The sequence below is a fragment of the Bradyrhizobium macuxiense genome, assembly GCF_001542415.1.
Classification (GTDB): Bacteria; Pseudomonadota; Alphaproteobacteria; order Rhizobiales; family Xanthobacteraceae; genus Bradyrhizobium; species Bradyrhizobium macuxiense.
Genome location: NZ_LNCU01000120.1, coordinates 170,916 through 227,818 on the forward strand (window position 1 = coordinate 170,916; position 56,903 = coordinate 227,818).

49 protein-coding genes, 2 tRNA genes and 4 pseudogenes (1 of these 55 only partly in view) are annotated in these 56,903 nt (G+C 63.4%); 38 read left to right on the forward strand and 17 right to left on the reverse strand.

What is annotated here, in order from left to right:
* The 11 genes and pseudogenes from AS156_RS45440 to AS156_RS42580 form a co-directional block, all read left to right on the forward strand.
* A pseudogene (locus AS156_RS45440) lies at window positions 1-419 on the forward strand (hypothetical protein); the annotation flags it as partial.
* 92 nt (window positions 420-511) lie between these two features.
* A tRNA-Thr gene (locus tag AS156_RS37610) sits at window positions 512-587 on the forward strand.
* Window positions 588-775: 188 nt separating this feature from the next.
* Window positions 776-2,032 carry a tyrosine-type recombinase/integrase gene (locus AS156_RS37615; RefSeq protein WP_066515062.1) on the forward strand — a complete coding sequence of 419 codons (1,257 nt, stop codon included), beginning with the start codon at window positions 776-778 and terminating at the stop codon, window positions 2,030-2,032.
* A 16-nt stretch (window positions 2,033-2,048) separates the two neighbouring features.
* The gene (locus AS156_RS37620; RefSeq protein WP_066515064.1) at window positions 2,049-3,080 is read left to right on the forward strand and encodes a hypothetical protein; all 1,032 of its coding nucleotides are present in this window, start codon (window positions 2,049-2,051) and stop codon (window positions 3,078-3,080) included.
* 389 nt (window positions 3,081-3,469) lie between these two features.
* Complete coding sequence (locus AS156_RS42575) at window positions 3,470-3,706, forward strand: hypothetical protein (protein ID WP_136626620.1); 237 nt, start codon at window positions 3,470-3,472, stop codon at window positions 3,704-3,706.
* Window positions 3,703-4,014, forward strand: a complete 312-nt coding sequence (locus AS156_RS37630) for a helix-turn-helix domain-containing protein (protein WP_066515068.1) — start codon at window positions 3,703-3,705, stop codon at window positions 4,012-4,014. Before AS156_RS42575 ends, AS156_RS37630 begins: the two co-directional genes overlap by 4 nt.
* Window positions 4,011-4,889 (forward strand): hypothetical protein, encoded by an 879-nt coding sequence (locus tag AS156_RS37635; RefSeq protein WP_066515074.1) that lies wholly within the window; start codon window positions 4,011-4,013, stop codon window positions 4,887-4,889. Before AS156_RS37630 ends, AS156_RS37635 begins: the two co-directional genes overlap by 4 nt.
* On the forward strand, window positions 4,834-5,370 hold the full coding sequence (locus AS156_RS37640; protein WP_066515076.1) for a hypothetical protein: 537 nt from the start codon (window positions 4,834-4,836) through the stop codon (window positions 5,368-5,370). The genes AS156_RS37635 and AS156_RS37640 overlap by 56 nt, the downstream gene beginning before the upstream one ends.
* A 220-nt stretch (window positions 5,371-5,590) precedes the next feature.
* Window positions 5,591-7,036 carry an ATP-binding protein gene (locus tag AS156_RS37645; protein ID WP_066515078.1) on the forward strand — a complete coding sequence of 482 codons (1,446 nt, stop codon included), beginning with the start codon at window positions 5,591-5,593 and terminating at the stop codon, window positions 7,034-7,036.
* A gap of 55 nt (window positions 7,037-7,091) precedes the next feature.
* Window positions 7,092-7,340 (forward strand): hypothetical protein, encoded by a 249-nt coding sequence (locus tag AS156_RS37650; protein WP_136626621.1) that lies wholly within the window; start codon window positions 7,092-7,094, stop codon window positions 7,338-7,340.
* A 65-nt stretch (window positions 7,341-7,405) separates the two neighbouring features.
* Complete coding sequence (locus AS156_RS42580; protein ID WP_136626622.1) at window positions 7,406-8,053, forward strand: hypothetical protein; 648 nt, start codon at window positions 7,406-7,408, stop codon at window positions 8,051-8,053.
* Window positions 8,054-8,065: 12 nt separating this feature from the next.
* On the opposite strand, the gene AS156_RS37660 is transcribed toward AS156_RS42580, so the two are convergent.
* The 4 genes from AS156_RS37660 to AS156_RS37675 all read right to left on the reverse strand — a co-directional run bounded on the left by AS156_RS37660 (window position 8,066) and on the right by AS156_RS37675 (window position 11,421).
* The gene (locus tag AS156_RS37660) at window positions 8,066-9,241 is read right to left on the reverse strand and encodes a tyrosine-type recombinase/integrase (protein ID WP_066515086.1); all 1,176 of its coding nucleotides are present in this window, start codon (window positions 9,239-9,241) and stop codon (window positions 8,066-8,068) included.
* On the reverse strand, window positions 9,238-9,483 hold the full coding sequence (locus AS156_RS37665; protein WP_066515088.1) for a hypothetical protein: 246 nt from the start codon (window positions 9,481-9,483) through the stop codon (window positions 9,238-9,240). The genes AS156_RS37660 and AS156_RS37665 overlap by 4 nt, the downstream gene beginning before the upstream one ends.
* Complete coding sequence (locus tag AS156_RS37670) at window positions 9,480-10,697, reverse strand: tyrosine-type recombinase/integrase (protein WP_245313240.1); 1,218 nt, start codon at window positions 10,695-10,697, stop codon at window positions 9,480-9,482. Before AS156_RS37670 ends, AS156_RS37665 begins: the two co-directional genes overlap by 4 nt.
* Window positions 10,698-10,791: 94 nt before the next feature.
* Complete coding sequence (locus AS156_RS37675) at window positions 10,792-11,421, reverse strand: DUF2303 family protein (RefSeq protein ID WP_066515091.1); 630 nt, start codon at window positions 11,419-11,421, stop codon at window positions 10,792-10,794.
* An 81-nt stretch (window positions 11,422-11,502) separates the two neighbouring features.
* On the opposite strand from AS156_RS37675, the gene AS156_RS42585 reads away from it, so the two are divergent.
* Window positions 11,503-11,715 carry a ribbon-helix-helix protein, CopG family gene (locus tag AS156_RS42585; RefSeq protein ID WP_136626628.1) on the forward strand — a complete coding sequence of 71 codons (213 nt, stop codon included), beginning with the start codon at window positions 11,503-11,505 and terminating at the stop codon, window positions 11,713-11,715.
* 171 nt (window positions 11,716-11,886) lie between these two features.
* On the opposite strand, the gene AS156_RS37680 is transcribed toward AS156_RS42585, so the two are convergent.
* Both AS156_RS37680 and AS156_RS37685 read right to left on the reverse strand, forming a co-directional pair.
* Window positions 11,887-18,909: an LPD38 domain-containing protein gene (locus AS156_RS37680; protein WP_136626623.1), complete on the reverse strand. Its 7,023-nt coding sequence runs from the start codon at window positions 18,907-18,909 to the stop codon at window positions 11,887-11,889.
* A gap of 191 nt (window positions 18,910-19,100) precedes the next feature.
* On the reverse strand, window positions 19,101-20,141 hold the full coding sequence (locus tag AS156_RS37685) for a phage tail protein (protein ID WP_066515093.1): 1,041 nt from the start codon (window positions 20,139-20,141) through the stop codon (window positions 19,101-19,103).
* A gap of 490 nt (window positions 20,142-20,631) precedes the next feature.
* Between AS156_RS37685 and AS156_RS37690 the strand changes: the two genes are divergently transcribed.
* From AS156_RS37690 to AS156_RS37705, 3 genes are all read left to right on the forward strand, one after another.
* A complete protein-coding gene (locus AS156_RS37690) occupies window positions 20,632-21,075 on the forward strand; it encodes a hypothetical protein (RefSeq protein ID WP_136626624.1) in 444 nt (147 codons plus the stop codon).
* Between the two features lie 759 nt (window positions 21,076-21,834).
* Window positions 21,835-23,034, forward strand: a complete 1,200-nt coding sequence (locus AS156_RS37700) for an XRE family transcriptional regulator (RefSeq protein WP_066515104.1) — start codon at window positions 21,835-21,837, stop codon at window positions 23,032-23,034.
* 6 nt (window positions 23,035-23,040) lie between these two features.
* On the forward strand, window positions 23,041-23,514 hold the full coding sequence (locus AS156_RS37705) for a DUF4411 family protein (RefSeq protein ID WP_066515105.1): 474 nt from the start codon (window positions 23,041-23,043) through the stop codon (window positions 23,512-23,514).
* A 396-nt stretch (window positions 23,515-23,910) separates the two neighbouring features.
* Here the strand turns inward: AS156_RS37705 and AS156_RS37710 are convergent, their stop codons facing one another.
* Complete coding sequence (locus tag AS156_RS37710) at window positions 23,911-24,969, reverse strand: polysaccharide deacetylase family protein (protein ID WP_066515108.1); 1,059 nt, start codon at window positions 24,967-24,969, stop codon at window positions 23,911-23,913.
* Window positions 24,970-25,396: 427 nt separating this feature from the next.
* Here AS156_RS37710 and AS156_RS37715 point away from each other — a divergent pair, with 427 nt between their 5' ends.
* Complete coding sequence (locus AS156_RS37715; RefSeq protein WP_066515114.1) at window positions 25,397-25,612, forward strand: hypothetical protein; 216 nt, start codon at window positions 25,397-25,399, stop codon at window positions 25,610-25,612.
* 98 nt (window positions 25,613-25,710) lie between these two features.
* Here the strand turns inward: AS156_RS37715 and AS156_RS37720 are convergent, their stop codons facing one another.
* A complete protein-coding gene (locus AS156_RS37720; protein ID WP_066515116.1) occupies window positions 25,711-27,390 on the reverse strand; it encodes an MFS transporter in 1,680 nt (559 codons plus the stop codon).
* 138 nt (window positions 27,391-27,528) lie between these two features.
* On the opposite strand from AS156_RS37720, the gene AS156_RS37725 reads away from it, so the two are divergent.
* The 7 genes from AS156_RS37725 (at window position 27,529) to AS156_RS37755 (ending at window position 35,478) form a co-directional block, all read left to right on the forward strand.
* On the forward strand, window positions 27,529-28,899 hold the full coding sequence (locus AS156_RS37725) for a hydrolase (RefSeq protein WP_066515118.1): 1,371 nt from the start codon (window positions 27,529-27,531) through the stop codon (window positions 28,897-28,899).
* A 79-nt stretch (window positions 28,900-28,978) separates the two neighbouring features.
* The gene (locus tag AS156_RS37730) at window positions 28,979-30,364 is read left to right on the forward strand and encodes a cytochrome P450 (RefSeq protein ID WP_066515121.1); all 1,386 of its coding nucleotides are present in this window, start codon (window positions 28,979-28,981) and stop codon (window positions 30,362-30,364) included.
* A gap of 192 nt (window positions 30,365-30,556) precedes the next feature.
* A complete protein-coding gene (locus AS156_RS37735) occupies window positions 30,557-31,966 on the forward strand; it encodes an adenylate/guanylate cyclase domain-containing protein (protein ID WP_066515123.1) in 1,410 nt (469 codons plus the stop codon).
* Between the two features lie 107 nt (window positions 31,967-32,073).
* Window positions 32,074-32,577 carry a tellurite resistance TerB family protein gene (locus AS156_RS37740; protein ID WP_066515125.1) on the forward strand — a complete coding sequence of 168 codons (504 nt, stop codon included), beginning with the start codon at window positions 32,074-32,076 and terminating at the stop codon, window positions 32,575-32,577.
* A gap of 236 nt (window positions 32,578-32,813) precedes the next feature.
* Complete coding sequence (locus AS156_RS37745) at window positions 32,814-33,593, forward strand: SDR family NAD(P)-dependent oxidoreductase (protein ID WP_066515131.1); 780 nt, start codon at window positions 32,814-32,816, stop codon at window positions 33,591-33,593.
* A gap of 137 nt (window positions 33,594-33,730) precedes the next feature.
* On the forward strand, window positions 33,731-34,531 hold the full coding sequence (locus tag AS156_RS37750; RefSeq protein ID WP_066515234.1) for a glutamine amidotransferase: 801 nt from the start codon (window positions 33,731-33,733) through the stop codon (window positions 34,529-34,531).
* A gap of 137 nt (window positions 34,532-34,668) precedes the next feature.
* A complete protein-coding gene (locus tag AS156_RS37755) occupies window positions 34,669-35,478 on the forward strand; it encodes an enoyl-CoA hydratase (RefSeq protein WP_066515134.1) in 810 nt (269 codons plus the stop codon).
* Window positions 35,479-35,707: 229 nt separating this feature from the next.
* Here AS156_RS37755 and AS156_RS37760 read toward each other — a convergent pair.
* Window positions 35,708-35,783 (reverse strand) — tRNA-Ala (locus AS156_RS37760).
* A gap of 181 nt (window positions 35,784-35,964) precedes the next feature.
* Between AS156_RS37760 and AS156_RS37765 the strand changes: the two genes are divergently transcribed.
* From AS156_RS37765 to AS156_RS37775, 3 genes are read left to right on the forward strand one after another with little or no spacing between them, the layout of a single operon-like run.
* Window positions 35,965-36,255: a YggT family protein gene (locus AS156_RS37765; protein WP_066515135.1), complete on the forward strand. Its 291-nt coding sequence runs from the start codon at window positions 35,965-35,967 to the stop codon at window positions 36,253-36,255.
* A gap of 23 nt (window positions 36,256-36,278) precedes the next feature.
* Entirely contained in the window at window positions 36,279-36,608 is a 330-nt protein-coding gene (locus AS156_RS37770) for a DUF167 domain-containing protein (protein WP_082747951.1), read from the forward strand.
* 1 nt (window position 36,609) lies between these two features.
* Entirely contained in the window at window positions 36,610-37,494 is an 885-nt protein-coding gene (locus AS156_RS37775; protein WP_066515140.1) for a bifunctional methylenetetrahydrofolate dehydrogenase/methenyltetrahydrofolate cyclohydrolase, read from the forward strand.
* 126 nt (window positions 37,495-37,620) lie between these two features.
* On the opposite strand, the gene ppa is transcribed toward AS156_RS37775, so the two are convergent.
* Both ppa and AS156_RS37785 read right to left on the reverse strand, forming a co-directional pair.
* A complete protein-coding gene (gene ppa / locus AS156_RS37780) occupies window positions 37,621-38,154 on the reverse strand; it encodes an inorganic diphosphatase (protein ID WP_066515143.1) in 534 nt (177 codons plus the stop codon).
* 165 nt (window positions 38,155-38,319) lie between these two features.
* Window positions 38,320-38,829 carry a GNAT family N-acetyltransferase gene (locus tag AS156_RS37785; protein ID WP_066515244.1) on the reverse strand — a complete coding sequence of 170 codons (510 nt, stop codon included), beginning with the start codon at window positions 38,827-38,829 and terminating at the stop codon, window positions 38,320-38,322.
* A gap of 380 nt (window positions 38,830-39,209) precedes the next feature.
* Here AS156_RS37785 and AS156_RS41585 point away from each other — a divergent pair.
* Together AS156_RS41585 and AS156_RS37790 are read left to right on the forward strand one after the other, a co-directional pair.
* Window positions 39,210-39,344, forward strand: a pseudogene (locus AS156_RS41585) (DUF2269 family protein); the annotation flags it as partial.
* 96 nt (window positions 39,345-39,440) lie between these two features.
* Window positions 39,441-39,848, forward strand: coding sequence for a thiol-disulfide oxidoreductase DCC family protein (locus tag AS156_RS37790; protein ID WP_066515247.1), 408 nt, complete (start codon window positions 39,441-39,443; stop codon window positions 39,846-39,848).
* A gap of 98 nt (window positions 39,849-39,946) precedes the next feature.
* Here AS156_RS37790 and AS156_RS37795 read toward each other — a convergent pair whose 3' ends face one another.
* On the reverse strand, window positions 39,947-41,191 hold the full coding sequence (locus tag AS156_RS37795; RefSeq protein ID WP_066515145.1) for a flavin monoamine oxidase family protein: 1,245 nt from the start codon (window positions 41,189-41,191) through the stop codon (window positions 39,947-39,949).
* A 180-nt stretch (window positions 41,192-41,371) separates the two neighbouring features.
* On the reverse strand, window positions 41,372-43,198 hold the full coding sequence (gene typA, locus AS156_RS37800; RefSeq protein ID WP_066515147.1) for a translational GTPase TypA: 1,827 nt from the start codon (window positions 43,196-43,198) through the stop codon (window positions 41,372-41,374).
* A gap of 435 nt (window positions 43,199-43,633) precedes the next feature.
* Between typA and AS156_RS37805 the strand changes: the two genes are divergently transcribed.
* Complete coding sequence (locus AS156_RS37805) at window positions 43,634-44,785, forward strand: hypothetical protein (RefSeq protein WP_066515149.1); 1,152 nt, start codon at window positions 43,634-43,636, stop codon at window positions 44,783-44,785.
* A 63-nt stretch (window positions 44,786-44,848) separates the two neighbouring features.
* On the opposite strand, the gene AS156_RS37810 is transcribed toward AS156_RS37805, so the two are convergent.
* From AS156_RS37810 to AS156_RS37820, 3 genes are all read right to left on the reverse strand, one after another.
* A complete protein-coding gene (locus AS156_RS37810; RefSeq protein WP_430641842.1) occupies window positions 44,849-45,757 on the reverse strand; it encodes an N-acetylmuramoyl-L-alanine amidase family protein in 909 nt (302 codons plus the stop codon).
* A gap of 240 nt (window positions 45,758-45,997) precedes the next feature.
* The gene (locus AS156_RS37815; RefSeq protein ID WP_066515152.1) at window positions 45,998-47,560 is read right to left on the reverse strand and encodes an alkaline phosphatase D family protein; all 1,563 of its coding nucleotides are present in this window, start codon (window positions 47,558-47,560) and stop codon (window positions 45,998-46,000) included.
* A 341-nt stretch (window positions 47,561-47,901) separates the two neighbouring features.
* Window positions 47,902-49,248 carry a TAXI family TRAP transporter solute-binding subunit gene (locus tag AS156_RS37820; RefSeq protein ID WP_066515252.1) on the reverse strand — a complete coding sequence of 449 codons (1,347 nt, stop codon included), beginning with the start codon at window positions 49,246-49,248 and terminating at the stop codon, window positions 47,902-47,904.
* 265 nt (window positions 49,249-49,513) lie between these two features.
* On the opposite strand from AS156_RS37820, the gene AS156_RS37825 reads away from it, so the two are divergent.
* The gene (locus AS156_RS37825; RefSeq protein WP_066515154.1) at window positions 49,514-49,819 is read left to right on the forward strand and encodes a 4a-hydroxytetrahydrobiopterin dehydratase; all 306 of its coding nucleotides are present in this window, start codon (window positions 49,514-49,516) and stop codon (window positions 49,817-49,819) included.
* Between the two features lie 117 nt (window positions 49,820-49,936).
* Window positions 49,937-50,314, forward strand: a complete 378-nt coding sequence (locus AS156_RS37830; RefSeq protein WP_066515156.1) for a YkvA family protein — start codon at window positions 49,937-49,939, stop codon at window positions 50,312-50,314.
* A gap of 119 nt (window positions 50,315-50,433) precedes the next feature.
* Here the strand turns inward: AS156_RS37830 and AS156_RS37835 are convergent, their stop codons facing one another.
* Complete coding sequence (locus AS156_RS37835) at window positions 50,434-51,414, reverse strand: NADPH:quinone oxidoreductase family protein (protein WP_066515159.1); 981 nt, start codon at window positions 51,412-51,414, stop codon at window positions 50,434-50,436.
* 90 nt (window positions 51,415-51,504) lie between these two features.
* On the opposite strand from AS156_RS37835, the gene AS156_RS37840 reads away from it, so the two are divergent.
* From AS156_RS37840 to argG, 7 genes and pseudogenes are all read left to right on the forward strand, one after another.
* The gene (locus tag AS156_RS37840) at window positions 51,505-52,344 is read left to right on the forward strand and encodes an SDR family oxidoreductase (protein ID WP_066515161.1); all 840 of its coding nucleotides are present in this window, start codon (window positions 51,505-51,507) and stop codon (window positions 52,342-52,344) included.
* 145 nt (window positions 52,345-52,489) lie between these two features.
* A pseudogene (locus AS156_RS46205) lies at window positions 52,490-52,610 on the forward strand (invasion associated locus B family protein); the annotation flags it as partial.
* Between the two features lies 1 nt (window position 52,611).
* Window positions 52,612-53,077, forward strand: a pseudogene (locus tag AS156_RS45455) (invasion associated locus B family protein); the annotation flags it as partial.
* A gap of 181 nt (window positions 53,078-53,258) precedes the next feature.
* The gene (rlmN, locus tag AS156_RS37850; protein ID WP_066515163.1) at window positions 53,259-54,473 is read left to right on the forward strand and encodes a dual-specificity RNA methyltransferase RlmN; all 1,215 of its coding nucleotides are present in this window, start codon (window positions 53,259-53,261) and stop codon (window positions 54,471-54,473) included.
* 53 nt (window positions 54,474-54,526) lie between these two features.
* Complete coding sequence (locus tag AS156_RS37855) at window positions 54,527-55,012, forward strand: hypothetical protein (RefSeq protein WP_066515165.1); 486 nt, start codon at window positions 54,527-54,529, stop codon at window positions 55,010-55,012.
* Between the two features lie 39 nt (window positions 55,013-55,051).
* Window positions 55,052-55,834 (forward strand): phosphatase PAP2 family protein, encoded by a 783-nt coding sequence (locus tag AS156_RS37860; protein ID WP_066515167.1) that lies wholly within the window; start codon window positions 55,052-55,054, stop codon window positions 55,832-55,834.
* 133 nt (window positions 55,835-55,967) lie between these two features.
* A protein-coding gene (gene argG, locus AS156_RS37865) for an argininosuccinate synthase (protein ID WP_066515169.1) crosses the window boundary here: on the forward strand, window positions 55,968-56,903 show its 5' portion. The gene runs 402 nt beyond the window's last position; only the first 936 of its 1,338 coding nucleotides appear in the window; it begins with the start codon at window positions 55,968-55,970; the stop codon falls past the right edge of the window.

Below are 56,903 nucleotides of genomic sequence, written 5' to 3' on the forward strand. Positions count from 1 at the left end.
CGCCGAAGGAGGCGGCAGACGAGCCGCCTGCGCCCAAGCAGGCTGAGCCGATCGAGGTGAAACCCGCGGCTCCTGCCACCCCGGCCGCCCAAGTCTCGACTGCTCAAGTCTCGGCCGCCCAAGCCTCGGCTGCCCAGGACAACGCCCCGGCGCCGCCCGTGGAGGCCGAACCTCCCCCCGCCGAGCCCGCTCCGCCGCCCGAATCGGCGCCGCCGGCGGCTGCTCCGTTGTTCCGTTCCCGCACCGACCTGCCCAAGGCCGCGCCGGCGCCGATCCCGGCCGTGATCCCGATCGTCCGCGCCCCCGATGACCCCGGAGTCGACGAGGAGGGCGTTCCGGACGAATTCGCGGAACAAATCGGCCCGCCCAAGGCCCAGATGGGCGGCTGGAAGGGATTTTTGTCACGTTGGGGGAGTTAAATCCGCGAAGCTACGGCCCGGCTTGTCCTTGCCAATCGAGGCCATGCCCGATATCAGGTGGCGCGCAATATCAGGCAATTGCCGAACGGTTCGCCGCAATAGCTCAGTTGGTAGAGCACGTCATTCGTAATGACGGGGTCGGGGGTTCGAGTCCCTCTTGCGGCACCACTTCGCTTTCGCAGCCGTTCTCCACCGTTCGTTTTGAATACGCAAGGTACTGAAATCAGTGCTCTTTCGCGTCATTCCGTTCGCTCCAGTTCTCTCCGGTTCGTTGACAGCCGCGAAATCTGTGGTTCTTTTGGTGGTGCCCGGCACAGCGGGCGATTCCGAAAAGACCACACTTCGGGGACGGGGAAATGGCGGGCGGAAAGCTGACAGACAAGGCCGTTAAGAACGCCAAGCCGGGTGAGCGGCTTGCGATTCTGTCTGACGGTGGTGGACTGCAATTATGGGTGACGCCGACAGGCGGTAAGCTCTGGAACTACGCCTATCGGTTTGGTGGCAAACGCAAGCGGCTGGCGATCGGACCTTACGGCAAGGATCCGGCCGGTGTGCCACTGGAAGCAGCCAGGAAGCGGAGGGATGAGGCGGCCGGCCTATTGCGAGACGGTGTGGACCCGGCCACACGGAAGCGCCAGGTGAAGGCGGCACGGGCGGAGGCGCAGGCGAACACGTTCGCCGTGGTGGCGGACGAGTTGCTCGACAAGAAGAAGCGCGAAGGGGTCGCTGTTGCGACTGCCGGCAAGCTGGAATGGTTGATAGGTCTCGCCAAGGCCGATCTGGGGACGCTCCCGATCGTGGACATTTCAGCCGGCGAGATCCTCCGCGTTCTTCAGCCGCTTGAAGCGGCCGGCAAGTTCGAGACGGCCAAGCGCCTGCGCGCCGTCATCGGTTCGGTGTTCCGCTACGCTATCGCCACCGCGCGCGCCGGCAACGATCCGACACAAGCCCTGCGCGGTGCAATCGCTTCACCGAAGCCGCAACACCGCGCCGCGATTACAGATCCGAAGGCGTTCGGCGGGCTGTTGCGGGCCATTGAGGGCTTCACGGGGCAGCCAACAACCAAGGCCGCGCTGCAACTCATGGCGCTGCTCGCCTGCCGTCCTGGCGAATTGCGGCACGCGACCTGGATGGAGTTCGATCTTGACGGTTGCGTGTGGGAGGTTCCTGCCGAGCGGACGAAGATGCGCCGGCCTCACCGCATTCCGCTGCCGACGCAAGCCGTGGAGATCCTGAAGGCATTGCATCCCGTCACCGGACACGGCGCCGCCGGACTGCTGTTTCCGGGCCTGCGCAGTGTGAAGCGGCCGATCAGCGAGAACACGTTGAATGGCGCGCTCCGGCGGATCGGATTCTCCCAGGACGAGGCGACCGCGCACGGCTTCAGGTCCACCTTCTCCACCCTCGCCAACGAAAGCGGAAAATGGAGCGTCAACGCCATCGAGGCGGCACTGGCCCATATCGAACCCAATGCGGTGCGGCGTGCCTATGCACGCGGCGACTATTGGGATGAGCGCGTGAAGATGATGCAGTGGTGGGCTGATTATCTCGATACGCTGCGGCAGGGCGGGCGCGTGGTGCCATTCAAACAATCCGCAACCTCTGCCAGCTGAACAGGGAGCGTCGAACGTGCAAGCTGCGCAAGCCCCCCAGGACAGCTGGATTCCAATAGGTCTCGCGATCTTTCGCTTCGGAATTGCGGGCAGTGATGACTCTGTGACGAGTGAAGCGCCCATTGCGGGAGCCGATCTATTTTCGAAGAAGGCGTTCGAACAAGCAAAAGGCCGCGAGGGGGTCTCAAGGATCGGGTACGAGCCCAAGCCGCCGACGCTTGAGGATCTCGCCGAGCATCTTCGAAAGCACACTGGTGCGTACCGAGCTGAAATAGATCGAAGAGATGGAAGTTTTCTATTCTCTTTCCCGGTGCCAGGTGGAGGAGAAGTGTCTCGGGGCGGCGCGCCTTGGGCGATACTGCGGGAGCCGGATGAACCGCCGGAGCTCAACCCGCGGATCGCAGCGCTATTGAGCAGCTCTGGCTTAGCCAGCGACCAGGAAGCACCGTACGAGGGATTCGCCAAGATCGGCGCCATCGAAGCGGCGGAAGGAGCTCGACAGTCAGAAGCTGTGCGCTTTGCAACCGGCCTCGTTTGGCGGAGGTTCATGCTGCCGGCGTTTGATCGCGCTGTCGACGCAGGTCGGGTGACGCTATACGCCCGCGTGCCGTCGCCTCGCGACGATTTCCAAAGACTGCCTACGGATATCTGGTCCCAATTGGAGATCGTGGATTGGGAGCTTGGAGTGGCGCGCGACATACAAGGCACGCTCTACAGCTCCATCCATGTTGCTGACGCTGCGTCACCAATCACTGCAACCCAGGTTGGACGGTCGTCGAAGAACCCGAAAGATGATGAGCCGTCGGCGCTCCACCAGCAGATTCGCGAGGCAGTGGAAGAGATCCGGTTGAGTGGTGGCGTGCCCGCAAGGGTAAAAGAGCGCGACGCGGCTATCGCAGCCTGGTTTCGTGGGAAAAATCAGACCCCGCCTAGTGAACGATCGATCCGTCGCGCGTTAGCTGATGCGTCACCCACCGGTGGGGAAGCGGTACCCCACAGGGAGACGAGGCGAACTGACGACCTAAAACATCACGGCGAGAGCGAATAGACGTCGGCCAATATCGGACAAGTGCGGACTTGTCCGCACTTGTCAAATGACTGTTCGTGCGAGTTCTCCGATGCATGCAGCAAGTCGCGCTCGATAGAGCGGGACCTCCACAGTCCGAAAGGAAGTGCTGCATGTCGTCCCCTCCCACTCCCGATCAAATCGCGTCTCCATCACCCGCCGCGATGACTATCCCAGAGTTTTGCCGTTGGGCGCGCCTCGGCAAGACGGCAGTCTACCGCGAGATCAAGTCTCGCCGTCTCGTGCTCCGCAAGGCAGGCGCTAAGAGCCTGATCCTCATGAGCGATGCCGAGGCATGGCTGCGCTCACTGCCCACAGCGTCGGCGGCCTAACCAATCCCCAAACGAAAACCCGGCGGCACGATCCACATCTTGGCGGATCTGATCGTGCGCACCGGGCTTCATAGGATCTGCAAAGTGAAAACGAGTACCAAGCGCTCCCAAGAAACGCAATTGATTTCCGGCTCTCCACTCATTCCCTGGCAGCCGGTTGTGGATCAGCCGAGCACCCGTGCCGGCCAATTCGTTGCGAGACGATACAGCGTCGCCCCTGCTGTTGCTGATCTGATCGCCAATTTAGCGGGCCTCGGAAGCGAGGTGCGCTCATGAGTTATCCGGAACACCCGGGATTCAAGTCCCTTGGCACGAGCAGCATCGCCGCTCGCCGAATCGCGTCGCGCGCGACGGCTCTGCGAGATCGGGTCTACGCCTTCCTGAAAGAGAACTATCCGGCAGCGTTCACGGCTGACGAGGTGGCGGACAGGTTGGGGGCGTCGATCCTGAGCGTCCGCCCGCGAGTGACAGAGCTACGCCGTGGCAACATGATCGAGCCTACTGCGGAGCGCCGCACGAACGCGTCAGGCATGAGTGCACAGTGCTGGCGCGCGAAGGTGAACGTTACGGAGGCTGCGCAGTGAGCGAGCGAGGCGTCTTCGCAGTCGATCGCGGCATCTGGGATCATCCGAGCTTTGCCGACGAGCCTCTGACCGAGCGCGAGGCGTGGATCTGGCTGATCGGGGAGGCGTCGTTCAAGGCGAGGACCAGGCGCATTGGACCCATGGCGATCGAGCTAAGGCGCGGGCAGGTCGCGGCATCGCTCCGCTTCATGGCCGAGAAGTGGCAATGGAACGACTCGCGCGTGCGGCGATTTCTGGATCGTCTAAAGGCCGTCGCTATGATCGACACAGCGACCGACGCAGGTATCACCGTCATAACCATCTGCAACTACGACAAGTATCAGCGCGTAGCACTTCCGCGCGACGCAGCTATCGACGCAGCAAATGACGCAGCTACGACGCAGCAACGACGCAAAGAAGAAAGCACTGAAAGCACTGAAGGTAGTTCCGAACTACGTTCGGCGCCGCCGGTGGCAAGTGCGCCGGTCTATACGGATTCGCGACACGAGCTATGGGGCGAGGGCGTTCCCATCCTGATCAGCCTTGGCATCGCTGACCGGCAGGCGCGCAGCATGATCGGATCTTGGCTGAAGTCGACGAAAGACGACGCACAGGCCGTGCTCGGCGCCATCCAGCGGGCTCGCGATCACCGCGCGCACAACCCCATCCCGTGGATCACGAACGCACTGCGAGGCAAACATGAACGAAATGGTACCTTTTTCCCCAATTCCAGTGCCGACCAATCCGGCAGCGCTGCCGTCATTGCCGGCGTGGCTGCCGCAGCGGAGCGCCGCGCTCGGCAGCGCAGTACAGCCGGACGGAACGGGGCGGCATCGGGAGATGATCACGCTGCCGAAGGATCTGATCCTGAGTTCTTCGGAGCGCGGCGAGGTTGAGCGGCACATCGCCGAACTCGATCGCTTCACGCGGCTGGATCAGCCCGTCGAATATCGCGGTGCGACGCTGCGCAACGATGCAGCGCTCGTGGCCATGATTGCGGCGCTGCTGCTCAAGGGCGGCCGCAAGCTCGACAAGGAGGCGTCCGACGCCGCGACCGAGGACTATTTAGACGCACTTGAGGACTTGCCGGCGTGGTCCGTGCGCGAGGCAATCCGCGGCTGGAACAGGGGCGAGAGCGTGCCACTGGACGGCAAGAAGCATGATTTCAACTGGCGTCCGGAGCCGCCGACATTGCGGCGCCTGGCTGCGCACGAGCTCGCAGGCGTGAAGGGCCGCATCGTGTCGCTCCGAAAGCTGCTCGCCGCCGTTCCTCTGGTCGAATACAGCGACGAGCACCGGCAGGACATGGTCGACCGCGTCGCCGGGCTGTTCAAACTGCACGTCGTTCCCACTGAAACCGAAGGAAAAGCAGCATGACGGCGAAGTCGGGGGCACACCCGATTCCGAAGGAGGCGCTCGATGACCGACTCGCCTTCGTTGGCACTGCGGGATCTGGGAAAACCTACAGCGCCGGGAGCGGCTGCTGGCTGCTAGGGCTCGCGTAGTCGTTATCGACCCGCTGGGCGTATGGTGGGGTCTGCGGCTACGGGCAGACGGCACCACAGCTTCCGCTTTTGACATCCCAATCTTCGGCGGGGTGCACGGTGACCTTGCCCTGACCGAGCACGCTGGCGCGCTGATCGGCGAGACCGTTGCTGGCATGGCCGAGAGTTGCATTCTGGATTTGAGCCAGATCGGCACGAAGGCTGGCGAGCGTCGGTTCATGCTGGCCTTCTTGACTGCTCTTTACCGCGGTGTGAACGGATCGCCGGTCCATCTGATTCTAGACGAGGCAGATATGTGGGCTCCTCAGCGCCTGCTCGACAAGGAGGGCGAGGCCGCGAAGCTCCTCGGTATGATGGAAACGATCGTTCGGCGCGGTCGGGTGAAAGGCTTCATTCCGTGGCTGATCACCCAGCGGCCGGCGGTGCTGTCCAAGGACGTGCTGAGCCAGGCGGACGGCATCGTGTCGTTCAAACTGACCGCCTCGCAAGACCGTGACGCGATCGGCGCCTGGATCGACGGCCAGGCTGACAAGCAGGAGGGCAAAGCTATTCTCGCCTCCCTGCCCGGCCTCGAACGCGGCCGTGGCGTGATCTGGATTTCGACGCGCGGCATCCTTGAGACGGCGGTCTTCCCGCAGAAAGCCACCTTCGACTCCTCTCGCACTCCGAAGCGAGGTGAGAAGCTTCAGGAGACGACCCTTCGCCCGCTGGATCTGGGCCGGCTCAAAGAACGTCTATCCAAGGTCGAGACCGAGACAAAGGCGAACGATCCTAAGGCGCTGAAGGCCGAGATCGCGGCACTCAAGCGCGAGGCCGCCGCCAAGATTTCAGCCGTTGATCCCTCGGCGGTCGAAGAGGCCTATGAACGCGGCCTTGCGGAGGGCCTAACGCGGGGTGAGAACCGTGCCAAGGCGGCGCTGATGGCGGCACACGACCGGCTCAGGGATGCACTGGCGGTCGCCGGGAACGCGCTGGACTCGCTGGACAACACCATGCCCGTACGGCCTCTCCGGCGGCAAGTCGCGACGCCGTCGGTGCAGTGCCGGCCAGCCGCGCCGCCTCCGCATCCCAACGGCCAATTCAGCCGTTCACAGCATCGCGTGCTCCGGTCACTCGCAATGTGGAAAGCGCTCGGCCACGAGAATCCATCTCGGGAGATGGTCGCCGCAGCGGCCGGATATAGCCCGTCATCGGGCGGCTTCAACAACCTCTTGGGCGGTCTCTCGACGGCGGGCGCGATCGGCAAGCCCATGGCTGGGCATGTTAGCCTACTCACGTCAGTAGACGAGATGACCGTCGATGAAGGCAGCGACCTCCTGCTGAGCTGCCTCAGCAATCCGCAGCGCAAGCTGGTAGACGTCTTGAAAGGCACCGGCGACCTTTCCCGCGACGAACTTGGCAAGCGCACTGGCTATTCTTCATCGAGCGGCGGCTTTAACAATCTGATCGGATCTCTGACCACGCTCGGCCTAGTCACCAAGCCGAAGGTCGGATACGTCGCCCTTTCCGATTGGGCACAAGAACTCCTGTCCCAGTGAGGCGGTCGACGACGACGGGTGCCAGCGCCCGTTTACCGTCTGGAAAGCTCTCTCATTGTCCAATGCCAACATGGCATCGATCCGTATGGAAGTTCGGGATCTGGAAGGTACGCTGCTGCCCGCGTACTGCGACGACTATGATGACCCAAGTTTTTCGATCGATCTCTCAGCTGTAGCAAAGTTGATCTTGCGAACCATCCGCCAAGCTGGCCAACGCGCTGCCTGCGTAGTTCAATTCTTTCGCGCCGGTGAGCTCATCGGGTCATGGTCCCTTGCTCGCGAGCATCTAAGCGGCGCAGAGTGACCTACGTGATTAGGCTCGGCGCGGTCATCTGCTAGACGCCTTGCCCGCTTTCCGGAGGTTGATTGATGCGCTTTAGGCTTGTTTACCATGGCGAGTTGCCTGGCAGCGGAAATAGTTCCAAAAAGCCTGCTGCGGTTCGAGCGATCAGAGATCAACTTCATCCTCAGCTGCAATTTCTCTGGGCAACTCACCAAGCTCTTAGGCGGCTAAGAGAAACGTCGATTGTGTCTTCGCATCCAGGTCGCGATCTCGACCTGTCCGAAAGCCCTTTTCATGCACCGCGTGATCTCAGCAAGTTTCCGATGCGTGATTACGAAGTGGACCTTTGCGAGCCGATCAAAGAGGGGGACAAGAGCTATGTTCCCTTGGTACGGAAATCACTCGATCTGAACTGTCACCTCAACATCCTGTTTTTGAGACAAGAGGATCCAGGTTCATTGGTCCTGCAGGGCGGTGATGTGGACAACAGACTGAAAACATTGTTCGACGCCTTGAGGAAACCCGATCCCGACGTTGCCATCCGTTATCCGCAGGCGCACGAGCCTCTTTACTGTTTGCTCGAAAGTGACACGTTGATCTCCGGCTTCGACGTCGACACGGATCGTCTGTTGTTTCCTCAGTCGAGCGACAACAGTGAGGTCTTTCTGATCATCGAAGTGATTGTACGAGTGCTCAATATCGGGCCGTGGAACATGAGCTTGCTTGGCTCTTAGCCTTGCATAACCTCAGCCGTCGTTGGGTGCGGACGACTCACGGTGAAGGTCCATCGAGATCAGGAACATGGCCTCGCCGGCCAGCCGCTTCTGCTCGGCGGCCTTGGTGTAAACCCACGCCATTCGGGGCGAATCCCAATCGAACATCGCCATCAGCTGGCGATCGGTGGCGCCGTTCTCGGCTGCGATCGTGGCACCAGCCTTCTTCAGGCCATGGGCGGAGCACAGCGGCAGGCCAGCCTCGTCGCAGCGGTCGCGGAACCAGTTGCCGAAGCCCGCCTCGCTGAACGGCTTGCCGTAGTCGGTGACGAGGAAGGTCAGGTCGCCCAGGATGTCGGCGTGCTCGACCAGTGCAGCCTTCAGCACCGGCACGAGCGGCTTCTGCGAGACCGTGCGGCGCTTCTTGAGCGTCTTTTTGGGGATGTACCTGATCCACTCGCCCAGCTGGCCGGGCACAGCGCCGCGGCAATGCTGCTTGCCGAGCGACACCATGTCCTGACGACGCATGCCGGCGAAGAGGAGCAGGCCGAGCGCCAGCAGCGCCTTGCGCGAGCGCCTAGTCTTTTGTTCGGAGTGGTAGGCCACGAACTGCTGCACGTCGGGGATCAGCCACGTGTAGTAGCCAGCGCCCTTGGAAGCCTTGCCAGCCTTGATGTCACGGACGGGATTGCCGGACAAATGGTCGTTCTCGACGCCCCATGAGCACAGCGCCGAGAGGTGCTTGCGGCGGTTGGTGCGCGCGCCCCTGCCGTCCTTCATCTCAATGAGGCGCTTCATCTTCTTCGCCGAGAGGTGCTTGAGCGGGCAATTCCCCATCGGATCGGGATCGTCGTCCTGGTGCGCGATCAGGAAGCACGCCTCCAGATCATTCTTGCGGGCACGCTGGCTCTCGGCATCGAGCGAGAGGAACTCGTCCTCGCCCTTCGAGGCGAAATACTGCACGCCGAGCCAGCCGAATGTGCCCTTCTCCCAGGCGCGCGAGAGCAGAGCATTACCCTTCGGTCGCTTACTTGGCGGCGCGCCGAGCTTCTCGACGGCGGCGGTGTAGGCTTTGGCGAAGGCTGGCGTGCCCTCCTGCTCGCGGATCCTGATCCGTTTGCCGTGGCGGCGCGCGTAGATGCGCCCGTTGCCGTGGCGATCGGGCTCACGGCTGAGATAGGGCAGATCGACCTCTATGGCGATGCTCATCCCCGCCGATCCTCCCACTTGGAGGTCTCGGGACTACCATTGAAATAATCCCCCAGTCGCCGCTTTGGCGGAGGGGATTGTTCCATTTCCTTGGGGGGCACCAAAGAACTGACATCGATCGGCTTATCGCCGACGATTAAGGTACCGTCTGGCTTCACCCCAACTACAAACAAGCCGGCGCGCTGAACCCCTTTGATGGCGCGAGCAAGCGACGCTTCGGTGAAAGTGAGGGATTTCGTCATGTTAACTCATCCGGGACGGGTAGTAGACCGTTCGGATTTGTCGGCGACCTGCTCGTCGTCGCCTGGGCCTGCCCGGCTCGCTCGAACGCCCGTCTGATTGACACCTCGTCCTCGACGTGGCGAGTGTAGTGCGTACCCATGCGCAGCGATTTGTCGCCGATCAGGCGCGCCACCTCGTCGTCGCTGGCGCCATTGCGCTTCCACCAAGCCGCATAGGAGACGCGCAGACCGTGGAGCGTGGTTCCCGTCCCGATCTTGCCGTCGCGCTCGCGATCCCTAAGCCAGTGCGAGACGCGGGTCTGCATTTCCTTCTCGCTCGGCCAGGGCGAGCCGTCATCGCGGATCGCGATCCTGCCTTCCGCGCTGCGCATCTTGCGTTCGGCGAGGAAGGCTTGCAACTCGGGCAGAACCGGCAGCAGCGTGGCCTTATTGTTCTTCCGGCGGGTATACTGGATGGCCTTGCCAGTGAGAGGGTGATCGAGGATCTGCTCCTCGTTGAGACCGACGATCGTCTGCCCGGCAAGCCCGGCATAGCGAGCGATCATGCAGGGGATCAGCACTTCTGTCGGAGCGTTCTCACGCACGAACATCCATTCATGCGCAAACCATTCGCGATTGGCGTTGGGATCTGCCTTGTGGATCTTGTCCATGCCGAAGCACGGATTGCAGGCCATCTTCTTGCGCTTGACCGCCTGAGTGAACATCGAGGACAGCGCCGAGATCATCTTGTCGGCGAAACGCCCCCACTTCTCCTTGGCACAGCGGTCGCGCAGATCGTAAAGCTCTGGCGTGATGATGAGATCGAGCGGGCAATCGAAGACACCCTTCGCCTCCAACCAATCGAAGGTCTTTTCATAGTCGGAACGGGTGGCATCCGATAGCTTGTCGTACCTCGGGCAATCGGTTCTGAACCACGCCACGAGCGAGCCGAGTGTACCCCCTGCATACACGCGGGCGAGATTGCGCTTCCGGTTTGCGTTGTAGGCGGTCAGGACGTCCGGCTCACGAAGTCGGCGCAGCAATGCCTCGCGGTCGCCTTGGAAACCACGCAGGATCGCGATCGGGGTTCCCCGGATGTAGACGTAGTGTTTGCCTGCTGGGCTGCGGACGATGTTCAAACCCTTGAGCTTCATTTTTAAGAGCACCGAAATATCAATGATGGTGCGGGTAAACCGGCCTCCTGCGAAGAGCAGTTGGCGTTCATGTCCCCGCAATACCCGCAGTTCACCTTCGTGAAGATGGCCCCCGTCCGACGCTCGCCGTGGCGCTCATTTTTGAGTCTGCCGCCGAGCCGCGAACCGTAGTCGGTCAGTCTCTGACCGAGCCCATGATAACGGGCACGGACGTAGCAGCGGCGATCTCATCGGCGATACGCGAGAACTCCGTCTCGATGATGACGCGCGTGCGCACTAATTCCAGACCAAGCGACTTGCCAGCGTTGCCGTCCTGGCTGTCGTTGGTCATCGCTCTGACGTCGACCTTGAGCTCGCCCGTGAACACCGGGATGCGCAAGGTGAAGAAGGGCGGAAGCACAGCGCCCTCGACTTTGCGCGCAGTCGCGAGCAGCAATGCAGCGGCCGGGGAGGCGATATCGTCGGAGTTGACGTCGATGATGTGGGCGAACGCCTTATGGTCGTACATACGTCCGCTAATAGCGTTCCACGTATCCCACTCATAAGAACGCGAGAGGCACAGCACGGCGCGATGTTCGCCGAACCCTGCCTTGGCGCTGCCGGCGGTGTGGTAGTCGATCACGGCATGGACTTCGAGTTCATCAACGTCCGCGAAGATCACCGTTTCCGCGGTCTTAAAGCGGTTGACGTAATCGATCAGAGACTGGCTCTGGTCGACGTTGACAAGCTGATCGATGAACGCCCGGTCGGCATGGTTGTGAAAGGGGAAGTGGGATGTGGTAGACAGGTTGGTAGCCTGGTCCATGGGAGCACTCCGTGGGTTAGGTTAGAGCCGGGGCGGAAGTTGGCGCTTCCCCTCGGCTTGATTTTAGTGTACACGAAAATTATGGCGAAGCAAGCAAAAACTGTACACAAAAAATCGAGAGGCAGACCAAGCGGTCAACGATACGCGGAAACGATTCCTGCGCGCTTGGAGCCGTCTACGGTCGCGGCGGTCGATGCGTGGGCCGCAGCAAGCGAAGTCTCGCGCTCTGAGGCCATCCGCAGGCTTGTAGAGATCGGACTGAAGGCGAAGAGGAAAGGCACAGACAGAGAATAGCAACAGCACGGCAAACGTTGCTGGCGCCGGTACATTGGCGTCTCTTGCCCAAGTGAAGGCTGGCGATGCACCGAGCGCTGCTCAGCAAACGGAAGTGAGCTTTAGCTTGCGGGAATTTCGACCTCGGCTGCCACTCGAACAGCAGTTTCAATCTCCGCATACGGCCATTTCTCAAGGCCGTGTGATGCGCTGAGCCTGTTGCAGTTTTGCGGATGCGACCCGGGCCCTATTCTGAACTTCTCGCATCCGCTGCCTGATTTGCTCAATCGCTGCATGCTTCGCGTCATAGGGTTGAGCGCTTGCCCTGACGCGATCTTCCTGCGCTCGCAGGTCTCGCATCTGTCGATCGGCTCGATCGAAGATGGATTTCTTGCTTTCACCACGGTGCTCGCTGACGAAGCGTGCCGCGTCCTGGTCGCCGGTGCGGCGCTCTTTGCGCGCCTGCTTGACGGCGTTCGCTTCGCCTCGGGCTTCGTCCCGCGCCTGGTAGTAGGCGTATTGGTCCGCCTCCGGTCCCACCCTGCCGACGAACCGGCGGAGAACCGGTGTGGTCTCAGGCCTCCACTCGTGGTCCACCACTCCCGAAACGATTGTATTCCAGCCCGACTTGAGGAAGTGACCGACGCCGCCGACGACGGCGCCGACGATGTAATCGAAGGTGCCTGGGTGAACATCGATCGCGCCGCTCTCGTACTTACTGCCGCCGGTCAGATCGTTGAGCGTCTCCGCAACCCACTTCGATGCGCCCGACGTCGAGCGGAATGCCTGTGTCGAATCCGGCAGGCCCTTCGATCGGTCACTGTTCGGATAGATCGCCCGGCCGGTCCAATCCTTGTTGGCCTCGATATGCACGAGCGGACGAAATACGGTCGGGACAATCTCCCTCCACATTTCTGCCTCGTCGCCCAACGGGTTGAAGGCGTTGATGGTCGAACTGAGGACCGCGGCCGCGGCCTTCGTCGGCTTCTCGGCGCCAGCCATGATGGTCGCGGCCTTCGACCCGACGACGCCAAACGGAGCGAAGCCGTAGGGTAGCGGGATCTTCGCGTAGTAGCCATTGGTGAGCATGACCACGACGTTCTTGTCGCGCTCCCAGCTCGGGATCTTCATGTAGTTGTAGGTACCGGCCTCGTCCTTCCCGCCGGCGCCGAGGTCCCACGCGGTGGTCGCCACATTGGCCGCAGCCAGCATGCCGACCGCTGCCCACACCTTCGTATTGCGCGGATGGAGCGCGCGCATCATGCGGGCGATGCCCTGGATGCCAGCGTTGCCGAAGGCGTAGAGCGACGAGACGATGGTGCCGAGCTCGCCCTTCTTGTTGAAGTTGACCGTCAGGTTGCGCGCCAGCATTGCAGCGTCAGGCGTCGACATGCCTGCGTCCTCGGCCGCCATGAAGGCCGCTAGGCGGGTCGCGTTCTCCAGTCCGCCGCCTGCGACTTCGAGCGCCTTGCCCGCCTTCTCGCCCAGATCTTTCAGGTTGTTGATCGGGCCTCCGGAGAGCCGCCGGAGCTTGGCGTCGACATTGCGCTCGATCTCATCCGGATCGTCGAGGCCGAAGAAGTGGATTCGGCCGCCCTCGCGATCGAAGCGGTGGAAGGCGTCGACATACTCGGCGAGCGGCGAGCCGGCCGGCGCCGTCTTGCCGGCGAGCGCCATGGTCGCGCCGCGGATCGCCGGGAATACGCGCTTGGCAAAGTTCCTGGAGAATTGCCGCTGACGCTGTTCGCCCAGGTTGATGAACGCCTCGCTGACGTCGCGCGAGAGGTTCGGGATCATGAACTCGGGATTCCACGCGGTGGCGAGGCGGCTCATGGTGTGCGTGACGGCGGCCAGCATCCGGACGGCGGAATGCGCGTTGGCGCTGCCCATGTTCTTCAGCGCGCGCGCCAGATTGAGGCCGTCGGCGCCGAGCATCCGGATATAGACCGGCTTGCCCTGCACCTTGGTGGCGAACACGTTGTCGTCCTGGTGCGAGAGATTGTCCGGCCGGTTGTAGACGAGCCCCGAGACCTTGCTGATCTCCTTGCGCATCTGCGGCCGATTGACCACCCACAGATCCGGGTCCGGGTTGGCGCGCACGAACTTCAGGAAGGTGTTGCCGACCTTGTTCTTCTCAGCGCGTACCACCGCGCCCTCAGCCTGCATGATCGAATAGGCGAGGGGGCTGGCGGCGCGGCTCTTGCGGCCGAAGGCCTGCTTCACATCCTTGCCGCGCGTCTCCATGCCGCCGGTGCCGAAGTTGAAATGCTCGTCGTCGGAGCCTTCCTGCCAGCCGCGCAGCGGGACGTAATACTTGTAGGTGCTGTTCATCGCGTCGAACGTGTCGCGATCGATGAGACCACCATCGAGCAGGACGCGCCGCGTGCGGGCGTTGAGCGCGTCGACCATGCGCGCGACGGCGAGATAGTCGGGCAGCTTGCCATCGGCGCGGATCGCGCGGATGATCCCCAGCGCCTCGTTCTGGCTCATGCCGGAGCCGCCCACCTTGTCGGGGTCGGTCATCGCCTCGTAGAAGTCGTGGCCGGGCTCATAATGCTGGCCGAGCTTCTGGTTGCGCTCAACGGCGTGGCGCGCATAGAGGAAGTCATCGAGCTTGTTGAGATCTATGTCCCGGGCCTTCATCTCGCGGATGAGCGGGTCGATCTGGTGTTCGCGCAGCTGCTCCAGCCGGTAGCCGGTGCGACCGTAGTAGAGGCTTTCGGCCTGATACGCGGACAGTTGCGTATCGGTGTTGCGCTTCAGCTGCTCCGCCTTCTGCACCCGCAGGAACTTGTCCTGCAACTGGACGCGGGCCTCGGTCGCATTGAGATCGCCCAGGCGGCCGAGCAGGCGCTTGCCGAGCAGATCATTGAACGACTTGTCGAAGTTGCTGGTTGGCTGCGAGAGGAAGCTGAATACGCGGCTGGGTTCGCTCAGTCCTTCTTTTTCAGACGAGCGATCATTTTCTCGGCTCTCTTGATGTCCTCGTCGCGCTGGACCGACGGTTCGAGCGACCTCAGCACGGTCAAATGACGCTCCCATGTTTCCAGGGTGTCGAACGGTCCCGGCGGGTCGATTATTGCGGACAGTAGCCGTTTCGGCATCCGGAAACTCCCGTTTGAGGAGCCCGACGGCCCGCTCCATTGCATCAGATAGACCCTCCATCTTTAGAACTGAAGGATCGAGCTCGAAATTGGTCTTGTAGTCGATGACACCGCCGCGGTGCAGCACCGTATTGATGAGGTGTGCCCAACCGATCTCAAATGCTTCCTTGAGCGCCTCGTTACCCGGTCGGAGCGCCTCCGCGTGAGCCGTCTGCAGCAACAGATCTTCAATCCGGCGCCAGAGAGTTCGGAGGCCGCGGTAGGCGCCTGTCACGTCATCGCGACGTGTGCCGATCATATTCCGCCATGCCGGCATCAACTCGACACGATAGATCCCGCCGCTATGACCGTGCGCCCAGATGGTACGAATGCCGGGCGAAGCCAGAAGACTGATGTCGTCGTCGCTGAAGCTGCGGTTGCGGGGGTGGTTGTGATGAATGACTAAGTCGCTCGCTGGATCGAAGAAGGCTTCTTCCATCGTCTTGGTGACAGCGATACCGTTGGTTGTCCCTTCTGCCGAAAAAGCGAGCTTGCCGCGGGCATCGATCACGCGCAGGTGCTCGTTACCGGTGGCGCGACCGAGCTCAAGCACCTGCGCCTGAGCCGTGCCGCCCTGCGGCTGAATGGACGCTCCCGGCTCGTTCAGGCCAGCCGGCTTTCCGCCGAATTGCTCGTCGACCGCCCGATCAAAGAGATCGTCGAAGTCGACCTTGGAGGAAGCGGCCGGTGCAGCTGCGGGCTTATTCAGCGTATCGAGGAGGTCGACCTGGTTCTTCTCGTCGCCGAACAGGCCGGTATCGGCAGGCTTCTGCGCCACCTTGGGCTTGAGCGGTGCATTCGCCCCGCGCTGCGTCATCGTCTTGCCCGATGCCTTCTCAGCGCCAGGGATGACGGTCTGCTCGTTGTTGTCGGCGCCCTTGTCAATGGGTGTGACCGGCGACTTGCGGTCGTGGCCTACGCCTTGCGCTGCTTCTCCGCCGCCTTCTGTGCGAGCTTTCGGAACAGGTCCGCCATCGCGGTCACCTTCTCGGCTTCCTTCGGATCGGCCTTCCTCTTGGCGACCGCGTAAAGCTTGCTCGCCATTTCCTGATGCTGTTGCGGCGTGAATCGCATCGTTGGCTCCTTGGCCGAATGTATCAACAATCGAGGGCTCTGTCTGCTCATAGAGTTTGTTGTCGTGGTTCACTTGCCAGACGGCGGCGTATTCCACGGCGGTATCGAGATCGTAGCCATCGACCACCATGGCGCGAGCGGCGGTGTCGCGAAGATCCAGTGGCAGGGCCGGATATTCAGCCTCCAACGCCTTGTGCGCTTGGCCGTAGGCCGCCTCGTGCTGCTCCTGCTCATACCGCTCGCGCTCGCTCTCCCGACGGCGTTCACGCTTGGTCTTTGTGCCCTCGTGGCCCAGTGGATAGCGGTGATTTCCCCGCATGCCCTCATCGATGGCGTCCAGCAGGTCGCGGATGGTCGAGGTCTGGTTGTGCTCACCCATGAGATAGCCGGCTTCATCGGCCATCTCGCGCGCGCGATCGAGATGAAGCCCACCATCCTTCACCAGCTTGCGGCGGCCCCCGAAGCCCCGCATGATCACGAGGTGCTTATGCGCATCGAGCGCTTCGAGCTCGGGATGCGGCTTCAAGCCGCCCTTGGAAGCGATGAATTGAAGAAGATTTTCCGGCGCTAGGCTTTTGAATGCGTTGGCAGCTGTGGTGCCTTCGGCACGTGCTTCACTAGACGCCTCACTGGATGATCGCTGTCCAGCGCTGATTTGCAGCGCGTGCCTGACCTGCGGACCATAGATCTGTTCCAGTTGCGTGGGACTGAGTAGATTTTGCTGCGCGGCATTCTCGATGACGGCGTATTGAAAGGCGACGTGTGGTGGAAGGTCAGGGTTTTCTGCAAGGATCTCCGCCGCGCGCGCAACATCGACGGGCAGCACGCGATGGAAATCGCTACCAAGAACCGCCTCGATCTGGGCGTGATGCTCTGCTGTCGGTTCAGTATGCTCGTTGCCAGGTGCGACTACACTCTTTTGCTGAGATTCATCCCCCGCACGAACCGGCGAACGGCCCCCGTCCGACGGCGCGTGTGGCAACTGCGGGGAGCCCTCGTCGCTTGCAACAGCTTCGGGCTCCCCGCCCTTTAGCGGCTTGGACGTGTCGCCATTGAGCCAGTCCGTAAGCTGGTCGGGCGTCTCGGCCTCCGCCTGCGCAGGGCTCTTGGGTTCGGCCGGTACCGCAGCGTCGATGTCGGCCGCGGTGGTCGCCTTGATCGGCGCGGCGCGGGTACCGGGTGTCGGGTTGACGGGCTCTGCGGAGCCGATCTCGACGCGCGCATGATCTCCCGGGCGCGGCGCGAGTAGCTGGCCGGTGCCCCATGGCTTACCCTCCGCATCCCGCATCATCCCGCCTTCCACGGACGAGATCGGGATAGCCTTGCCCTCAACGTGCAGCGTGACGGTCTTGCCCTGATCGAGCGCGGTTTTCACCTGATTGGCGACGTCAGCGCCGACCTTGCGCATATCAATCGCGCCGCTTTCATCGGCGTGCCGCGCCATCAGGCTGCTGCGGTCGATAACCGATACAACCTTATCCGGAGAGGACGTTGTAGCGGTACCGGCCTGTTCGGTTGTATTCTGCTGCGGACGCTCGCTTGGCCTCGTTGCCTGCGCACGTGCCAGATAATCGGCCCGCTGCTCAGGTGTCATCGCCTGGATATGCGGCTCGCTCCAGCCGGCGTCGCGCAGGATCTGATCCTCGTCCCGCTTCTTGGCGTGCGCCTCGCGCTGCGCCTGCTCCTCTGGGGTGTCCCCCTGCGCCGTGTGACCGGTCGACGACGTGTCCCGGAGGTGCTCGTTGACGGCGTTGTAGAGGTCGGCGTCCGACATCTTCGACGGGTCTTGGCCCGGCTCGAAGGTCCGATAGACGCGCTCCATCTTGGCGCGCATCTTCGGATCCATGGTGTAGTCGGCGCCCATGCCTTCGCCGGTGCCGGGCGGCGGCTTCTGAGTAGAACCGGGGCCGCCTTGGTTCGGCTTCGGTCCCCCACCGGTACCGGACTGGTTACCCCCTTGTGGCCCACCGCTTCCGGAGCCGGGTCCGCCACCGGGCTGTGGGCCGCCTTGCGAGCCAGCGCCTGCCGCGCCGGTATCAGGGCCACTAGAGCTCGGCTCCGGCCCAGGAAGAGAACCGGCCGGTGGCGCGCGCGTATCGTCCGCGGTATCGATCCGCACCTCGTCGGGCTTGCTCTCGAACGCATGGTGCAGGCCGCCCATGAGGCCGCCGGTGATGAGCGAGGCGATGATGCGCTTCGCCTCGGGGCTGTAACCGGCTTTCGGGTCATAGTCCTTCGCGATCTGCTGAAGGACATATTCGCTTGCCTCATTGGCGCTGGCGAAGGAAACGCCGGAGGTGAGGATCTTACCGATCAGGCTTTGCGCGAGCTTGCCGGAGCCGAGCGGCAGCGATCCAAGGATACCGGCCGCGCTCGCGGACTTTTCCGCTGCGGCGGTCGCCGTCGCCTCGTCGGCGCCCTTGGCTATCGCGTCGTCATAGACGTGGCCATAGGTCGATGCCGACATACCCTCGAAGCCAGCGGCGATGCCGAGCGCCGGATTGGCAGCGGCAAGGGCTGCGTACGGCGCGATACCGCCGATCATGGTGCCGACCGTGCCACCGAGCGAATTGCGCTCCTGCGGCGACATCTGCGGCGCAATCGAATTGACTGCGTTGCCGGCCTTGTAGAGCGCGTTGTCGACCGGGTTCTGCGGCGGTACCGGCTGATCCTTCGGCGGTTCACCGGGCAGCTGCCACGGCGAATTGAGCGTGTCGACGCCGAGACCGGCCTCCACATCGATGGGCGTAGGCGTCGATCGCGCGCCAGCGACAGCGAGGCCTTTCATTGCACCGCCGACAGCCTCCGCTGCACCGGCAGGAACACCCTTCGCGAACGCTACGGCGTTGCCGCCGACGCCCAGGGCAGGCTGCGGCGCCTGCGGGGACTCGACGGCGGTACCGTAGCTGGAGAGATCATCGGTCGACGGCTGATCGGGCAGGGCATCGCCGAAGGACGAGAGGTCGGGCGCCTTGTCGGGCTTCGCCGCCTTCGCCATCTTCGGGGTGAAATCGATGTCGGTGTTGTCAGCGCTGTCGAGCCCGAGCTTGCGCGCGAGCCGTTGAGACAGCACCACAGGATCAGACGAGAACGGCTCCCCTTCGGCCGCCGACTGATAGTGCGATACGAGATCGTTCCGGATCTGATCGAGGCTTGAGCCGCCGCCAAATACGGAACCGTCGAGCGCCATCAGTAGCGAATACCAAACAGGACCACGGCCGACTCAGGCCGAGCTTCACTGCCGCCCTGAGAACCGGTGCCGAGCGTACCGACGCCCGGAGCACCCGTGATATTGTGGGTGTGAGCGCCGGCCAAACTGATAGAGACGCTGATTCCGGTGGTCGAGTTTTGCAGGAAGAACGAGCCGTCAGAGCCGTTGTTGATTTGCAGGCCGGTCTGGGCTTGGCCGGAGGTGTAATTCTGGTAGTTGCCGAAGAAGCGCCACGCTTGGTTTGGAACGTGCGCGTGTCCAGGATCAGTGACGGGAGCGCTGTGAGTGTGAGCACCCTGCGAATCCGTCCCGAGGGTGCCTGCCGATGGTGCGCCAGTGATCGAGTGCGCATGCGCCGCGTTCTGGTTTGATAGATAGGTGCCGACCGAAAATGAGCCGGAGGACGATCGCAGAAAGCGGCCCGTATCGGTGAAGTTCGGCAGGGTAAAATGGAGGCTATCAACCGATCCCCACGTCGTGCCGATCGCTTGGTAAAGATCTGGGTGATCGGTCCTAAGCAGCGAGGCGCCGTTACAAGCCATCCAGCCGCCCGGGAGACTGGGGCCAGCAAACTGTCCGATCATGCCGACATCGGCGGCATCCATACGCGCCAGAAAACCGCTTCCAGGCCCGTAGCATAGGACATGCTTGTTAGTGCCTTGCGGAATCTCGATCGTGTTGGCTGCACCGGCGGCCTGCAAATGAACCGCGAAATTTCCGGTTGTCGAATTGTTGAACAGCCAGGTCTTGGTGAGGTTCGGCACGATGATCGTGACGTTCTGCGTCAAAGCGCCCGTTACGACCTGAATGTGATCGATGTCTTGCCGTAGCGCCGCCGGGGGCGGCAAGCTGGAGAGATCGACTGTGCCGCCGGTGGAGTTGATGTTGTTCCTGCCCGCAATCGCGCGCTCGGTCGGCACGGTGCACGCATTGTTCTGCGTCGCGCCCCAGTTGTTGTTGTTATTTCCCGTGCCTTGAAGGATTAGGCCGAGGATAGAGCCATAGTTGTCAGCAACCATGTCGGCAGGCCTCTCGCGTAGAGCACCCGGCGTTTCGGCGATGATCTCGGAGTGCGGCGGATCAGGCCGCCTTCACTGGCCGGAGCTCAGATGCTCACCGACTGAAATAACCTGATTTGCGGTGAGTGGGAATATGTTCCTATAAGCCAGACGAGCTTTTCCCTGACAAATCCGGTTGCGATTTGTTCGGCCAGGAGTCGACGGCCCGGCTTCGACGCTTATCGGGAGTTTCGATGGTCGTTCACGCCGTTCGCACGAGGTGTCTCACTGTCTCACTCGGTGACTCGAAACAGTCGCATGCCGGTGGAACACCCTCATGGAACGCCCGAGATGAGCTTCTAGCCGGTGAGCTTCAGCCACGGATGATCATCAAGGGGGCGGCACTTGGATCAAACGCAACGGTGGGGAAGGTCGTCATTGGTACCACTCCCGGTTGACGCGCGGGCGGAGCAAGCGGCAGGATGCCGCGCTTTTGGCTTGGGAGGGGTTGATGAGGTTGGCGGCGGTGCTCTTGATGCTAAGCCTGAGCCTGACGGGCTGCCTGTCGGTACGGCAAGAGGACGTCGACGCTTGGACGGGACGGCCGGTGGGAGAGTTGGACGTCCATCCGGTGTTCCTGACCATGAAGATGATGCGGACGGTGACGCCGGACGGGACCGAGATCCGCAACTACGTGAACTCCAAGGACGTGATGTCCTGTGGCGGTGGGGGCGCGGTCACCCCTGGGTTCAAGCCGCAGGGCTATTCCGCGATCGCGGCGCCGACTACCTATAGCTCAAACGTGATGTGCACGAGCTCCACGCCCACCTGCAACAACCTCTTCTACATCAAGGGCGGCATCGTGCAGCGCTTCACGCCGGTCGGCAGCGGCGGCGCGCGGTGCTTTACCGACGAGCGCATGCGGCCGGGGTTCAGCGGGCCGGTGAACTACTAAACTATCGCTATCGAACGCCTCCGCTCGATCACTCATTCGTCGTCTGTAGCCCCGCGACTCTGTGGTGCTTTCCGTGGTCGGTTCTAAAAATCGCGCAAAAAACTGCGAGTAACATCAATCTGATACTGGCATAGTGGGATGCCCTCTTGCGCACCAGTTCATGCGAAAACCTCCGTGATCGTACCCTCAAGAGGGAGATCGCCCACTCGGCTGAGCGCGACCGGGCTTGAGCACACGAACCGGCCGGCGCTCAATCCTGAGATGGCCCCCAAGCACCACCAACCGCCCATTTCTGGAGGCGTCTGCAAGACCCTGCAGAGAGCTTCGCCGGGCTCGCGCCAAGAACCATCCTTGCCGAGCGCGCAGCGGAGAAGCGCCAAGCCGGTGAGGCGCTGATCCAGGAAGCCGACAGTCGAATGCCAGTCATAGAATGAGCGGATATGGGCGAACGGCGGCCCCTTCGATCGCAGCCCCACGATCGACCGCGCGATCAACGGCGGCTGCCCATGGCTGGAGAGCGAATGCAGCCGCTGCAAGGCAAAGCGCGACGTTGATCTTGCCGTGTTCCAACATGTGCCGGCGACATGAGTGCACGATCTCGTCAGCCGGCTGGCCTGCGCGAAGTGCCGAACCGCCGGCAACGCTGTTGCAGCTATGGGCACGACCGCAGCGCGCCGAATGAAACTCGCCGGGAACGGGTTTTCCGATGCGTTAAAGCGGTTTGTGCTACCGTTGATCGCGCATACATAAGAACACGCCATGGCAGCACGGACGAAAGCATCAAATAATCCGGCCCTAATCACTTGGGCGCGCGAGACGGCTGGCTTCTCTGTCGCCGAGGCTGCCGCCAAATTGAACGTGTCCGAAGAGCAGCTATTTGCATGGGAAAATGTCGCATCGGACGACGCGCCTTCAATCCCTCAACTCCGCAAGATCGCCGGTTTGTTCAAGCGCCCGCTCGCGGCGTTCTTTTTACCCGAGCCGCCAACGGGCTTCGCTGTGATGCGCGACTTGCGCCGCTTGCCGGGCTCGGGCACCCGCCATTTTAGCCCAGCCCTTCAAATGGAAATCCGCGCGTCCAACGAGCGGCGCGAGCTTGCCCTGGAGTTAGCTTCCGATCTCGAAGACGAGCCGCCGCAATTCAAGCTCTCGGCAAAGATCACGGACGACCCCGAAGCCGTCGGCGCAAAAATTCGAACCGCGTTGGGCGTCACTGACGATTTGCAAGCCAAGTGGAAAGACGCGGACGGTCGTACTGCGTTCGCCGCGTGGCGAACGCGCATCGAAGAGACGGGCGTTCTTGTTTTCCAGAGCACAACGTTCACTTCGGAGGAGGCGTCCGGCTTTGCGATATCGTCCGGGACGCTGCCGGTCATCGCGGTCAATCGAAAGGACCCGGTCACGCGCAGAACGTTCAGCTTGCTGCATGAGTTCGCGCATTTGATGCTGCACGTTAGTGGCGTGTCCGAGCTCGAAACGGACGTGACGAGACCTCCCGAAGACCAGCGGATTGAGATTTTCTGCAATCACGTCGCTGCCGCCGCGCTGATCCCGAAGGTGAGTTTGCTAGCTCAGCCAACGGTTGCTGAGCACAAAGCGCGGTCCGTGGCGTGGAAGGATGGCGAGCTGGCTGATCTTTCACGGCTGTATGGTGTCAGCCGCGAAGCTCTTTTGCGTCGATTGCTTACATTCGGGCGCACCACTCCCGAGTTCTATTCATTGAAGCGCGCTCAGTACAACGCGGAGTATGCGTTGCTTAAAAAGCGCCAAAAGGAAACTCCGAAGGAAATGAAGCGGAATATGCCGCAGGAGACCATTAGCACCATCGGCCGTCCGCTCGTGCGCATGTTGCTCGGCAACTACTATCAAGACCGCCTGTCGCTGAGCGCGCTGTCTGGCTTTCTCAATCTGAAAGTCAAACACATTCCCAAGCTGGAGCAGGCTGTAGGGATGAGATAGTTCGCAATGGCGGTCAAGCCGATCTACAGCGTAGATAGCAGCGCGCTCATTCACGCGTGGCGCAGAGCATATAGGCCGCAGAACTTCGCATTCGTTTGGAAGGGTTTCGACGCGCTCATAGCCGAGGGACGGTTGCGGGCGTCGATGGAAGTCTATCTAGAGCTTGAAAAGAAGGACGATGAACTCTTCGCTTGGTGCAAAGAGCGAAAAGAGACGTTGTTCGTCGAATTGGACGACGCGGTCCAAGCCAGCGTCACCAACATCATGAAGAATCATCCACGGCTCGTGGATACTGTTAAGGGTCGGTCCGCTGCCGACCCGTTTGTCATCGCGCTTGCCGAGACAGGCAAGCCTCAGATGATCGTGTTGACCGAAGAGAAGCCGGGGAAGGTCAGAATCCCCGACGTGTGCAACGCGCGGAACATCAAGTGGAAGAACCTCGCGGACATGATCGAAGACGAAGACTGGAAATCGGGCTAAGCCCTCGCGAGAACCCTCAGCTTTGCGATGCGATCCGCCGCAACGGCCTGTAAAGTGGACTTAATTTCATTCATATTGACGGGGTCGGGGGCCGAATCCCTCTCGCGGCACCAGTCCTTAACTATCCAGCCCGGAGACAGCTGACCGCAGGCTACTTTGCATGGGGTTGTTTTCGATATTTCGGTGGGGGCCGCAGTCGCCGGGCGCGATGGCGCCTTTCCTGAAGGCGCATAAGCCTTTCCACGCTGTCGCTCAAATTCGTGGGTTTGGTCCCGGCAGCGAAGATCGGCCGTGTCGGACCGGGAGAAGGTGGCTGCGATCCACAAACGAAAGCGCCCCTGGACCGAATCCAGGGGCGCTCTGTATTGAGCGGATCGTCTCCGCGAACTCGCGAGCTTACTCCGCGACCGTCTGCACGACGTTGCCGACCGGGCGGCCCGCTGTGTTCGGTTTCTCGATCTTGGTCATCATCGCATCGTATTCAGGCAGCGTCTCTAGCTGGGTCTTCGGCTTCATCCAGACCACCTTGTAGCCGCCCGCCTTCAGCCGGCGCAGCAGCGTCGGCAGGGCTTGCGCGGTGTGCTTCTGCAGATCGTGCATCAGGATGATGCCCTTGCCCTGCTTCTCGAGCTTGGTCATCACGTTCGTGGTCACCTCGTCCGCGCTCTTCGACTTGAAGTCGTTGGAGTCGACGTCGACCGAGAACATCGCGATGTTGCGGGAGCCGAGATAGGCCGTCGTCGCCGGCGTGTGGGCCAGTGCCGGGAAGCGGAAGAACGGAGCGGGGTCGGTGCCGAGCGCGATCTTCACCGCGCTGAAACCCTTCTCGATCTCGTCCTTGGCCTGCTGCTCGGTGATCTTCTTGTTCGCCAGATGCGCATGCGACCAGGTGTGGGCACCGATGGTGTGGCCGGCGGCTAGCACCTGGCGGAGGATATCAGGATGATAGGTGGTGTGCAGGCCGATCGGGAAGAACACCGCCTTGGTGCATTCATCCGCCAGCGCCTTGAGCACGGCCGGCGTGGTCGGCCACGGACCGTCGTCGAAGGTCAGCACAACCTCCTTGTCGGTCAGGAAGTCGTATTGCTTGTACTGCAGGAAGCCGAAGCCGGGGCCGCCTGTGGTGTCGACCACGACGGTGCGGCTGACGCCGAGCGCATCGGGATTGGCGCAGGCCTGCTTGGGCGCGGCCGTGACCGGTGCGGGCACCGCCGCGGGGGCCGGAGCCGCAGCGGGCTGCGCGGTCGGGGCGGTGGCATCGGCGCGCTTCGACAGCGCGGCGGTGGTGTCGACGTCGTCCTTGGCCGCGCCCGCAGGCAGCGGATCGGGCGTACGGGCGGCCACAGTTTGCGGGGGAGAAGCGTCGGCGCGCGGGGAGGAGGTCCAGAACCACACTCCGGCGATCGCAACCGCCGCTACAAGACTGGCCAGCATCAGGCCCAACGCATTACGCATCACTACACATTTCCTCAGAACTCGGGATACGCCACAGCTGTAACGAGCGATTAATGCCAACAAGGTCTTAACGCGGTCCCAACAAGGCGCCGGGAGTCCAAGAAAAAGAGCGCCTTGGCCTTGCGTGATAGCCGTCACAGTCCGGGCAGGCTATCTGCCGTCCGCGGCGGAAACCGCTTCACACTTTTCCGGATCATGCTTTAGTCTTACTGCGTCACGAGCGCCTAAGCCTTCATCTGAGAGGCTGTGAATCTCCGAAACCCGTCATTGCGAGGAGCGATAGCGACGAAGCAATCCATGTTTCCACGTATGCCGCACGATGGATTGCTTCGCTTCGCTCGCAATGACGAGGATGGCGGTCACCCCAAGGACCTTGTGACGCAGTAAGATTAGAACCCGGCGTCGCATTCCTTAGAGGCTTTGAGAGATGACCAGATTTCTGCTTGCCATTGTTCCGCTGGTTCTCGTGGCGTCCGCCGCGTCGGCGCAGCAGCAGGGGCGTGATGCCTGCACGCGCGATGCCACGCGGTTCTGCCGCGCCCATCTCAATGATGGCGACCAGGCCGTGCTGGCTTGCCTGCAGGAGCACCGCGGCCGCCTGACCAAGGCCTGCCAGCGCACGCTGGCCGAGCACGGGCAGTAATTCTGTCGCCGTCATTCCGGGGCGCGCGACAGCGCGAACCCGGAATCTCGAGATTCCGGGTTCATCGCTGACGCGATGCGCCGGAATGACAGTGGGGACTACGTGCTGCTGCCCGCCGCGGTCGCGATCACCGGGAGGACTTCGGTTGCGGCGCGGTCCGGCGTCTCTTCCTTCCAGCGCACCGATCCGAACGGACGCTCCAGCATCCGGCGCACCCGGATCGGTTCGGCGCCGATGTGGAAGTTGGCCGCCTTCTGATGCAATTCCCGCTCGATCTGGGTGGCGCGGTTGCGCTGGCGCAGGAAGTCGAGCCAGGTCGGGCAGTGATAGCGCTCGGTCCAGAGCTCGGGATCGGCGATGTCGCGCGCGATCGACCAGCCATAGGCGCCGTTGCGCTGCCGGCTCAGCTGCACATCCTGCATCACATTGTGGAAGGCGCGGGCGTTGTCCTGCGCCACGCGATACTCGATCTCGACCACCAGCGGCCCGCTGCGCCCGGTGAGTTGCAGCCGCACCTCGGGATCCGCGAGCGCCTCCGCGGCCGCCTCGTTGCGGGCGCCGACCGGCGGCATCCTGAGCCAGATGCCGAGCAGCGGCGACAGCAGCATCAGGCCGGCGGAGATCAACAGCGCGATCTCGACACCAGCGACATCGGTGATGCGGCCCCAGCCCCAGCTTCCGATCGCGATGCCGCCTGCGATCGAGGCCTGGAAGGCGGCAAGCGAGCGGCCCGCCACCCAGCGCGGCGCCGAGAGCTGCACGCCGATATTGAACAGCGCGACCGCGAGCATCCACGCCGCGCCGGCAATGACCAGTGCGGCGGCCGTGATCACCGGCTGCTTGCTCAGCGCAACGCCTGCGATAGCGCCGCCCATCATCAGCGTGCAGGCGCGGATCGCGGCCTCGCCGCTGAGACGGCGCCTGATCTCGCTGATGTTGAGCGCGCCGATCACGGCGCCCATGCCGAACGCGCCGAGCATGATGCCGTAGGTCTGCGCGCCGCCGTGCAGCAGGTCGCGCGCCACCAGCGGCATCAGTGCCGAGACCGAGCCGCCGATGATGCCGGTGACCATGGTGCGGGTCAGCACGATCTTGATCGACGGCGAATTGGTGATGTAGCGCACACCAGAGACGATGGCGCGGTTCAGCCGCTCGCGTGGCAGCCGCGACGGCTCGCTGACGCGATTCCACAGGAACAGCACCACCAGCAGCGGCAGATACAGCACGGCGTTGGCAGCGAACGCCGCAACCGCGCCGGCTGCCGCAACTACGATGCCGCCGATCGCAGGCCCGAAGCTGCGTGCGATATTGTAGCTGATGCCGTTGAGCGCGACGGCGGCGGGCAGCGTTTCGGTCGGCACCTGCTCGCTGACCGAAGACTGCCAGGCCGGCCCGAACAGCGCCATGCCGCTGCCGACGACGAAGCACAGCGCGAGCAGGATGTTCGGCGTCACCAGATTGAGCCATGCCAGCACCGTCAGCGTGGTGGCGCCGGAGAGCGCGATCGCCAGCGACACCAGCGCGACGATGCGGCGGTCATGCATGTCGGCGATGGCGCCGGCCGGCATCGAGATCAACATCACCGGCAGCATGAGCGCGGTCTGCACCAGCGCGACCTTGTCGGCCTCCGGCGTCATCTGCGTCATGGCCCAGGCGGCGCCGACCCCCTGGATCAGGATGCCCAGATTGGAGAGGAGGCTGGCGAGCCAGATCCGTCTGAAAATTGAGTGCCGCAACGGCGCAGTGATACTGTCGGTACGCGTCGACGGTTCGGTCATATCCGGTTCCGTGGGACCTGCTATGGCTTGCTGATGATTCCGGCAGCATCAACTGATGCCTGCGAAAAGCGTGCCCTGTCCAGCAATTCCCGGCACAAGGCACAGCTAAAGGACTGAAAGGCTTGGGGGAAGGGGACCATGGACCTGTCGCGACGGACGATTCTGAAGGGGGCCGGCGCCCTGTCCCTGCTCGGGAGCCGCCTCGGCACCTCGGCCCTGGCGCAACCGGCGCCTGCGGGGCCAGGCGCGGACCTCCCGCCGATCCTGTTCGTCCACGGCAATGGCGATCAGGCGCCGCTCTGGGTCACGACGATCTGGCGGATGGAATCCAACGGCGTGCCGCGCGAGAGACTGTTCGCGATCAATTTCACCGATCCGCTGGCGCGCACCGACGACAAGGTGGAGCAGGCCAACCGCTCCTCGACGGAGGACCAGCGCCGCGAGCTCGGCGAGGCGATCGCCGCGCTGAAGCAGAGAGCCGGCGCCGCGCGCGTCGCGCTGGTCGGCAATTCGCGCGGCGGCTACGCGATCCGCAATTACATCAAGAACGGCGGTGGCGGCGACGTCAGCCATGCCGTGCTCTGCGGCACACCGAACCATGGCGTGTATGCCTGGGACGACGGGCTCGGCAACGAGTTCAACGGCCGCGGCCCGTTCCTGCGTGGTCTGAACGACGGCGACAGCGAAGTGACGGCGGGCACCGCGTTCCTGACGCTGCGCAGCGACGGGCTCGACAAATTCGCCCAGGCCGATGGCCGCTTCGTCGGCAAGTCCGGAACGCCCACCAACGTCACGGCCGATGGACCTGCCCTGAAGGGCGCCACCAACCTGGTGCTCGGCGCCCTCGATCATCGCGAGACCGCGTATCATCCGCGCGCCTTCCGCGAGATCTACAAATTCATCGCAGGTCGTGAGCCTTCGCGGATCGACATCGTGCCGGAGCCGACGGTGAAGTTGAGTGGCCTCGTCACGGCCACGCCCGGCGGCGTGCCGACCAATCGTCCGGTGTCGGGCGCGTCGGTCGACATCTATCGTGTCTCGGCAGACACGGGCGAACGCATCGGCGGACCGCTGCACAGCTCGCAAACCAGCGCGGACGGCCGCTGGGGCCCGGCGCAGGTCGATCCCTCCTGGCCGCTCGAATTCGTGCTGACCTCGCCCGGCGCGCTGACGACGCATGTCTATCGCTCGCCGTTCCCGCGCTCGTCCGACATCGTGCATCTGCGCGCGGCGCGGCCGCTCCTGCCTGCCGATGCCGGTGCGGGCGCCATCGTGCTGATGTCGCGGCCGCGCGGCTATTTCGGCCTGCCGCGCGATATCGTGCTGCTCGACGGCAAGGAGCCTTCCGACGTGAAGCCGGGTGTGCCGACGGATTCGGTGACGACGCTGCGGCTGCCGGCGGCGGAGGTCGGCCGTCCGGTGGTCGGCGTCTTCAACCTGGAGCGGATCGTGGCGCGGACCTGGCCGGCATCGGAGAACCGGATTGCGATTGCCGAGCTGACCTACTAGCTCTTGTTGTGGTCCGTGCCTTCACGGCGCCGGGATTGCGTGCCTGGATCTGTTGTCGCGATAGACTGGAGCGAGGACCATGAGCATAGCCGAAGTCTACGACATGACGGTCACGCGGCAGCCTTTGGTGCCGCCGGCCCCGCCACGCGCGCCCGACGACATGACCGCACTCCAGCGAATGCGGGTGATGCGCAACTCACCGATCGAGACCTGGGGCAAGCGCGCATACCAGGACGACATCGTCCAGGGCCGCTTCCTCAGCCACAGCAGTTTCATCTTCAACACGCCGGATGCGATCCGGCATGTGCTGGTCGACAATTACGAGAACTACAGCCGCACGCCCGCCGGCCTTCGCGTGCTGCGCCCGATGCTCGGCCAGGGACTTCTGATCGCCGAGGGGCGCGCGTGGAAACATCAACGCCGCACGCTGGCGCCGGCGTTCACGCCGCGCGCGGTGATGACGCTCGTGCCCACCATGATCGCGGCGACCGACGAGACGATCGCCAAGCTGAAGGCTGCGAGCAACGGGCCGGTCGATCTGCGCGAGGCGATGCAGCGGATGACGCTCGAGATCGCCGGCCGCACCATGTTCTCGTTCGGCATGGAGCGTCACGGCGCCACGCTACGCGACTTCGTCATGGAGTATGGCGACACGCTGGCCCGGCCGCATATGCTGGACCTGATCCTGCCGCTCGGCTGGCCGACCCCGCAGGATTTCCGCCGCGCCCGCTTCCGAAAGCGCTGGACAGCATTCGTCGGCCAGCTGATGGCCGAGCGCCGCGCCGCCGGGAAGAGCGACAACGGGCCGGCCCGCGACCTGTTCGACCTGATGCAGGCCGCGCGCGATCCCGAAACCGGCGATGCTTTCACCGATGCCCAGCTCGGTGACCAGGTCGCGACCATGATCCTGGCAGGTCACGAGACGACAGCGACCGCGCTGTTCTGGGCTCTCTATCTGTTGGCGCTGGATTCCGCGACGCAGGAACAGCTGGCAGCAGAAGTCAGGAGCGTGGCGGCAGCTGGCACGCTCGACCTTGAGAGCCTGAAATTCACCCGCGCGGTGATCGACGAGACCATGCGGCTTTATCCGCCGGCATTTCTGATCGCGCGCGCCGCCGGTGGTCCCGACACCATCGCGGGCCTTCCGGTCAGGAAGCATGACGTGATCCTGATCGCGCCGTGGCTGTTGCATCGCCACGAAAAGTTGTGGCGCGATCCTAATGCGTTCGTGCCGGCGCGATTCATGACCGGAACGCCGCCTGATCGCTTTGCCTATCTGCCGTTCGGCGTCGGCCCGCGCGTCTGCATCGGCGCGCATTTTGCGCTGGTCGAAGCGACGCTCGCGCTTGCGAAGATCATCGGCACATTCCGCATCGCACTGGCGGACAAGGAGCCGGTGATCCCGATCGGCGTGGTGACGACCCAGCCGGACCGCTCTCCGATGTTCGCAATCACGCCGCGTTAGCCCTTGCGCGACGACCTGCGGGTGCTCATCTAAACCTGACGCGATCAGGTTGAACTTCGTCGCACTTCGGCTTTGCGCTCGGGCGCGATCCCTGCGCAAACGCTTTACGTCTGTTGCAACGTCACACGGCTTCACATTTTTGCGCTAGAATGATGCGGCCCCTCCGGGGCCGGATCACGCTTGAGGTCCACCATGAGCGATACGCAGGCCCAATTCGCAGTCCTCAGGCAGACGGCTGATCCGGCCGTCGCCGACGCCATGCAGCAGCTGATCATCGATGGTCATGATCGCGAGCTCAATCGCATCAACCTGCTGGACTTCTCCAACCGCACCGGACTCGATCAGGAGAAGGTGATCTCCGGCTTCCTGCATGCCTCGCGGCTCGGCCTGTTCGACATGAGCTGGAACGTGCTGTGCCCGGGCTGCGGCGGCGTGCTCGACGCGCACGCGACGCTGAAGTCGCTGCGCCACGACGACTACAATTGCGCACTGTGTGCCTGCGGCTATGAGGCGTCCGTAGATGAACTGGTCGAAGTCGCTTTCACGGTCAGTCCGCGGGTCCGCCGGATCGCAGCACACGATCCCAACACACTGCCGATCTGGGAATATTTCCGGCAAATGTTCTGGAGCTCGGGCATTGACCTCGACGAAGGCTCGCTTTCGACTCTGATCAACGAAGTGACGCTCGAGGGACTCGAGCTGCCACCCGGCGAGAAAGCGATCCTGTCGCTCCATCTGCCCAACGAATTCGTCATCGTGTTCGAGCCGGTGACGCATTCGGCGCACTTCTTTGCCGTTGAAGGCGAGCCGACCACCGAGCGTCAGCAGTTTTCGGTCGCGTTCAACAAACTGCAGGCGCCGACCGGCACCTCGACCATGCGACCGGGGCCGCTGCGGCTCTCGCTGGAGAACCAGGCGGACGTTCGCGTGCTGCCCTCAGTCTGGATCGCGGGTGAGCCGCTGCACAAGCTGCTCGGCAAGCGCAAGCCGATCCTCACCGCGAAGCGGATGTTGTCGAACCAGACTTTTCGCGATGTGTTCAAGGCCGACAATCTCAACGTCGACCAGCGGCTGAAGATCACCGCGCTGACCTTCCTGTTCACCGATCTCAAGGGCTCCACGGCGCTCTATGAGCGTGTCGGCGATCTCGCCGCGTTCGATCTGGTGCGCGCGCATTTCCATGCGCTGCTCGAGATCATCGCGTCCCAGCACGGTGCTGTCGTGAAGACCATCGGCGATGCGGTGATGGCGACGTTCATCAAGCCGGAAGACGCGCTGTCGGCGGGCTTGCGCATGCGCGCCGCGATGAAGAAGCTCAATGCCGAGCGCGGCAGGGAGGATCTGATTGTCAAGATCGGCATTCACGAAGGTCCCTGCCTGGCAGTGATGCTGAACGAACGGCAGGACTATTTCGGGCAGACTGTGAACATCGCATCGCGGGTGCAGAGCCTGTCGACGTCGCAGGAAATTCATCTCACCCAGCCGGTGATGGAATCGCCGGAGGTCGCGGGCATTCTGGATCGCGCGGCAATCAAGCCGATCCAGAAGGAGGCGGCGCTGCGCGGAATCGCCGACAAGCTCGTGGTCTACGAGATACCGTAGTCGAGATTGCCGAAACGTAATGCTTTTGCGGGAACCGACGCCGATTGCGCCGGTTCTGTTTCCGCGCCATATAGATTTTCATCAGGCTTCATTCAACAGAGAGAGCGATGCTCGACGGACTCCGCCAATTCATTGCCGATATCGTGTCCCCCGATGCGCAGACCGATCGGACCTTCGACGATAGCGATTATCGTCTGGCGGCGACCGCGCTGCTGGTTCACGTCGTGTCGCTGGACGGCGAGCCGACCGAGGTCGAGAAGCGCAAGCTGCACAGCTTGATCGAGAGCCGTTTCCAGCTCGATCCCGGCACTGCGGGCAAGCTGATCGCCTCGGCTATGCGGGTCGAGGGCGAGGCGGTCGATCTCTATCACTTTACCAGTGTGATCATGCGTTCGGTGAACGAGGAGGGACGGCTGCGCATCGTCGAGATGATGTGGGAATTGGTCTATGCCGACGGCCAGGTCAGCGAGTTCGAGGACAACGTGGTCTGGCGTGCGGCGGACCTGCTCGGCATTTCCTCGCGCGACCGCATCGATCTCAAGCATCGCGTCGCCGAGAAACAGGCGGAGCTGCCGAAAGGCCCGTGGGGCACGGCGGACGCGGCAATCTGACACGCCCCCCGATTGGGCCCGGACATCATCTCACCAACGTCACAGATGACGAAACTTTAATGTGCGTTGTGGCATGCCGTGATCATGGGCGATGCGCCTGAAATCCCGGCGTTTCATTCCAGGCGTGCGCACGGCCGCTTGTCGACATGCTTACGGGTGGCTTGCGTCCCACCGCATGCCTATGCTCTCGTCGCACCCGTTCGAGACCTCTCTGGAATTTGAAATAAGAGTTTATCGTGACCGAGCGTGTGACGCTGATTACCGGGGCATCGGCGGGCATAGGCACCGAACTGGCGCGCGTATTTGCATCGAATGGTCACCGTGTGGCGCTGGTGGCGCGGCGTGCCGATCGCCTGAAAGCGCTCGCTGATGAGCTCAGCGGCAAGGGCAGCGCAGCGCCGATCGTGATCCCTTGCGATCTCCAGGAGCCGGACGCCGGCGACAGGATCGCGAAGGCGCTGACCGAGGCCGGGGTCGAGATCGAGTATCTCGTCAACAATGCCGGCTTTGGCCTGTTCGGCCTCGCCGTCAAAAGCGATCGCGCAGAGCAGCTCAATATCATCACGGTCAACATCCGCGCGCTGACCGATCTGTCGCTGCGCTTTGCCGACCAGCTGATCCGCAACCGCGGCGGCATCCTCAATCTCGGCTCGATCGCCGGATTCCTGCCGGGGCCCGGCATGGCGGTCTACTACGCCAGCAAGGCCTATGTGCTGTCGTTCTCGGAGGCGCTGCGCTGCGAACTGGCGCCGCAGGGCGTGCGCGTCACTGTAGTATGCCCCGGTCCCGTGCCGTCCGAGTTCCAGGCACGTGCCGGCTTTGCGCCCGGTTTCGATTCCGCCATCCTTGACGTTTCGCCGGCGAAGGTCGCCCAGCAGGCCTATCGTGGCTTGATGGCCAACAAGCGCGCCGTGTTGCCCGGCCCCTTCATCAAGCTCGTGCCGTTCCTGCTCCGCCTGTTTCCGCGCTCCTTCATTCTGACCGCGGTCGGCGGTTTTCAGCTCCGCAAGCGGTGATCTGATCCCTGTTGTTTTCAGATTGTTTCTGGCCCGGGCCTTGCTTCGGGAGCGTGCGGGCGTGCGCAAGCTCACACGATATTAAGAATCACTTAGCTATGCTCTCGCCTTACGTGCCGAATCCTTAAGCAGAGATGATGTCGTTCCGGTCGGACCAATCCAGCGTCGTGGTGCCCTTCGCAAATCGAAGGCCGGCCCCGGTCACGCCGGAACCGATCCCGATGCGACCCGTGCTGATCGTGCTGCATCAGGAGACGTCGACCCCCGGGCGGATCGGCAACGCCCTGCGCGCGCTGGGGTATCCCCTGGATATCCGCCGCCCGCGCTTCGGCGATGCGCTGCCTGAGACCCTCGATGAACATGCCGGCGCGGTGATCTTCGGCGGCCCGATGAGCGCCAACGATCCCGACGATTACGTGCGTCGCGAGATCGACTGGATCGCGGTGCCGCTGCGCGAGCAGCGGCCGTTCCTGGGCATCTGCCTCGGCGCTCAGATGCTGGCGCGACAGCTCGGTGCCGTAGTCGCGCCGCATCCGCAAGGGCGCGTCGAGGTCGGCTACTATCCGATCAGTCCGACGGACGCAGGCCGCGCGCTTTGCCCGAACTGGCCGGCGCGCGTCTACCACTGGCACGGCGAAGGATTTCAATTGCCTGACGGCGCGGAGCTGCTCGCCGCGGGCGACGACTTTCCGACGCAGGCGTTCCAGTTCGACAATGCCTTTGGCCTGCAATTCCATCCCGATGTCACCTACGCGATGATGCATCGCTGGACCACGCGCGGTTGCGTGCGCATGGATTCACCCGGCGCGCAGCCGCGCGATCTGCACTTCGCGCAGCGCGCCGTCTACGATGCCGCCGAGCGCGCGTGGCTGAAGCATTTCATCGATGGCTGGATCGCGCGCGTGCCGCGCACGGTGATGCTGCAAGCCGCAGAATAGCCGCGGCGCGGAATATCGCGTGCAGCGGCCTGCGCCTTTTCATTTCTGTAGATGTGTTAGTGTTGTGGGCAACGGCCGGTGCCGCTGCGGAAAATCCCGGTGCGCGCCGATAACGACAAAACCACAGGGAGATCGCCGTGAGCTACGAACACATCCTCTACGACGTCAGCGACAGGATCGCGACCATCACGCTCAACCGGCCCGATCGCATGAATGCGTGGACCGCGATCATGGAGCGCGATGTCCGCCACGCGATGGAGGCTGCGGCCAACGACGACAATGTGCGCGTCATCGTGCTGACCGGTGCGGGCCGCGGGTTCTGCGCCGGCGCCGACATGGAGGCGCTGAAGGGTATTGATCCCAACGAGGTCCGGCGCGGCGAGAGCATTCCGTTCGACATGAACCGCCGGGCCGACTGGCAGACGCGCTACGCCTATTATCCCGCAATCAGGAAGCCCGTCATCGCGATGCTCAACGGCGCCACCGCCGGCATCGGCCTGGTCCATGTGCTCTATTGCGATCTGCGCTTCGCAGCTGACACCGCAGTGTTCACGACGGCGTTCGCGCGTCGCGGCCTGATCGCCGAGCATGGCATCAGCTGGATGCTGCCGCGGCTGGTCGGCCATGCCAACGCGCTCGATCTCCTGATGTCCGCGCGACGCGTGTCGGCCGAAGAGGCGCTGCGCATCGGCCTCGTCAACCGGCTCTGTGCACCGGACCGGTTGCGCGAGGAAACCTACGCCTATGCCCGCGATCTCGCCGATTTCGTCTCGCCGAGCGCGATGGCGACAATCAAGCGCCAGCTCTACGACGTGCCGTTCCAGACGCTGGCCGAAGCCACCATCGACGCCAACCGCGAGATGCAGATCTCGCTCAAGAGCAACGATTTCAAGGAGGGCGTCGCAAGCTTCGTGGAGAAGCGGCCGCCGCGATTTACGGGGACGTGAGGGGGAAATTGCCAGATAAAGTCCGGCTTCGCCGGTTGGGCTTCGCCGGACATCACGCTTCGCTCTTCCGGCTCTGCGTGGCTGCGCCACGCGTAGCTCTTGGAGGTCTAGGAAAGAGACTCTTGAAACAGTCCGTCTTCGCCCTGCGGGCTACGCCGGACACCACGCTTCGCCCTTCGGGCTCTGCGTGGCTGCGCCACGCGTAGCCCGAAGGGCGAAGGGCGAAGCGTGGTGGAGCCAGGCGGGATCGAACCGCCGACCTCGTCATTGCGAACGACGCGCTCTCCCAGCTGAGCTATGGCCCCATCGCGGCCGGGTTATGCTGAGTGTCCCGGCCGACAGTCGGGCGCCATTTACAGTCCCACCCCAGGTCAAGTCAAGAACGGTGAAACTGCGGTTTTCGGCCCGGCGGCCGGGCAAGTTCCCTTGTTTGCGGGGGAATGAACCGATATCTAGCAGATTGTCCTACCTGCGAGCCCCCACCACATGCGCGCCGTCCTCGACATCGTCATCATCGTCCTTGACCTCTATGTCTGGCTCCTGATCGCTTCCGCGATCCTGTCATGGCTGGTCGCCTTCAATGTGGTCAACACGCGCAACCAGTTCGTCTCCGCGGTGGCCGAGTTCCTGTACCGGATCACCGAGCCGGTGCTGCGGCCGATTCGCAACGTGATGCCGAATCTGGGCGGGCTCGATATCTCGCCGATCATCGTGATCCTGATCATCATGTTTATCGAGCGGGTGATCATGTATTACATCTATCCCAACGTCATCTGACCCTTCTCGATGGACCTCCGTTGATGGACCCTTGGCGCTATTCAACCGAGGGTATCAGCATCGCGGTGCGCGTGACGCCGCGCGGCGGCCGCGACGCCATCGACGGGATTGAAACGCTGGCGAACGGCCGGTCGGTCGTGAAGGTGAGGGTGCGCGCCATTGCCGATGGCGGTGAGGCCAACCGCGCGGTGACCGAGCTGCTTGCCAAAGCGCTTGGCGTGCCCAAAGCCAGGGTGAAAATCCTGTCCGGCGCCACCTCGCGGCTGAAGCAGGTGGCCGTCGACGGCGACCCGAAGGGGCTGGGCGAGACCTTGCGGAAGCTGGCCGCCTCGCGAGAGACAAAAAAGGACTGATATGACTGCCCGGATCATCGACGGAAAGGCCATTGCCGCCGAGCTGCGCACCCGCGTCGCCGACGAGGTCGCCCGCGTCAAGCGCGACCACGAGCTCACGCCCGGGCTCGCCGTCGTGCTGGTCGGCAACGATCCGGCGAGCGAGGTCTATGTCCGCAGCAAGCACACCCAGACCCAGGCCGCCGGCATGGCCTCCTTCGAGCACAAGCTGCCGGCGGATGTCTCGCAGGACGATCTGCTGGCGCTGATCGCCCGCCTCAACCGCGATCCGCTGGTGCACGGCATCCTGGTCCAGCTGCCGCTGCCGAAATCCCTGCACACCGAAACCATCATCAATGCGATCGATCCCGCCAAGGACGTCGACGGCCTGCACCCGAACAATGCCGGACGGCTCGCGGGCGGCTTAGCCGCGCTGTCGCCCTGCACGCCGCTCGGCTGCATCATCCTGACCAAGAGCGTGCATCCCTCCATCGAGGGCATGAACGCGATCGTGGTCGGCCGCTCCAATCTGGTCGGCCGTCCGCTGGTGCAATTGCTGCTGAACGAGAACGCGACGGTGACGATCGCGCATTCGCGCTCGCGCGATCTGCCCAAGCTCGTTGCCCAGGCCGATCTGGTCTACGCCGCGGTCGGCCGGCCCGAGATGGTGCGCGGTGACTGGTTGAAGCCGGGCGCGACCGTGATCGATGTCGGCATCAACCGCATTCCGGTGCCTGGGGGTAAGCCGAAGCTGGTCGGCGATGTCGCCTTCCAGGAGGCGCTCAACGTTGCCGGCGCGATCACGCCGGTGCCGGGCGGCGTCGGTCAGATGACGGTCGCGTGCCTCCTGGTGAACACGCTGCGTGCCGCCTGCGCGATCCAGGGGCTGCCGGCGCCGGCGGCGTAGCAAAGGGCGAACTACTTCGGCCGTCATTGCGAGGAGCGAAGCGACGAAGCAATCCACGACGCGACAAGCGGTGTGATGGATTGCTTCGCTTCGCTCGCAATGACAGGAGGACTCTGCGATCCTCGCCTACTTTTTCTTCTTCGCCCGCTCAATTCCTTCCAGGATCAGCTTGCAGGCTTCGTCGGCGTCGCCCCAGCGCAGCACCTTCACCCACTTGCCCTTCTCGAGATCCTTGTAGTGCTCGAAGAAGTGCTGGATCTGCTGCAGCGTGATGTCGGGGAGGTCGCTGAAGCTCTTCACCTTGTCGTAGCGCTGGGTCAGCTTCGATGACGGCACCGCGATGATCTTCTCGTCGCCGCCGGCCTCGTCTTCCATCAGCAGCACGCCGACCGGGCGCACGCTCATCACCGCACCCGGGATGATCGCGCGGGTGTTGATGACCAGCACGTCGCAGGGATCGCCGTCGTTGGACAGCGTGTGCGGGATGAAGCCGTAATTGCCGGGATAGCGCATCGGCGTGTAGAGGAAGCGGTCCACCACCAGCGTGCCGGCCTCCTTGTCCATCTCGTATTTGATCGGCTCGCCGCCCACGGGCACTTCGATGATGACGTTGACGTCGTGGGGCGGATTCTTTCCGGTCGATATGGCGTCGATACGCATGGATTGCTCCGCGTGGTCTTTGGAAGTTGAGAACGGTGTGATTTTCTTGTTTGGCGCTATCAGGGCGCGAAAGCGGCGTGAACCCGGACTTGTGGCCGGGCAGGCCTTCGCACGAAGCGCTCAGGCTGCTTTAGCCTTGCTGCAGCTGCGAGAGAAGCAGGATTTTCAGTTCGCCCAGGCGAAAGCGACCTTGTCGAGCGACTTCGGCCCGAACCGCTCGGAGGAGCGCGCCACCATGCGGCCGCCCAGCGCGCGATAGAACTCGGTTGCCCCCTCGTTGTCGGAGAGCGCCCAGATCACCATGGTCTTCAGGCCGCTTTGGATGAGATCGCGGCGCGCGGCGGTGAACAGGCGTCGGCCGAAGCCGAGGCCCTGGAATTCAGGCCGCAGATAGAGCTCGTAGATCTCGCCTTCGAAGTGCAGGCTGCGGGCGCGGTTGCGGCCGTAATTGGCATAGCCGGCGATCCTGTCGCCGAACACCAGAACGCTGACGCGGCTGCCCTTGCGGATCGCGCTGTCCCACCACTGCGGGCCGCGACGATTGACCAGCTTTTCGAGTTCGGCGCCCGGGATGATACCCTGATACGCCGAGCGCCAGGCTTCGTCATGCGTAGACGCCACCGCAGCCGCATCTGCAGCTTTGGCCGCCCTGACCTCGATCAGCGTTGTGCTCATGGTGTAATCAAAGCAAGTCAGGCGGCCGCCTTCAAGGTCCATAGTTAATTATCGGTTAACGTGTGCGCTTTTTGCATCAGTGTCATGAAAACTTGTCTCGAAAGAGGACAGGACGCCGACGCAAGCGGCCGATTTCGCTGCTCCATGACAAGGCCAGACGCGACGGCGGTGTATTGTGACAATGTCGATGCCTGGAAAGCGCCGCCGGACTGATTCGACACCGGTATTTTGCAAGGGAATCCCGCCGTGACGCGGTTACGCCGGCTCGCCGACGCCGCCCTCGCCGGGCCCAGTGCGAGCGCGGATTTCCGCACGTGTCCGGCCCGCGGCAGCGCAGGTTGCCGGCCGAATGCGCCGCGCGGTGTTGCGAGCGGAAAACGATGACGCTCTACTTTCTGGTCAAATATCTCCATGTGCTCGGCGCCATCGTGATCCTCGGCACCGGGACCGGCATCGCTTTCTTCATGCTGATGGCGCATCGCTCACACGATGCCGCCTTTATCGCGCGTACTGCGCGACCTGGTCGCTTTGCTCGTTCTGGATAGTCGATAGCGTTTTCAAGCGAAGTGGGAACCGGTTCGCGTGAAGAAGACGCGTCAAAGGAAACCAAGATGATCACCTGGCCCGACGACGACGTGATCCTCTACGATGGCGTCTGCATCTTCTGCTCGCGCTGGGTCCGCTTCGTCATCGCGCGTGACACCGCGCGCCGCTTTCGCTTCACGCCGATCCAGTCGGAGTATGGCTCGCGGCTGGCCAAGGCGTTCGGCATCGACCCTGATGATCCCGACACCAACGCCGTGGTCCATGGTGGCGTCGCATACATGAAATCGGACGCTGCGCTGACGGTGCTGAGCCATCTGCCGGGATGGGCTTGGACGCGCGTGCTGTTCGCGGTCCCAAAGCCGCTGCGCGACGCAGTCTATAGCGTGATCGCACGTAATCGCTACCGGATCTTCGGGAAATACGAGACGTGCTTTCTGCCCGACGCTGAGATGCGGGCGAGGGTGTTGGAATAGCTGCACCGTCATTGCGAGGAGCGGAGCGACGAAGCAATCCATGCATCCGCGTGTGCGGGCCGATGGATTGCTTCGCTCCGCTCGCAATGACGGTGTGGCTACTTCCGCAATGCCGCCAACACTTCCCGCGCCGCCCTCTCTCCACTGTCCCGCGCCCCATGCGCAGTCGAGAAGAAATGCGGCGAGGTCGCTTCGCCCGCGAAGAACAGGCGGCCGTCGACCGGCGCGGCCAGCACGGCGCGCTTGTCGGCGTGGCCGGGCAACGCGTGCGAATAGGAGCCGCGCGCGAACGGATCATGCGACCAGCGGGATTCGCTGAGCGGCTTCAGCTTGCGGCGAAAATCATTGCCGAGGAAGGAGACGATCTCGTCGATGCTGTGCACGGCGATGGCGCCGTCGCCGGCGTCCTCGAGCTGTTGCGCGAATCGGCCGCCGAAGAAGCCTTCGATGCAGGGCTGGCCGAACGGGCGGATGTGATAGGTGCCCATCTCGGTGCGCATCGTGGCGCCGCGTAGATTGCCTTCCTTCGGCAACGCGTCGGGATCGGCGAGCGCCAGCGTCACCTTGTCGGCGAGGCCGAGCGGCAGGCCGCGCGCGGCATCGACCTTGCCGGGCAGCGCCGGCGAGAAGCGGATCGTTTCGTCGGCGATCAGGTTGGTCGGCACGGTGACGATCACCTTGTCCGCTTCAATGATGCCGCGCGAGGTCGCGATGCGGACGCGCTTTCCCGAGTGATCGATCAGCTTGACGGCGCAGTTCAGCGCGACCGGCACCAGCGCGCCATAGGCCGCGATCAGCGCGCCATAGCCGCGCCGCACCCGCCAATTGATGTCGGTGTCCTCATAGGCGTCGATGTCGAGGATCGAGGCCTGGTCGAGCTCGCAGCCGTTCACATAGGTCGAGATCGCATCGATCATCGGATTCCAGCGGTTGCCGGGTTCGAGATAGATGTTGGCAGGGGCGTCCTTGCCGTCCTGTGCGGCTTGTTCGATGCGGTCGTAGAATTCGTCGAGCGCAAGCATGAACGCATCGCGATCGGCCTGCGGGAATGCCTTGCCGTAGGCGCGTTCACGCCACGGCGGCAGGTCCCTGTTGATTTCGAATCCAAGCTGCTGGGCGATGCCGACAAAACTGTTCTGGTCGGCGGAATGCAGCCAGCCGCAGCCGACGTCGAACACCACGTCGGGTCCGGCCTGGATCGTATGCGCCCTCCCGCCGAGGCGATCGCGGGCTTCCAGCACCATCGTGGAGAGGCCGGAATCCTTCAGCGCATGTGCGGCGCCGAGACCCGCGGCGCCCGCGCCGATAACGGTGACATCGACTGTGGAGGGAAGGGAACTCATGCCCCGGCTCTAGCACGTTCGGAAGCGCGCCTAAAGTCAACACGCGCATAACTGTCATCACCCGCGCATGCGCATGCGGGTGATCCGGTATTCCAGAGACAGTCGTTGTTGAACCGATGAGTCGCGGCGTACTGGGTGCCCCGGTCAAGCCGGGGCACGACAGAGGACTTACGCCACCGCTTACGCGACGGCTTCCTTGGCCTTTTCCGCGCGCTTGCGCTCGTTCGGGTCGAGATGCTTCTTGCGCAGGCGGATCGACTTCGGCGTCACCTCGACGAGCTCGTCGTCCTCGATATAGGCCAGCGCCTTTTCCAGCGTCATCTTGATCGGCGGGGTCAGGCGCACCGCCTCGTCCTTCGAGGTGGTGCGGATGTTGGTGAGCTGCTTGCCCTTGAGCACGTTGATCTCGAGATCGTTGTCGCGGGTGTGCTCGCCGACGATCATGCCCTTGTAGACCTTCCAGCCCGGCTCGATCATCATCGGGCCGCGATCTTCCAGCTTGAACATCGCATAGGCCACCGCCTCGCCCTGGTCGTTCGAGATCAGCACGCCGTTGCGGCGGCCCTGGATCTCGCCCTTGTAGGGGGCATAGCCGTGGAAGATGCGGTTCATGATCGCGGTGCCGCGGGTGTCGGTGAGCAGTTCGCCCTGGTAGCCGATCAGGCCGCGGGTCGGCGCGTAGAACACCAGCCGCAGGCGGTTGCCGCCGGACGGGCGCATCTCGATCATCTCGGCCTTGCGCTCGCTCATCTTCTGCACGACGACGCCGGAATGCTCCTCGTCGACGTCGATCACGACCTCCTCGATCGGCTCCTGCCAGCCGCCGGTGGTCTCGTCCTTCTGCAGCACGACGCGCGGACGCGACACCGAGAGCTCGAAGCCCTCGCGGCGCATGGTCTCGATCAGGATCGCGAGCTGCAATTCGCCGCGGCCGGAGACCTCCATCGAATCCTTGTCGGCGGCCTCGACGACGCGCAGCGCGACGTTGCCTTCGGCCTCGCGCATCAGGCGGTCGCGGATCATGCGGCTCGTGACCTTGTCGCCTTCGGTGCCGGCGAGCGGCGAGTTGTTGACGATGAACGACATCGACACGGTCGGCGGATCGATCGGCTGTGCCGGCAGCGGCGTCTCGACGCTGGGATCGCAGAAGGTGTCTGCGACGGTGCCCTTGGTGAGGCCCGCGATCGCGACGATGTCGCCGGCCTCGGCCTCATCGAGCGGGGTGCGCTCGAGGCCGCGGAAGGCGAGGATCTTGGTCAGACGGCCGCTTTCGATCAGCTTGCCGTCCGCGGCCAGCACCTTGACCTGCTGGTTCGGCTTGATGCTGCCGGACGAGATGCGGCCGGTGATGATGCGGCCGAGATAGGGGTTGGCTTCGAGGATGGTGCCGATCATGCGGAACGGACCTTCCTCAACCTTCGGCGGCTCGACATGGCGCACGATCAGGTCGAACAGCGGCTGCATGCCGAGGTCCTTCGGACCCTCCGGGCTCTCGGCCATCCAGCCCTGCTTGGCCGATCCGTAAAGGATCGGGAAGTCGAGCTGCTCCTCGCTGGCATCGAGCGCCGCGAACAGGTCGAACACCTCGTTGATGACTTCCGTCGGGCGCGCGTCGGGGCGGTCGACCTTGTTGATCACGACGATCGGCTTCAGGCCGATCTTCAGCGCCTTCGAGACCACGAACTTGGTCTGCGGCAGCGGGCCTTCGGCGGCGTCGACCAGCACCAGCGCGCCGTCCACCATGTTGAGGATGCGCTCCACCTCCCCGCCGAAATCGGCATGGCCGGGGGTGTCGACGATGTTGACGCGGATGTCCTTCCACTGCACCGAGGCGGCCTTGGCCAGGATGGTGATGCCGCGCTCACGCTCCAAATCGTTGGAGTCCATGGCGCGCTCGGTCACCTTCTGGTTTTCGCGGAAGGTGCCGGATTGTTGCAGCAGGCGGTCGACGAGGGTGGTCTTGCCGTGGTCGACGTGGGCGATGATGGCGACGTTACGAAGGTTCATGGCTCTTCTTCTGGTCGTGCATAGGGTCGTGAGCGCGATCTCGCCGGACCATCGGGGCCGGCCGCTCGCAGACGTAGCCCATCCGGGCCCGGATCACGCTCATACCTAAGAAATTTGACGGGGACGCATCACCCCAAAAAGGAAGCCCGGCCAATGGACCGGGCACCTACTGCGTTGCGGCGCAATATAGTCAGAAATCGCCAAAAAACAATGATTTGTTGGCGGTTCGGGTGACCGAATTTCGGGCCGGAACCGTGGATTTTGCGGGCGCTCCGGCGCGATTTTGGCCGGAGCGCTGCCGCCAGGTGTCGGAACCACGATCGCACCGCGCCTGGGTTAGCTGCGGCCGGTGGGGCTTCCACCTCGCGGGCGGCGCGTTCGTCGAGTACCGTCCAACGTCGAATCCGGCAAAGCTCAGGCATCGTGGAAGCCGTCATGCCGATCAGGAAATTTGCCGTCGCACGCGCAGCGACGTTGTCTCTCGGGCTGCTCCACACGCCGCCGGTCGCAACGGTTGCGATCGTCGGCGTAGCGGCGTCGCTGGCCTTGGTCGCCATCGTGTCTCCAGCCATGGCGGAGCCGGTCGCACTCACGAGCAAGCAATCGGACGCACTCAGGACCTACGAGAACGCCCTGAAAGACTTCGAGTCGATCCTGCGCCAGCGCCGCGCGCAGATCGATTCGCATCAGCCGCTGCCCGATCTACCGGGACAGGCCATCTACCTTGCCCGCGTCGAAATGATGAGCGCGTACAAGGATCTCACCGACGCGCTTCCGTCCAGAATCGGAAAGCCCAACAGATTCGGAATTCCTCCGGCATATTTCGACGCCGCCAACGAGCCGCTGTTCGACGAGTACCGAAAACTCTTCGACGTCATGGAGGCGCCGCCCGCCAACGCGCAACGATCGGATACCCCATTCAAGGACGTCGCCGACCTGGGGACGGCAATTGCGCGAGCCAAAGGTCTCGATGCTGCGAATGCCGCTGCCGCGGGCCGCATCAGCCTCGGTCTTTTCTTTGCCGAGACGAGCGGCAAGCAGAATGCCGGAAATGCGCGCTCGAACACCTACAAGGGCAGTCTGCAGACCGGTCCGTCCGAGGATCGCAACGGTCGAAGGAAGTGGGCCGCCATCAAGCAATCAATCGCAGCGCTCGATCCTGTGCTGAGCCGTCGCGACGACAAGGAGGAAGCGCGGATCGGCAATCTGGATCATCGGCTCAATCACTGGACAGCCGTGCGGGACGCCCTCATGAATGCACACGCGGATATCTTCCCGGAGGTCCCGGCGATCCTCAAAGCCCTGCCTGACCCGATCGATCAGATGAAGGTCTTTGAGCTGATCCAGATCATTCCCACACCGACCAGATCCGCACTCAAGTCGGGCAACCTCGTCGGCTACCGAATTTCCGATGCCAGGATCATGCGATATTTGCGGAACAACAGCATCTTCGCTTACGGCCACGCCGACAGGGCGAAAACTTCTGCAACCTTCCGCGAAATCCTCGATGCGATGTGGCTCTTCAACGGCAAGTTCGAACAAGCGCGCGCGAAATTCGCGGAGATCAAGGCGGGCAAGCAGGAATGACATCGGCAGGTGCCGATCCGATCGCGTGTCGACCGGATGCTCGGGCTGCGCGTCACAGGGCGATCAGAGCGGACCGAGGATGGCCTGTCGCGGTTCGCAGAATTCCTTGACGGCGGCCACCACGGCGCTGCCGATCATGTTCTGCCGTTCCGGCGAGTCCATCTCGAGCTCCTCGTCCCGATTGATGATCGAGCCTGCTTCCAGCAGCACGGCGGGCATCCGGGCTTTTCTCAACACGATGAGCTCGTCATAGCTGTAGACGCCGGTTTCCTTGTCGAGCAGCGGGTGCTGGTCGCGACCCATGATGGGCTGCGTGTATTGTTCGGCATAGTGAAGCCCGTCCGCTTTCAATTCCTTGCCGATCAGTTCGGCGAATGAGAGGCTCGTCTTGAAGTCCGGATTGTCGTGGGAGACGAAGACGGAATACCCGCTGAACCGGTCGCTGTAATGGCTCTTCTTGCCCTCGAACTCCCAGTCCTCGAGCAATTTGTTGGGCACGGAGTCGTGGTGGATCGAGAGCAAGAGGTCCGCGTCCAGGCCGTTGGCGGCGGCTACTCGTTTGAAGAGGCTGGGTCTGGCCTTGCCCTCGGTCACAAGCAGTCTGGTTTCGGTGAAGCCTTCGGTCTTCAACTTCTCCTCGATCAGCCGCGCAAGGCGAAGGTTGAAGACGAACTCGGCAACATTGCGAGCGCTCATCGCGCCTTCGGATTCGGCCGTATGTCCCACGTCGAGAACCAGCCTGAAGGTCGCGGGATCGCAAGGTGTCGAGGCCGGCTTGAGAGCGGAGCGGGGCAGGATGGCTGGTCCCAAGGCGGCGAGCCGTGTGCGGTGGGGCTTCGCCGCGGCTCTGTGTCTCGCGAGCCTTGCCGGCCTTGCAGACTTCGCGTGCTTTGGCGCTGCAGTGTGCTTTGACGGGAACTTGAAGAAATCCGGCAGCCAGCGGGCATCGCTGACCTCGATCGGCAGCAGCACGAACGCTGCTATCGCGACGATAACGAACCGTCGAGGCCGAAATCCCGCAACGATGTCACCGAGCGCACGAACGGACTCGCAGCGCCTCATGCTCCTGCCCCTCCGGGCCCCCAGCATAATGGCTCCGACATCGATACCGGAAGAGGCCGGTAACGTCTATCCCCGGTCAATCGCGGTGCCCCTGGCCTTGGGCCAAGGAGCGCGACGAAAGGGGACGGTTCCGCAGTGGATGCGGCCGGACTACACCGGCTTCGGATCGAGCGTGATCGACCACAGTTCGGCGTCGGCGCGGTCGCGCAGGGCCACCGTCATCTGTCCGCTCTTGCCGTCGATCTTGACGTGACCGAAGAACTGCATGCCGGCCGACGGCGGCAGGTTCTGGTTCGCTTCGCCCGGCGCCTTCACGAACTTCACTTCCGGGCCGAACGTGTTGTCGAGCTCGTTCGGGCCGAACGTGCCGGCATGCAGCGGACCGGAGACGAATTCCCAGAACGGATCGAACTCCTGGAACTGCGCCTTGTTCGGGTTGTAGTAGTGCGCAGCGGCGTAGTGCACGTCGGCGGTCAGCCACACCGTGTTGACGACGCCTGATGTCTTGATGAAGCGCAGGATATCGGCAATCTCGAGCTCGCGGCCGCGCGCCGGGCCGTCACCCTGGGAGAAGGCTTCCGAGCCCTTCTTGTTGGCCGCATCGTCATAGACGATCAGCGAGAGCGGCATGTCGGAGGCGATCACCTTCCAGGTGGCGCGCGAGTTGAGCAGGCCGCGCTTCAACCACGCGAGCTGGTCGGGCCCGATGAAATAGGCGTCGGGGCCGTAGCTCTCCTGCAGGTTCGGGCCGTTCGGGCCGCGATAGCTGCGCTCGTCGAGCATGAAGACGTCGAGGTGGGGGCCGTAGCTCAGCGTGCGATAGACGCGGCCCGGCTCGACGATGCTCTCGCGCATCGGATACATCTCGTGGAAGGCCTGGGCAGCACGCGCCGCAAGCAGCGTGATGTCGCGAACCTTGTAGGCGGCCGGTAGCTGCTTCGACAGCGACCAGTTGTTGGTCACCTCGTGGTCGTCCCACTGCACGAAGATCGGCACCTCGGCATTGAAGGCCCGCACATTGTCGTCGAGGAAATTGTACTTGTGCGCGGCGCGATACTCGTCGAGCGTCTCGGCGACCTTGGCCTTCTCCGGGACCGTGATGTTCTTCCAGAGCTTGCCGTCCGGAAGCTTCACTTCCGAGGTTATCACGCCGTCGGCATAGATGGTGTCGCCGGAATGCAGCAGGAAGTCCGGCCTATGCTTCTTCATCGCGGCGAAGGTGACCATGCCACCGTCATCGGGATTGATGCCCCAGCCCTGGCCGGCAACGTCGCCGCCCCAGACGAAGGAGACGTCGCGGCGATCGCTCGGCGCGGTGCGGAAGCGGCCGACCACCGGCTCGCCGGCAATATCGATATGGGAAAGATCGCGGAAGCGGACGCGATAGAAGATGTCCTGGCCCGACGGCAGGTTCTCCAGCAGCATCTTGGCGGTGAAGTCGCTTTCCGGCAGCGCCGCGATCGGCGGCAGCGTGCGCGCATCCTTGAACGATTCCGTGGTCGCGACTTCGACCATCATCTGCGCCGGGCGGTCAGTCCGGGCCCACACCACGCCGCCATCGACGCCTACATCGCCGGACTGCACGCCATGGGTGACCGCCGGCCGGTCGGCGGCGCGGGACAAATAAGGCATCGCAATGAGGCCTGCCCCGGTCGCAGCCGCAGATGAAAGAAAGCGCCGGCGGGAAATCTTGCGTGAGAACCGGATCGTCATGGGGGCCTCCAGGAACAGAACGCGACACTGCGCCGCAAGCGTGCACAGACCTAGAAAAGTTCTATGACGGAGAGATTACAGGCGACCGAAGGCCGAGAGACATTGGTGTGCGGAAACTTCGGTTCGCGCTTTGTAAGGTGAGCGCTCATGCCGGGCTCCCTCTCCTGCTCGCGGGGGAGAGAGGGGTGGGGGGTGTCGCCGCAAATTGGAGCCTTCGTTTGGAAAGACCCCACCCGCCGCGCTCTGGCGCGCAAGAGCGCTGCCGAGCGCGTCGGCCTAAGAGCGAGCTTGGCCGTCTCGACCCCGCAAGCCGGAGAGACGAAGGGAGCTCGCGGATGGACCTACGCCGAACCCGCCGCGCGGAACTGCGTTGCGGCGCGCTGCAGATTCTGCGGCATGCTCATCAAGAGTGCCTTGCGATCGGCGACCGCGTTGTGGAACTGCTCGAGCGCGATGTTGAATGCGGTCAGCGTACCCTCTTCGATCGCGCCATGCTCGAAGCAGACCAGCGTATCGCGCAGGATCTCGTCGGCTTCCGACTGCATCTGGTCGAGCTCGTCGGTGGAGTCGCTGCGGCGCGCGGCCTTCAGCATCTCCAGCAGCCGATCGCGCTGCGAGGTGTTGGTATTGCGTTCGTCCTGCTTGAGATAGCCGGCGAACCACGCTCCGGCCGAGCCCATCGCCGACAGCGCCATCAGGCTCCACCAGATGTAGTCGCTGTAGCGGTCGAGGAAGGTCTTTTCCTCGCCGTCGACGAAGGCGGCGGCACCGGGATGCACCGGGATGACGGCGTCCTTGTCGGTATCGGGTGTCTCGATCTTGGCCGCCAGCGGAAAGTCGCTCTTGAGCGACTGCCGGATCGAGAACAATTGCCGCGTGAACGCCGCCACCGTCGATTCCGACAGGCCTTTGCGGGCGACGATGTGATGCGAGAAGCTGATCGTCTTGACCTCGTCGTCGGGCCGTTCGGCGGAGCCGAGCGAGCCGGCGGGGATTTCCGCGGCTTCATAGGCCGGATGGTTCTGCGCGATCGCCTCGGAGGCGTCGATGGGCAGGAAGGTCGGTTCGTTGCCCTCGTGGGCCGATGCCGCGATCGCATCGATCGTGATCTTGCTGTTGGCGGGACCTGCGGCGAGATAGGCGTCGGCCTTCTGGTTGCGGATCGCCTCGACGGCTTCATTGACCGGGAACTGGACGATGTCGACCTTCATCGGGTCGACGCCATATTGCAGCAGAATCATCTTCAGCAGATTGACGTTGGCCTGGGTGCGGCCGACGACGCCGATCTTGCGACCGGCGAGCTGCGCGATCTTGGTGATCTTCGGAGCCTTCCGGCGTTTGCCCTTCGCCGTGGGCGGAACCCACATCACCACGATGTTCTTGCGCAGCGTCGCGACGGCTTGTGCGTTCTTCGGCACCTCGAGATCGCCGCGGATGATGGCGAGGTCGGCCTTGCCGTCGGCGAGTGTCTGCGCGCTCGCCGGTGCGCCGTCGGTCTGCACCGGGCGAAGCTTGACCTGGCTATGCTGCTGGTTGTTGAAGGCCTGCGCCAGCGTCTGCACGAGCTTGAGGTCCTCGCTGTTGGGCGGGCCGACCGCGATGCGCAACGTCACGGGGCGCACCGCGAAATAATAGCCTGCGGTCAGCGTGCCGACGATGGCCAGTACACCCGCGATCAAAACGAACATCAGCCGCTGCCGCGCGGTACGGCGCGGCTTGGGCAATATGTCGGCGGGGCCGTTGGTCATCGATCTCGCAAATAAACGTCTGGGGCTCAAAAGTGCCAGCGCGCATACACGCGCGAATTGTAGCAAAATCCGCAGCCGGCTGACGTTACATCTCCGTCATGGTTACCAGCGGCAATAGGACGCGATTTCGGCCTTAATTTTGGCGTGGATCCCATCCCGCGGGCCGGTTGTTAGGCTAAGGTTGGAGCCAAACAGGAGGGGTGCCATGGTGGAGTTGCTGTCTACGGAAGCAAGGAAGGCCGCGCTCTGGGAATTGGCCGGCTGGGCAGAGATGCCAGGCCGCGAGGCCATCACGAAGACCTTCGTATTCAAGGACTTCAACGAAGCATTCGGCTTCATGGCCCGTGTCGCTTTGGTCGCGGAGAAGAACGATCATCACCCGGAATGGAAGAACGTCTACAAGACGGTCGAGGTCGTGCTGGCGACCCACGAGGTCGGCGGGGTGACCAAGCGCGACATAGACCTCGCCAAGGCCATGAACGCGATGGCAAGGCAACTCGGGGTCAGCTGACCTCATCAGCACCTCGCGGTGAGGAGGCCCGGCGCGGAACCTTGCGTCAGTCGCCCCACATCCCCAGATTCGCAGCGGCCGCCGCCGGACTGTTGCGCGGCATCGAGGAACCTGGCGATGGCAACGACTGAACACAGCGTGGGATTTGAGCCTGCCGACCGGCTGGCGCAGGACCGCGAAAGCGTGCGTCGTCGCTTCTGGATCAAGTTCAAGAAGGTGGTGGCGCGGCTGCCTTTCGCAGAAGATCTGCTCGCCGCCTATTACTGCGCCTTCGACCGCGAGACACCGCGCCATGTGCAGGCGACCCTGCTCGGCGCGATCGCTTATTTCATCCTGCCGTTCGACTTCATTCCCGACATGCTGCCGGTGCTCGGTTTCACCGATGATGCCGCAGTCCTCGCAACCGCGATCCGCCTGGTGGCAAGCCACATCACGCCCGAGCATCGCGACGCCGCACGCGCCGCACTGAAGCGGGCAACGCTGAACGAGGCGTGAGCGCTGCTAGCCTCGAAGGATGCACGGCCCGGTCCCGGGCCGTCGTGCTTCGAGACGGCCGCTGCGCGGCCTCCTCAGCATGACGGTGATACTGAGACGCGCACGGATATCTGGCGCACTCAGCTTCCCGGATGCAGGATCACTTTGCCCATCGCCTTGCGGCCGGCGAGCACCTTGAGGGCTTCAGCGGTCTGCGACAGCGGGAAGGTGCGGTCGACATGCGAGGAGATCTTGCCCTCCGCGGTCCACTGCACGAGCTTCTCGAGGTTCTTGCGGTTCTTCTCCGGATTCTGCCGCGCCCATGCGCCCCAGAACACGCCGCGGATATCGCAACCCTTCAGCAGTGCGAGGTTGAGCGGGATCTTCGGGATCTCGCCGGCCGCAAAGCCGATGACCAGGAAGCGGCCTTCCCACGCGGTCGAGCGCAGCGCGGCTTCGGCGTAAGAACCGCCGACCGGATCAAACACGATGTCGGCGCCCTTGCCGCCGGTCAGCTTGCGCAGGCCTTCCTTCAGATCCTCTGTCGCGTAGTTCAGCGTCAGCTCGGCGCCGTGCTGCTTGGCGAATGCGAGCTTCTCGTCCGACGAGGCGCAGGCGATCACCTTCAGGCCCATCAACTTGCCGAGTTCGCACGCCGCAAGTCCGGTGCCGCCGGCAGCGCCGAGCACCGCGAGCGTCTCGCCCGGCTTCGGGCTCGCGCGATCTTCCAGCGCATGCAGCGCGGTACCGTAGATGATGATGATGCCGGCAGCGCGGTCATAGTCGAGATTGTCGGGGATCTTCACGATCGTATTCGCGGGCAACGCGATCTTGTCGCGCGCGCCGTTGTGGCCGCAGGACGCGACGACGCGATCGCCGGGCTTGAGATCGGTGACGCCTGCACCGACGCTCTCGATCACGCCGGCGACCTCAGCGGCCGGTGAGAACGGGAACGGCGGCTTGATCTGGTACTTGCCCTGGATCATCAGGATGTCGAAGAAGTTCAGCGCCGCCGCCTTGATCGCGATCACGGCCTCGCCGGGACCGGCCACGGGATCCGGCACGTCAGCCAGCACGAGATCGTCGGGTTGACAGTATTGCGAGCAGAGGATGGCTTTCATGGACACACCTGATTTTCGGACGCACAAAGAGGCTGAAAGCTTCATGCCGGATTTGAGGCAAAGCGACAATACAATGCGGAGGATCAAACTATGTTTGAAAAAGGCCTGCTGGCGAAAAAACGCATCCTGATCACCGGCGGCGGCTCCGGCCTCGGCGCTGCCATGGGCCACCGCTTTGCCGAGCTTGGCGCCGAACTGATCATTTGCGGACGGAGGCTGGAATTGCTGGAGGAAACCGCAACGAAATTCCGCAGCGAATTCGGCGGTAAAGTCTCCACCGCGCGATGCGACATTCGCGATGGCGCCGCGGTCGAGGCGATGATGGACCAGATCTGGCGGGAAGCGCCGATCGACATACTCGTCAACAATGCTGCCGCAACCTTCATCGCGCAGAGTGAACATCTGTCATTCCGTGCGGCGGACGCGATCCTTGCGCCGACGCTGCATGGCACGATGTACTGCACGCTCGCCGCCGGCCGCCGCTGGATCGAAGGCAAGCACAAGGGCGTGGTGCTCTCGATTCTCTCGACCTCGACCATCACCGGCCGCGCCTTCACCGTGCCATCGTCGATGGCCAAGACCGCGGTACTGGCGATGACCAAGAGCCTCGCGGTCGAATGGGGTCCGAAGGGCATCCGCACGGTGGCGATCGCGCCTGGTGCGTTCCCGACCCCGGGTGCGACTGGACAGTTGCGTCCCGAGGGCCGCGGCGAGACCTGGGCGCATCGCAATCCGCTCGGCCGCGCAGGCGAGCATTCAGAGCTCGCCAACCTTGCGAGCTTCCTGATCTCCGATCAGGCCGGCTACATCAATGGCGAGATGGTGGTGCAGGACGGCGGCTCTCACTTGCGCAGTTCCGGCGCCGAGGACCTGCTGCAATGGACCGACGAGCAGTGGGAAAAGCAGCGCGCGGCGCGCGCCAAGGGATAACAAGGGATAACACGCCATGTGGACGTCGCGGCGCTCGTGTCGCGGCGTATCCGCCTTCCCAAAAAACCGTTTCCCGGTTATCCATCCGAGCCGGCGGACGGGGAATCGCCGGGCCATCTTCCAGTCACAATGATGGGGGAACCAATTGGCCGTGCGGCAGATTCTGACATCATTGGTTGCCGGGGGCGTGGCATGCGCGATCATCTCGCTTGCGCCGGTGCAGGCTGCGCCGAGGAGGGAGGCCGCCAAGCCCGCGGCGTCGCCAGNGGCTGCCGCAGGCGGCGCGGAACCGACACTGATCGGCCAGTTCGGCACCTGGGGCGCCTATACGGCATCGCCGAACGGCAAGAAGGTCTGCTTCGCGCTGGCCAAGCCGTCGTCGTCGAAGACCAACCCGCCGAACAGGCCGCGCGATCCGGCCTACGCCTTCGTCTCGACCCGCCCGGCGGAAAAGGTCGTCAACGAGGTCTCGGTCATGATCGGCTATTCGGTGAAGCCGGGCTCCGAATCGACGCTCCAGGTCGGCGGCGGTACTTATGCGATGTACACGCAGGGCGACGGCCTCTGGATCAAGAACGCTGCTGAGGAGGAGCGGATGGTGGAAGCCATGCGCAAATCGGGTGAGGCGACGGTGAAGGCCATCTCGGCCAAGGGCACCGAGACGACCGATACGTTCTCGCTGAAGGGCCTGTCGCAGGCGCTCGACCGGCTGGCGCAGGATTGCCGGCGCTAAAGCGTTTTCGAGCGAAGTGGACACCGGTTCGCGTGAAGAAAACGCGTCAAAACAAAGAATCTAGAGCTTCGGTTCTGATTCAATCAGAACCGATAAGGCGCTAGGCCGGCGTTCGAGAAGACGCAAAATCGAGGTATTTGGTGGCTTTCCAGCACCGGCTGGAAGGCCTATTTGAGGTTTCATGACCGACACCCTGACCACCCAAGCCGTGCCCGGCGCCAGTGCGCTGGTCGAAAAGGTTCCGCTTGAGACCTATGTGCCGCCGGCCAGGCCGTCGCTGATCGGGCTGTCGCGGGCCGAGATCGCCGATCGCCTCGGCGAGATCGGGATACAGGCCTCGCAGCGCAAGATGCGCACCCAGCAGCTCTGGCACTGGATGTATTTCCGCGGCGCCAAGACCTTCGCCGAGATGACCAACGTCTCGAAGGACATGCGTGCCGAGCTCGAGAAGCATTTTACCGTCGACCGTCCCGAGGTCGTCGCCGAGCAGATCTCCAACGACGGCACGCGCAAATGGCTGCTGCGGCTGCCGAGCGGTGACAAGGTCGAGCGGCCGCACGAGGTCGAGTGCGTCTACATCCCCGAGACCGATCGCGGCACGCTGTGCGTCTCCTCGCAGGTCGGCTGCACGCTGAACTGCGCGTTCTGCCACACCGGCACGCAGCGGCTGGTGCGCAACCTCACCGCCGGCGAGATCGTCGGCCAGGTGATGGTGGCGCGCGACCGACTCAACGATTGGGCCGATCGCGAGGACGGATCGCGCCGCGTCACCAACATCGTGATGATGGGGATGGGCGAGCCGCTCTATAATTTCGATGCGGTGCGCGATGCGCTCTTGATCGTCGGCGACAATGAAGGCATCGGCATTTCCCGCCGCCGCATCACGCTGTCGACCTCGGGCGTGGTGCCGAACATCAAGCGCACCGGCGAGGAGATCGGCGTGATGCTGGCGATCTCGCTGCATGCGGTGCGTGACGAGCTGCGCAACGAGCTGGTGCCGCTCAACCGCAAATATCCGATCGCCGAACTCTTGCAGGCCTGCCGCGATTATCCCGGCGCGTCGAACGCGCGGCGCATCACCTTCGAATATGTGATGCTCAAGGGCGTCAACGATTCGCTCGATGATGCGAGACTCCTGGTGAAGCTGCTCAAGGGCATCCCGGCCAAGATCAATCTCATTCCGTTCAATCCGTGGCCGGGCACAGCCTATGAATGCTCGGACTGGGAGCAGATCGAGAAATTCTCCGAATACATCTTCAACGCCGGCTATTCCTCGCCGGTGCGCACGCCGCGCGGCCGCGACATTCTCGCCGCCTGCGGCCAGCTCAAGTCGGAAACCGAAAAGCTCTCCGCGCGCGAGCGCCAGGCGCTGCGCGCGATGGCGATGACGGATTGAGGACGCACGTGCGTGCTTCGTCGCTTCGCTCCTCGCAATGACAGGGAACCAACATGGCGCTAATTGGTCGCCTGTTCGTCGTCGCCTTTGCCTTCCTGATGGCCTGCTTTGTGGCAGGCATCATCGTGGTCGGCGCGGTGCTCTATCCCGAGATCAGCGATTTCGGCGCCGAGATCGACCAGAGCACGATCAACATCGTGCTCGGCTTCGGCTTCATCTTCATTTCCGGTTTCGCGCTGCTGCCGGCGCTGATCATCGTGCTGATCACCGAGGCCTTCTATATCAGGAGCGTGCTCGCCTATGCCGTCGGCGGCGCGCTGGTCGGCGCGGCCTGCTATCTTGGCCTTGTCCCGTTCGATCCCGATACCATGCAGTTCCATGGCATCGTGCACCGGCACATGCAGATCATGACCGGCGCCGGCATCGTCGCGGGCCTGGTCTACTGGCTGATCGCCGGCCGCACCGCCGGCGCGTGGCGCGAACCGCCGCGCCCGCTGCGGCCGCCGCCGCTGCCGTCGCAATCTCCGCCGCAGCCGTGAAGCTTCCCATGCCGCATCGCCTCGGCTAAACCGCGCGCCATGAACCGGACCGGACTCGTCATCGCGCTTGGGCTTGCGCTCGTCATCGGCCTCGTGTTCGGGATCTATCCCGAGCTCGACTTGAAACTGGCGGCGCTGTTCTACGACGGCGCGCAGAAAACCTTCCCGTTGAAGGCCGACGGGCTCGCGGCGTTCGCGCGCGATGCGGCGATGTGGATTGCCTGGGCGCTGGTGCTGCCGGCGATCGTCGCTGTTGTGGTGAAATTCATCCGGCCGGACCGGCCGATGCTGATGTCGCCCCGCGCGGCGGTGTTCCTGCTTGTCACGATGCTGCTCTCCGCCGGCGTGCTCACCAATTTCACCTTCAAGAGCTATTGGGGCCGGCCGCGCCCGGTGGCGGTGACCGAGTTCAACGGCGAGCATCCCTTCGTCGCGTGGTGGGATCCGCGCGGCGCCTGCCCGCGCAACTGCTCATTCTTCTCCGGCGAGGGCGCGACCGCGTTCTGGACCTACGCACCGGCCGCGCTGGCGCCGCCCGCCTGGCGGCCGCTCGCCTATGTCGGGGCCACCGTGTTCGGCGTCGTCACCAGCGGCTTGCGAATGGCCTTCGGCGGCCATTTCTTCACCGACGTCGCCATTGCCGGCCTGGTGTCCTTCCTGGTGATCTGGCTGACCTACGCCCTGATCTACCGCTGGGCCGCCACGCGCCTCACTGACGAGCAGGTCGATGCAGCACTGACCCGGCTCGCTATGCCCGGCTACCGGCTGATGCAGCGCTGGCGCCGGACCGGCCCGGCCGAATCCAGCCGGCATGAGGCCTGATTAAAGGCGTGCCCAGCCTTCCGAAATTTGATATTCGCCACCCGAGCATGATCCGGAAAAGTGGACGCCGGTTTTCCGAAAGGATCATGCTCAAGACAGAAACATCACCGATTTTGACCGATTGGACCGTTCCATGAGCACGATTCTGAAAAGCCTGCCCACCGGCGAGAAAGTCGGCATCGCGTTCTCGGGCGGGCTCGACACCTCGGCGGCGCTGCTCTGGATGAAGCTGAAAGGCGCCAAGGTCTTCGCCTACACCGCCAATCTCGGTCAACCCGACGAGGCCGACTACGACGCGATCCCGCGCAAGGCGATGGACTTCGGCGCCGAGAAGGCCCGCCTGGTCGATTGCCGCAGGCAGCTGGTCCATGAAGGCATCGCCGCGATCCAGTCCGGGGCCTTCCACATCTCGACCGGCGGCATCACCTATTTCAACACCACCCCGCTCGGCCGCGCTGTCACCGGCACGATGCTGGTCGCCGCCATGCAGGAGGATGGCGTCAACATCTGGGGCGACGGCTCGACCTTCAAGGGCAACGATATCGAGCGCTTCTATCGCTACGGCCTGCTGACCAATCCGTCCTTACGCATCTACAAGCCCTGGCTCGACCAGCAGTTCATCGACGAGCTCGGCGGCCGCGCCGAAATGTCGGCGTTCATGACGGCGCACGGCTTCGCCTACAAGATGAGCGCCGAGAAGGCCTATTCGACCGACAGCAATCTGCTGGGCGCCACGCATGAGGCGAAGGATCTCGAGCAGCTCAACAGCGGCATCACCATCGTCAATCCGATCATGGGCGTGCCGTTCTGGCGCGCCGATTGCGATGTGAAGGCGGAGAAGGTCGTCGTGCGTTTCGAGGAGGGCCAGCCGGTCGCGCTGAACGGCAAGACGTTTGCCGATCCGGTCGCGCTGTTCCTCGAGGCCAATGCGATCGGCGGCCGCCACGGTCTCGGCATGAGCGACCAGATCGAGAACCGCATCATCGAGGCCAAGAGCCGCGGCATCTACGAGGCGCCCGGCATGGCGCTGCTGCACATCGCCTATGAGCGGATGGTCACCGGCATCCAC

Excerpts from the sequence above, each read along its gene's own strand:
- AS156_RS37720 (WP_066515116.1), bottom strand. The coding sequence starts at position 27,390 with ATGACCGAACCGTCGACGCGTACCGACAGTATCACTGCGCCGTTGCGG.
- AS156_RS37675 (WP_066515091.1), bottom strand. The coding sequence starts at position 11,421 with ATGGACCAGGCTACCAACCTGTCTACCACATCCCACTTCCCCTTTCAC.
- AS156_RS37750 (WP_066515234.1), top strand. The coding sequence starts at position 33,731 with ATGTCGTTCCGGTCGGACCAATCCAGCGTCGTGGTGCCCTTCGCAAAT.
- AS156_RS42585 (WP_136626628.1), top strand. The coding sequence starts at position 11,503 with ATGGCGAAGCAAGCAAAAACTGTACACAAAAAATCGAGAGGCAGACCA.
- AS156_RS37705 (WP_066515105.1), top strand. The coding sequence starts at position 23,041 with ATGGCGGTCAAGCCGATCTACAGCGTAGATAGCAGCGCGCTCATTCAC.
- AS156_RS37805 (WP_066515149.1), top strand. The coding sequence starts at position 43,634 with ATGCCGATCAGGAAATTTGCCGTCGCACGCGCAGCGACGTTGTCTCTC.
- AS156_RS37765 (WP_066515135.1), top strand. The coding sequence starts at position 35,965 with ATGCGCGCCGTCCTCGACATCGTCATCATCGTCCTTGACCTCTATGTC.
- AS156_RS37795 (WP_066515145.1), bottom strand. The coding sequence starts at position 41,191 with ATGAGTTCCCTTCCCTCCACAGTCGATGTCACCGTTATCGGCGCGGGC.
- AS156_RS37775 (WP_066515140.1), top strand. The coding sequence starts at position 36,610 with ATGACTGCCCGGATCATCGACGGAAAGGCCATTGCCGCCGAGCTGCGC.
- AS156_RS37860 (WP_066515167.1), top strand. The coding sequence starts at position 55,052 with ATGAACCGGACCGGACTCGTCATCGCGCTTGGGCTTGCGCTCGTCATC.
- AS156_RS37615 (WP_066515062.1), top strand. The coding sequence starts at position 776 with ATGGCGGGCGGAAAGCTGACAGACAAGGCCGTTAAGAACGCCAAGCCG.
- AS156_RS37710 (WP_066515108.1), bottom strand. The coding sequence starts at position 24,969 with ATGCGTAATGCGTTGGGCCTGATGCTGGCCAGTCTTGTAGCGGCGGTT.
- AS156_RS37835 (WP_066515159.1), bottom strand. The coding sequence starts at position 51,414 with ATGAAAGCCATCCTCTGCTCGCAATACTGTCAACCCGACGATCTCGTG.
- AS156_RS37725 (WP_066515118.1), top strand. The coding sequence starts at position 27,529 with ATGGACCTGTCGCGACGGACGATTCTGAAGGGGGCCGGCGCCCTGTCC.
- AS156_RS37715 (WP_066515114.1), top strand. The coding sequence starts at position 25,397 with ATGACCAGATTTCTGCTTGCCATTGTTCCGCTGGTTCTCGTGGCGTCC.
- AS156_RS37690 (WP_136626624.1), top strand. The coding sequence starts at position 20,632 with ATGAGGTTGGCGGCGGTGCTCTTGATGCTAAGCCTGAGCCTGACGGGC.
- AS156_RS37735 (WP_066515123.1), top strand. The coding sequence starts at position 30,557 with ATGAGCGATACGCAGGCCCAATTCGCAGTCCTCAGGCAGACGGCTGAT.
- AS156_RS37665 (WP_066515088.1), bottom strand. The coding sequence starts at position 9,483 with ATGACGAAATCCCTCACTTTCACCGAAGCGTCGCTTGCTCGCGCCATC.
- AS156_RS37685 (WP_066515093.1), bottom strand. The coding sequence starts at position 20,141 with ATGGTTGCTGACAACTATGGCTCTATCCTCGGCCTAATCCTTCAAGGC.
- AS156_RS37660 (WP_066515086.1), bottom strand. The coding sequence starts at position 9,241 with ATGAGCATCGCCATAGAGGTCGATCTGCCCTATCTCAGCCGTGAGCCC.
- AS156_RS37640 (WP_066515076.1), top strand. The coding sequence starts at position 4,834 with ATGATCACGCTGCCGAAGGATCTGATCCTGAGTTCTTCGGAGCGCGGC.
- AS156_RS37840 (WP_066515161.1), top strand. The coding sequence starts at position 51,505 with ATGTTTGAAAAAGGCCTGCTGGCGAAAAAACGCATCCTGATCACCGGC.
- AS156_RS37680 (WP_136626623.1), bottom strand. The coding sequence starts at position 18,909 with ATGGCGAAGGCGGCGAAGCCCGACAAGGCGCCCGACCTCTCGTCCTTC.
- AS156_RS37700 (WP_066515104.1), top strand. The coding sequence starts at position 21,835 with ATGGCAGCACGGACGAAAGCATCAAATAATCCGGCCCTAATCACTTGG.
- AS156_RS37730 (WP_066515121.1), top strand. The coding sequence starts at position 28,979 with ATGAGCATAGCCGAAGTCTACGACATGACGGTCACGCGGCAGCCTTTG.
- AS156_RS37785 (WP_066515244.1), bottom strand. The coding sequence starts at position 38,829 with ATGAGCACAACGCTGATCGAGGTCAGGGCGGCCAAAGCTGCAGATGCG.
- typA (WP_066515147.1), bottom strand. The coding sequence starts at position 43,198 with ATGAACCTTCGTAACGTCGCCATCATCGCCCACGTCGACCACGGCAAG.
- AS156_RS37815 (WP_066515152.1), bottom strand. The coding sequence starts at position 47,560 with ATGACGATCCGGTTCTCACGCAAGATTTCCCGCCGGCGCTTTCTTTCA.
- AS156_RS42580 (WP_136626622.1), top strand. The coding sequence starts at position 7,406 with ATGCGCTTTAGGCTTGTTTACCATGGCGAGTTGCCTGGCAGCGGAAAT.
- AS156_RS37630 (WP_066515068.1), top strand. The coding sequence starts at position 3,703 with ATGAGTTATCCGGAACACCCGGGATTCAAGTCCCTTGGCACGAGCAGC.
- AS156_RS37770 (WP_082747951.1), top strand. The coding sequence starts at position 36,279 with ATGGACCCTTGGCGCTATTCAACCGAGGGTATCAGCATCGCGGTGCGC.
- AS156_RS37825 (WP_066515154.1), top strand. The coding sequence starts at position 49,514 with ATGGTGGAGTTGCTGTCTACGGAAGCAAGGAAGGCCGCGCTCTGGGAA.
- AS156_RS37820 (WP_066515252.1), bottom strand. The coding sequence starts at position 49,248 with ATGTTCGTTTTGATCGCGGGTGTACTGGCCATCGTCGGCACGCTGACC.
- rlmN (WP_066515163.1), top strand. The coding sequence starts at position 53,259 with ATGACCGACACCCTGACCACCCAAGCCGTGCCCGGCGCCAGTGCGCTG.
- AS156_RS37790 (WP_066515247.1), top strand. The coding sequence starts at position 39,441 with ATGATCACCTGGCCCGACGACGACGTGATCCTCTACGATGGCGTCTGC.
- AS156_RS37855 (WP_066515165.1), top strand. The coding sequence starts at position 54,527 with ATGGCGCTAATTGGTCGCCTGTTCGTCGTCGCCTTTGCCTTCCTGATG.
- AS156_RS37740 (WP_066515125.1), top strand. The coding sequence starts at position 32,074 with ATGCTCGACGGACTCCGCCAATTCATTGCCGATATCGTGTCCCCCGAT.
- ppa (WP_066515143.1), bottom strand. The coding sequence starts at position 38,154 with ATGCGTATCGACGCCATATCGACCGGAAAGAATCCGCCCCACGACGTC.
- AS156_RS37830 (WP_066515156.1), top strand. The coding sequence starts at position 49,937 with ATGGCAACGACTGAACACAGCGTGGGATTTGAGCCTGCCGACCGGCTG.